Annotated in this window: 47 protein-coding genes and 1 pseudogene (1 of these 48 only partly in view); 43 read left to right on the forward strand and 5 right to left on the reverse strand. The window is 32.9% G+C overall.

The window, feature by feature from the left end; all coding sequences use genetic code 11:
- The 8 genes from J2W48_RS18100 to J2W48_RS18135 form a co-directional block, all read left to right on the forward strand.
- A protein-coding gene (locus J2W48_RS18100; protein WP_310283107.1) for a thioredoxin domain-containing protein crosses the window boundary here: on the forward strand, nucleotides 1–1,382 show its 3' portion. The gene continues 778 nt to the left of window position 1, outside the view; the window shows 1,382 of its 2,160 coding nt (coding positions 779–2,160); the start codon falls outside the window, past its left edge; the stop codon is at nucleotides 1,380–1,382.
- 843 nt (nucleotides 1,383–2,225) lie between these two features.
- Nucleotides 2,226–4,154, forward strand: coding sequence for a glycoside hydrolase family 97 protein (locus J2W48_RS18105; protein WP_310283108.1), 1,929 nt, complete (start codon nucleotides 2,226–2,228; stop codon nucleotides 4,152–4,154).
- Nucleotides 4,155–4,176: 22 nt separating this feature from the next.
- Complete coding sequence (locus J2W48_RS18110) at nucleotides 4,177–6,777, forward strand: glycoside hydrolase family 31 protein (RefSeq protein ID WP_310283110.1); 2,601 nt, start codon at nucleotides 4,177–4,179, stop codon at nucleotides 6,775–6,777.
- A gap of 71 nt (nucleotides 6,778–6,848) precedes the next feature.
- The gene (locus J2W48_RS18115; RefSeq protein WP_310283112.1) at nucleotides 6,849–7,811 is read left to right on the forward strand and encodes a glycoside hydrolase family 43 protein; all 963 of its coding nucleotides are present in this window, start codon (nucleotides 6,849–6,851) and stop codon (nucleotides 7,809–7,811) included.
- Between the two features lie 30 nt (nucleotides 7,812–7,841).
- Complete coding sequence (locus tag J2W48_RS18120; protein ID WP_310283114.1) at nucleotides 7,842–9,392, forward strand: glycoside hydrolase family 43 protein; 1,551 nt, start codon at nucleotides 7,842–7,844, stop codon at nucleotides 9,390–9,392.
- Nucleotides 9,393–9,406: 14 nt separating this feature from the next.
- Nucleotides 9,407–10,705: a family 8 glycosyl hydrolase gene (locus J2W48_RS18125; protein WP_310283116.1), complete on the forward strand. Its 1,299-nt coding sequence runs from the start codon at nucleotides 9,407–9,409 to the stop codon at nucleotides 10,703–10,705.
- A 25-nt stretch (nucleotides 10,706–10,730) separates the two neighbouring features.
- Nucleotides 10,731–11,852 carry an alpha/beta hydrolase-fold protein gene (locus J2W48_RS18130; RefSeq protein ID WP_310283117.1) on the forward strand — a complete coding sequence of 374 codons (1,122 nt, stop codon included), beginning with the start codon at nucleotides 10,731–10,733 and terminating at the stop codon, nucleotides 11,850–11,852.
- Nucleotides 11,853–11,983: 131 nt separating this feature from the next.
- Nucleotides 11,984–14,536, forward strand: a complete 2,553-nt coding sequence (locus J2W48_RS18135; RefSeq protein ID WP_310283118.1) for a glycoside hydrolase family 9 protein — start codon at nucleotides 11,984–11,986, stop codon at nucleotides 14,534–14,536.
- A gap of 287 nt (nucleotides 14,537–14,823) precedes the next feature.
- Here J2W48_RS18135 and J2W48_RS18145 read toward each other — a convergent pair whose 3' ends face one another.
- The gene (locus J2W48_RS18145; protein ID WP_310283119.1) at nucleotides 14,824–15,171 is read right to left on the reverse strand and encodes a winged helix-turn-helix transcriptional regulator; all 348 of its coding nucleotides are present in this window, start codon (nucleotides 15,169–15,171) and stop codon (nucleotides 14,824–14,826) included.
- A gap of 96 nt (nucleotides 15,172–15,267) precedes the next feature.
- Here J2W48_RS18145 and J2W48_RS18150 point away from each other — a divergent pair, with 96 nt between their 5' ends.
- Complete coding sequence (locus tag J2W48_RS18150; RefSeq protein ID WP_310283120.1) at nucleotides 15,268–15,870, forward strand: NAD(P)H-dependent oxidoreductase; 603 nt, start codon at nucleotides 15,268–15,270, stop codon at nucleotides 15,868–15,870.
- Between the two features lie 129 nt (nucleotides 15,871–15,999).
- On the opposite strand, the gene J2W48_RS18155 is transcribed toward J2W48_RS18150, so the two are convergent.
- Nucleotides 16,000–16,545 (reverse strand): NAD(P)H-dependent oxidoreductase, encoded by a 546-nt coding sequence (locus J2W48_RS18155; RefSeq protein WP_310283121.1) that lies wholly within the window; start codon nucleotides 16,543–16,545, stop codon nucleotides 16,000–16,002.
- An 86-nt stretch (nucleotides 16,546–16,631) separates the two neighbouring features.
- Here J2W48_RS18155 and J2W48_RS18160 point away from each other — a divergent pair, with 86 nt between their 5' ends.
- The 5 genes from J2W48_RS18160 to J2W48_RS18185 all read left to right on the forward strand — a co-directional run bounded on the left by J2W48_RS18160 (nucleotide 16,632) and on the right by J2W48_RS18185 (nucleotide 23,602).
- Entirely contained in the window at nucleotides 16,632–17,006 is a 375-nt protein-coding gene (locus tag J2W48_RS18160; protein ID WP_310283123.1) for a winged helix-turn-helix transcriptional regulator, read from the forward strand.
- 455 nt (nucleotides 17,007–17,461) lie between these two features.
- Entirely contained in the window at nucleotides 17,462–19,165 is a 1,704-nt protein-coding gene (locus J2W48_RS18170) for a sensor histidine kinase (RefSeq protein ID WP_310283125.1), read from the forward strand.
- Nucleotides 19,158–19,808: a response regulator transcription factor gene (locus tag J2W48_RS18175; protein WP_310283127.1), complete on the forward strand. Its 651-nt coding sequence runs from the start codon at nucleotides 19,158–19,160 to the stop codon at nucleotides 19,806–19,808. Before J2W48_RS18170 ends, J2W48_RS18175 begins: the two co-directional genes overlap by 8 nt.
- A gap of 101 nt (nucleotides 19,809–19,909) precedes the next feature.
- Nucleotides 19,910–21,277 (forward strand): phosphatidylinositol-specific phospholipase C domain-containing protein, encoded by a 1,368-nt coding sequence (locus J2W48_RS18180; RefSeq protein WP_310283129.1) that lies wholly within the window; start codon nucleotides 19,910–19,912, stop codon nucleotides 21,275–21,277.
- A gap of 9 nt (nucleotides 21,278–21,286) precedes the next feature.
- Nucleotides 21,287–23,602 (forward strand): T9SS type A sorting domain-containing protein, encoded by a 2,316-nt coding sequence (locus J2W48_RS18185; RefSeq protein WP_310283131.1) that lies wholly within the window; start codon nucleotides 21,287–21,289, stop codon nucleotides 23,600–23,602.
- A gap of 161 nt (nucleotides 23,603–23,763) precedes the next feature.
- On the opposite strand, the pseudogene J2W48_RS18190 reads toward J2W48_RS18185, so the two are convergent.
- The 3 genes and pseudogenes from J2W48_RS18190 to J2W48_RS18200 form a co-directional block, all read right to left on the reverse strand.
- Nucleotides 23,764–23,945 (reverse strand): annotated as a pseudogene (locus J2W48_RS18190) (IS3 family transposase); the annotation flags it as partial.
- 207 nt (nucleotides 23,946–24,152) lie between these two features.
- Nucleotides 24,153–25,517, reverse strand: a complete 1,365-nt coding sequence (locus tag J2W48_RS18195) for a DUF5458 family protein (RefSeq protein ID WP_310283133.1) — start codon at nucleotides 25,515–25,517, stop codon at nucleotides 24,153–24,155.
- 2 nt (nucleotides 25,518–25,519) lie between these two features.
- The gene (locus tag J2W48_RS18200; protein WP_310283135.1) at nucleotides 25,520–25,975 is read right to left on the reverse strand and encodes a hypothetical protein; all 456 of its coding nucleotides are present in this window, start codon (nucleotides 25,973–25,975) and stop codon (nucleotides 25,520–25,522) included.
- Between the two features lie 157 nt (nucleotides 25,976–26,132).
- On the opposite strand from J2W48_RS18200, the gene J2W48_RS18205 reads away from it, so the two are divergent.
- From J2W48_RS18205 to J2W48_RS18345, 29 genes are all read left to right on the forward strand, one after another.
- A complete protein-coding gene (locus tag J2W48_RS18205) occupies nucleotides 26,133–26,552 on the forward strand; it encodes a GPW/gp25 family protein (protein ID WP_056250649.1) in 420 nt (139 codons plus the stop codon).
- Nucleotides 26,553–26,560: 8 nt separating this feature from the next.
- A complete protein-coding gene (locus tag J2W48_RS18210; protein WP_310283136.1) occupies nucleotides 26,561–28,318 on the forward strand; it encodes a hypothetical protein in 1,758 nt (585 codons plus the stop codon).
- 4 nt (nucleotides 28,319–28,322) lie between these two features.
- The gene (locus J2W48_RS18215; protein ID WP_310283139.1) at nucleotides 28,323–30,755 is read left to right on the forward strand and encodes an AAA family ATPase; all 2,433 of its coding nucleotides are present in this window, start codon (nucleotides 28,323–28,325) and stop codon (nucleotides 30,753–30,755) included.
- A 3-nt stretch (nucleotides 30,756–30,758) separates the two neighbouring features.
- Nucleotides 30,759–31,664, forward strand: coding sequence for a hypothetical protein (locus J2W48_RS18220; RefSeq protein WP_310283141.1), 906 nt, complete (start codon nucleotides 30,759–30,761; stop codon nucleotides 31,662–31,664).
- A 35-nt stretch (nucleotides 31,665–31,699) separates the two neighbouring features.
- A complete protein-coding gene (locus J2W48_RS18225; protein ID WP_310283142.1) occupies nucleotides 31,700–32,581 on the forward strand; it encodes a TssN family type VI secretion system protein in 882 nt (293 codons plus the stop codon).
- Nucleotides 32,582–32,654: 73 nt separating this feature from the next.
- A complete protein-coding gene (locus J2W48_RS18230) occupies nucleotides 32,655–33,791 on the forward strand; it encodes a hypothetical protein (RefSeq protein ID WP_310283144.1) in 1,137 nt (378 codons plus the stop codon).
- 10 nt (nucleotides 33,792–33,801) lie between these two features.
- Nucleotides 33,802–34,293 (forward strand): hypothetical protein, encoded by a 492-nt coding sequence (locus J2W48_RS18235; RefSeq protein WP_310283146.1) that lies wholly within the window; start codon nucleotides 33,802–33,804, stop codon nucleotides 34,291–34,293.
- Between the two features lie 9 nt (nucleotides 34,294–34,302).
- Nucleotides 34,303–34,773 carry a type VI secretion system TssO gene (gene tssO, locus J2W48_RS18240; protein ID WP_310283147.1) on the forward strand — a complete coding sequence of 157 codons (471 nt, stop codon included), beginning with the start codon at nucleotides 34,303–34,305 and terminating at the stop codon, nucleotides 34,771–34,773.
- Entirely contained in the window at nucleotides 34,763–35,701 is a 939-nt protein-coding gene (locus tag J2W48_RS18245; protein WP_310283149.1) for a PKD domain-containing protein, read from the forward strand. The genes tssO and J2W48_RS18245 overlap by 11 nt, the downstream gene beginning before the upstream one ends.
- Nucleotides 35,702–38,026 carry a type VI secretion system protein TssR domain-containing protein gene (gene tssR / locus J2W48_RS18250; RefSeq protein ID WP_310283150.1) on the forward strand — a complete coding sequence of 775 codons (2,325 nt, stop codon included), beginning with the start codon at nucleotides 35,702–35,704 and terminating at the stop codon, nucleotides 38,024–38,026.
- A gap of 10 nt (nucleotides 38,027–38,036) precedes the next feature.
- Nucleotides 38,037–38,813 (forward strand): DUF5457 domain-containing protein, encoded by a 777-nt coding sequence (locus J2W48_RS18255; protein ID WP_310283151.1) that lies wholly within the window; start codon nucleotides 38,037–38,039, stop codon nucleotides 38,811–38,813.
- A gap of 334 nt (nucleotides 38,814–39,147) precedes the next feature.
- Nucleotides 39,148–39,543, forward strand: coding sequence for a type VI secretion system tube protein TssD (gene tssD, locus J2W48_RS18260; protein ID WP_310283152.1), 396 nt, complete (start codon nucleotides 39,148–39,150; stop codon nucleotides 39,541–39,543).
- 361 nt (nucleotides 39,544–39,904) lie between these two features.
- Nucleotides 39,905–40,597: a hypothetical protein gene (locus J2W48_RS18265; RefSeq protein ID WP_310283153.1), complete on the forward strand. Its 693-nt coding sequence runs from the start codon at nucleotides 39,905–39,907 to the stop codon at nucleotides 40,595–40,597.
- Between the two features lie 130 nt (nucleotides 40,598–40,727).
- A complete protein-coding gene (locus J2W48_RS18270; RefSeq protein ID WP_310283154.1) occupies nucleotides 40,728–41,528 on the forward strand; it encodes a hypothetical protein in 801 nt (266 codons plus the stop codon).
- A 1,377-nt stretch (nucleotides 41,529–42,905) separates the two neighbouring features.
- Nucleotides 42,906–43,424 (forward strand): hypothetical protein, encoded by a 519-nt coding sequence (locus tag J2W48_RS18275; protein ID WP_310283155.1) that lies wholly within the window; start codon nucleotides 42,906–42,908, stop codon nucleotides 43,422–43,424.
- 223 nt (nucleotides 43,425–43,647) lie between these two features.
- Nucleotides 43,648–44,298, forward strand: a complete 651-nt coding sequence (locus tag J2W48_RS18280) for a hypothetical protein (protein ID WP_310283156.1) — start codon at nucleotides 43,648–43,650, stop codon at nucleotides 44,296–44,298.
- A 10-nt stretch (nucleotides 44,299–44,308) separates the two neighbouring features.
- Nucleotides 44,309–46,078 carry a type VI secretion system Vgr family protein gene (locus J2W48_RS18285; RefSeq protein ID WP_310283157.1) on the forward strand — a complete coding sequence of 590 codons (1,770 nt, stop codon included), beginning with the start codon at nucleotides 44,309–44,311 and terminating at the stop codon, nucleotides 46,076–46,078.
- A gap of 8 nt (nucleotides 46,079–46,086) precedes the next feature.
- Nucleotides 46,087–47,436 carry a hypothetical protein gene (locus J2W48_RS18290; RefSeq protein WP_310283158.1) on the forward strand — a complete coding sequence of 450 codons (1,350 nt, stop codon included), beginning with the start codon at nucleotides 46,087–46,089 and terminating at the stop codon, nucleotides 47,434–47,436.
- Nucleotides 47,437–47,438: 2 nt separating this feature from the next.
- Complete coding sequence (locus J2W48_RS18295; RefSeq protein WP_310283160.1) at nucleotides 47,439–51,611, forward strand: DUF6531 domain-containing protein; 4,173 nt, start codon at nucleotides 47,439–47,441, stop codon at nucleotides 51,609–51,611.
- 1 nt (nucleotide 51,612) lies between these two features.
- On the forward strand, nucleotides 51,613–52,230 hold the full coding sequence (locus J2W48_RS18300; RefSeq protein ID WP_310283161.1) for a hypothetical protein: 618 nt from the start codon (nucleotides 51,613–51,615) through the stop codon (nucleotides 52,228–52,230).
- Between the two features lie 48 nt (nucleotides 52,231–52,278).
- On the forward strand, nucleotides 52,279–52,629 hold the full coding sequence (locus J2W48_RS18305; protein WP_310283162.1) for an immunity 51 family protein: 351 nt from the start codon (nucleotides 52,279–52,281) through the stop codon (nucleotides 52,627–52,629).
- A gap of 72 nt (nucleotides 52,630–52,701) precedes the next feature.
- Complete coding sequence (locus tag J2W48_RS18310; RefSeq protein WP_310283200.1) at nucleotides 52,702–53,253, forward strand: RHS repeat-associated core domain-containing protein; 552 nt, start codon at nucleotides 52,702–52,704, stop codon at nucleotides 53,251–53,253.
- A gap of 6 nt (nucleotides 53,254–53,259) precedes the next feature.
- Nucleotides 53,260–53,784, forward strand: coding sequence for a hypothetical protein (locus J2W48_RS18315; protein ID WP_310283163.1), 525 nt, complete (start codon nucleotides 53,260–53,262; stop codon nucleotides 53,782–53,784).
- Between the two features lie 319 nt (nucleotides 53,785–54,103).
- Entirely contained in the window at nucleotides 54,104–54,589 is a 486-nt protein-coding gene (locus J2W48_RS18320) for an Imm26 family immunity protein (protein ID WP_310283165.1), read from the forward strand.
- Between the two features lie 200 nt (nucleotides 54,590–54,789).
- The gene (locus tag J2W48_RS18330) at nucleotides 54,790–55,845 is read left to right on the forward strand and encodes an RHS repeat-associated core domain-containing protein (protein WP_475690763.1); all 1,056 of its coding nucleotides are present in this window, start codon (nucleotides 54,790–54,792) and stop codon (nucleotides 55,843–55,845) included.
- 1 nt (nucleotide 55,846) lies between these two features.
- On the forward strand, nucleotides 55,847–56,281 hold the full coding sequence (locus tag J2W48_RS18335) for an SMI1/KNR4 family protein (protein WP_310283168.1): 435 nt from the start codon (nucleotides 55,847–55,849) through the stop codon (nucleotides 56,279–56,281).
- Nucleotides 56,282–56,520: 239 nt separating this feature from the next.
- The gene (locus tag J2W48_RS23150; protein ID WP_475690764.1) at nucleotides 56,521–56,676 is read left to right on the forward strand and encodes an SMI1/KNR4 family protein; all 156 of its coding nucleotides are present in this window, start codon (nucleotides 56,521–56,523) and stop codon (nucleotides 56,674–56,676) included.
- Between the two features lie 139 nt (nucleotides 56,677–56,815).
- On the forward strand, nucleotides 56,816–57,115 hold the full coding sequence (locus J2W48_RS18340) for an immunity 22 family protein (protein WP_310283170.1): 300 nt from the start codon (nucleotides 56,816–56,818) through the stop codon (nucleotides 57,113–57,115).
- Nucleotides 57,116–57,209: 94 nt separating this feature from the next.
- Entirely contained in the window at nucleotides 57,210–57,545 is a 336-nt protein-coding gene (locus J2W48_RS18345; RefSeq protein WP_310283172.1) for a hypothetical protein, read from the forward strand.
- Nucleotides 57,546–57,671: the final 126 nt, after the last annotated feature.

A 57,671-nucleotide genomic window follows, 5' to 3' on the forward strand; every position in this document is an offset into this window, starting at 1 on the left:
ATAAAGACAAAGCAATTCAAACGTATGTGGAGACCACACTTACAAAAATGGCTAATGGAGGAATTTACGATGCCATTGGCGGAGGTTTTGCGAGATATTCGACAGATGAAAAATGGCATGTGCCTCATTTTGAGAAAATGCTTTACGATAATGCGCAATTAGTGAGCTTGTATTCTGATGCTTATCTGGTTACCAAAAACGAATTGTATAAAAAAACGGTAGTGGAAACCCTGAATTTTGTTGAAAAAGAGTTGATGGCACCCAATGGTGCTTTTTATTCGTCTCTGGATGCGGACAGTAAAAACAAAGCAAATAAACTGGAAGAAGGGGCGTATTATATCTGGAAAAAAGAAGAATTACAAACGCTTTTAAAATCTGATTTTTCTCTTTTTCAAGAGTATTATAATAGTAATGAAAACGGTTTATGGGAAAATGGAAACTATATTTTATTTAAAGACCAATCGGATAAAGAGTTTGCCCTTAAAAATAGATTGACTTTGACTGAACTGGAGACCAAAGTAAAAAACTGGAAACAAGTACTCTTAAAGGAAAGGAATAAAAGGCCGCGACCTCATTTAGATAATAAAACCCTGACCTCCTGGAATGCCTTAATGATAAAAGGTTATGTGAGCGCTTATCGTGCATTCAAAAATCCGCATTACAAGGAAATCGCTATAAAAAATGCCAATTTTATTTTAAATAATCAGCTTAAAAAGGACGGAAGCTTAAATCACAGTTATAAAGATGGTAAAAGCACTATTACTGGTTTTTCAGAGGATTATGCTACTGTTATAGATGCATTTATTGCGGTGTATCAAATTACATTTGACGAAAAATGGCTAATCAAAGCCAAGCAGTTAACAGATTATACGATGACAAATTTTTGGGATAAAAAAACAGGTATGTTTTATTTTACATCGAAAACTTCAACAAATTTAATTGCCAGAAAAATGGAAATCGCAGACAATGTGATTCCGGGTTCCAATTCAATTCTCGCTCATAATTTATTTCTGTTAGGGCATTATTATTCTAATGAGACTTATTCTAAAACTGCTCAAAAAATGTTGAACAATGTAAAAGAAAAAGTATTACAATCACCAGCAGAATATTATAATTGGTTGGATTTAATGTTAAACTATACCCATAATTATTTTGAAGTTGCCATCTCTGGCAAAGTGGCGATTGATAAAACGATTCAGCTGCAAAGCTATTATTTGCCCAATATCCTTATTGCAGGAGCTACAAAAGACAGCAAGCTTCCTATTTTAGAAAATCGTTTTATAGACAATGAAACCTATATTTATGTTTGCGTTGATAAAGCTTGTAAAATGCCTGAAAAAGATGTTGTTATAGCGGTTAATAAGATAAAAAATAGTTTATAAGAATATAAAAAATTCGTCCCCAATGGCAATTTTCCATCAAAAAACCTTTTTTATTTAAACAAGCAACCTGTCTTTTTTAAATGATTTGGCTTATCACATAAACCCCTCTGTAAACAACCAGTTGTTTTTTTGCTGTTATTTTTTTATTTCCAAGAACTTTTGTTTTAAATATTCCTTGTTTACTGTATTTAAGAGCAATTTTAGCAATTCTTTTCTTTTTTAATAATTCTTCTAAAAATTTGAATCAACGGTTTTAAATTTGCAAACTCATGAGATGTAAAGAAGATGATTAATACATATAATCTATTTTTTATATTTAAAAATAAACAGAATGTTTTTAATTATAAATATTTATACATAATTAATAAAAAAAAATAATAAACAACCGATTGTGTATTAATTTAATTTTTTATATTTGTAATAAATACACTTATCTAATAAGTAAATTAAGATTTAGAATTGAAGTGTATAATTGTAATAAAAGGTAATAGCATAAGGGGTTGAATAATTTGCATATTTATTATTTTATAGCATCCAATCCAAGGGTATTTGTTTTTAGAAATGAAGTGCTATTAAAAGAGAACACTAAATAGAGGTTATGATTAAAATTAAGATATAATTGCTCTCAGGATTAAGATGATTTTGAGTGGAATATAAAAGTTAATAATTGGTTATATGTGTTATTTACATAATAGTTTATAGCTAATGTTAGTTAGTGTTAGTATTTTTAATTAAAGCCGGAAGTTTAAATCCCTTTCGGCTTTTTCATTACAGAATCATTTATTGGCTAAAGCTGCTTTTTTTGAGTCGGGAAGAATTAAATAAAATGAATTATTTAAAATTATGAAGTTAAAAATTATTTTAGCGTTTTTTGTTTTACTTAGCTTCTGCCATTCCTGGTCACAGCAAGTACAATTACAGTCACCTGATAAAAAAATTGAAACAACTTTACAATCTGATCATCAGGGCGAATGGTATTTGAAAATATACCATCAGGGAGATAAAAATAAATTGGAAATAATCCCGAAAGTAACTTTAGGCCTTTCCAGAAGTGATCAGGATTTTTCAAAAGAACTTCTTTTTAGAAAAATATCAAAACCGAAAATCATTAAGGAACACTATGAACTTCCTTTTGGCAAGAAATCTTTACGTGAAAATGTAGCCAATGAAATTATTGTTTCTTTTGAAAACCCAACTAAAGCGAAATTGAATTTTATTATAAGAGTTTATAATGATGGCGTTACATTTCGATATGAATTTCCGGAAAAGCAAGGCTCATATACTATTAATGATGAATTTACAGCTTATCAAATACCAAAAGAGAGTAAAAGATGGCTGGAGAAATGGAATGCTGCGAATGAAGGTTTGTATGATGTTTCGAGTAATGACAAGATAATTCAGCAGGAATGGTGTTATCCGGCACTATTTAATTCGCCTGATCAATCCTGCTGGTTTTTGCTGCACGAAGCTGATTTAGATCGTACTTACTGTGGTACAAAATTGAGTAATACAACTGATATCAATACCTATAAACTTACTTTTCCGGATCCTCAAGACGCCAGAGGAAAAGGGGAGTCAAAACCTCGTATTTCACTTCCATGGCAATCACCCTGGAGAGTAATTACTATTGGCAGTTTGTCTGATATTGTAGAAAGTACTTTAATTGAAGATGTAACAACACCAACTCGTTTTAAAACCACAGATTGGATAAAACCGGGAAAAGTATCGTGGAATTACTGGTCCAGCAATCATGGAACCAAAGACTATAAAACCGTATGTGAGTTTGCTGATTTAGCCGAAAAAATGAATTGGCCCTATACACTTCTGGACTGGGAATGGGATAGTATGGCGAATGGAGGCAATCGGGAAGATGCCTTAAAATACATCCATTCAAAAGGAATAAAACCATTGATGTGGTATAATTCAGGAGGAGACCATACGTGGGTGTCTTCAACACCAAAAGACAGAATGCTTACCCATAAAAACAGGGTTGAAGAATTTACAAAACTTAAAAAACTGGGCGTTGTGGGTGTTAAGGTTGATTTTTTCGAAAGTGAAAAACAAGATATGATCCAGTATTATCTGGATATTTTAGAAGATGCTGCCCAGTTTGAAATGATGGTTTATTTTCATGGCTGTATTGTACCACGGGGCTGGTCACGTACTTATCCCAATTTAATGACTTACGAAGCAGTTCGCGGAGCAGAGTGGTATAATAATGGGCCTGAATTTTCGACCACCGCACCAGAGCATAATACGATTTTACCTTTTACCAGAAACGTAGTCGGCGCAATGGATTATACACCTGTCACTTTTACGAATTCGCAATTTCCGCATCATACTTCTTACGGGCATGAGTTGGCGCTTTCAGTTCTTTTTGAATCTCCTTTGCAACATTTAGCCGACAGACCAGAAGGATATTATGAATTGCCTGAAGAAGCTAAAAACTTCCTGAAAGAAGTTCCCACAGCATGGGATGACACAAAATTAATTGACGGTTATCCGGGTCAGGAAGTTACGATGGCTCGCCGAAAAGGAAATGTCTGGTACGTAGGTGGAATTACTGCCTCTGAAAGCAAAGAAGCAATAAAAAAACTCAGCCTGTCATTTTTAAAAGAAGGAGTTAATTATCATGCCATTATAATTGCTGATGGGAAACACGATAAGGCTTTTGATTCAAAAGCAAAGGAGGTAAATAAAAATTCAATTATTGATATAAAATTACTTCGCAGAGGAGGTTTTGCGATTTCATTAACTCCAATGGATAAATAGCTGATAATTTAAATATATAAAAATGCAAAAGATTGTATACATTTTACTTTTAAGCTTTTTGTTTACTTCCATTAGTGCGCAAGAATATAAAAAGTATGCCTTAAGTAAAGATAAATTATCAATTGAATTATCTGAAGGCGTGCTAAATATCATTCCGCTTACCGAAAAATCGATCCGCATACAATATCAAATCGGAAATAAAAAAGAAGAACAAGAGTTTGTTTTCATAAATAAATTAGAAGTTCCAAATTTTAAATTAAAAGAATCTTTAGATAATTTAAAGCTTAGCACAAAAGGAATAACAGTTTCCTTTAATAAAAAAACAGGAGTTATTGAGTATAGCGATAAATCAGGAAAAGTATTTCTAACTGAAAAAGCAAATTCAAGAATATTAAAGCCTGCTACTATTATGGGAGAATCTTGTTTTATTGCTGAACAAGGATTTGAATCTCCTAATGATGAATATTTATTCGGATTAGGACAGTTTCAGGATGGTTTTTATAACCTAAAAAATACTACGCGAAAATTAATTCAGGTCAATACACAAATCGCCATTCCGTTTTTGGTGTCCAATAAAGGCTATGGTTTGTTATGGCATCAATACGGGCTGACCTATTTTAATCCAACAAATCAGGAGATTCCTTTAGCCAAGAATAATAAAAATGAAGGGGAAAAAAGGGAAGTTGAAGTGACAACAACTTCGGGTACCCAGAAAGTTTCACAACAACAATCCATTTACTCCGGAAATTTTTCGGTCGCCAAAGACGGAGAATATTCGATATTCCTGGATCTTGGAGAAATGGATAGCCGTCATTTAGTAGTGATTGATGGTAATGATGTAATCAATCAATCTAATTTATGGCTTCCGCCGGCAGTGGGTAAATTAATTCACTTAAAGGCAGGGGAGCATAGCGTAAAAGTAATTTGTAAATCAACTAATACACCTTCACTTAGCCTTAAACTTTCTGATAATGAAACTGTTTTTAAATCTCCAAATGCAAAATCATTGGATTATGTAGTTTTTGCAGGAGATACTACAGACGAAATTATAGCCAGTTACCGCAACCTTACCGGCAATGTACCGATGCTCCCAAAATGGGCATTTGGATTTTGGCAGTGTCGTGAGCGCTACACTTCCGGAGAGCATTTGGTTTCAACAGTAAAAGAATTTAGAAAACGTAATTTACCCGTGGATGTCATTGTACAGGACTGGCAGTATTGGGGGAAATATGGCTGGGGTGTGCCAAAGTTTGATGAAACGAATTATCCGGAACCAGAAAAATTTATAAAGGAAATTCACGATTTAAACGCTCATTTTTCTATTTCTGTCTGGGAAAATCTCAATAAGGAATCTGAAATCGGTAAGGAATATGTATCGAAAAACTTATTCATTCCTGATAGTCCCTGGATAGATATCTATAATCCCGAAACGCAGAAAACACACTGGAATGCGCTTGATAAAAATTTATTCACTCTTGGAGTAGATTCCTGGTGGATGGATGCGACTGAACCTGAAAATGATGCGTTAAGAGGCAAGCAGACTTATTTTGGATTAGGTGATTTTTACCGATTGACCTATCCATTATTTGTCAGCAAAGCTGTTTATGAAGGTCAAAGAAATACAAATCCCGAAAAGAGAGTCGCCATTCTTACCCGTTCTGCTTTTTTAGGACAGCAGCGTTATGGAACAATCAACTGGTCGGGAGATATAGGCTGGGATTGGGATGCCTATAAACGTCAAATAGTGGCGGGTTTAAATTATAATCTTACCGGAATGCCGTATTGGACAACTGATATAGGCGGTTTTTTTCGTCCCGGATCAGGACAATACAAAGACGAAAAGTACCATGAAATACTTACCCGTTGGTTTCAATGGGCTGTTTTTAATCCCATATTTCGTATGCATGGTTATCAAACAGAAACTGAGCCCTGGAAATATGGAGAAAAAGTGGAAAATAATATGCGATCCATGATGAATCTTAGATATCGACTGCTTCCTTATATCTATTCAGAAGCCTGGCAAATCACTAAGAATAATTCAACTTTAATGAGACCATTAATTATGGATTTCAATAATGACATAACTGCTGTAAGTAATGCTTACGAATATATGTTTGGCAAGGCATTATTAATAGCGCCTGTTACTGCTCCTGATGTTACTAATTGGGATGTTTACCTGCCAAAGCAAAATGCCTGGTTTGACTTCTGGACCGGCAAGCGATTTGAAGGAGGACAGACCATTTCAACTCCGTCACCATTAGATAAGATTCCGGTTTTTGTAAAAGAAGGTTCAATTGTACCGATAGGCAATGTAGTTCAGCATACAGATTCGAAACAGGACGAACTTGAACTTCGCATTTATACCGGTAAGGATGCAGTATTCACCCTTTATAACGACGAAGGTGATAATTACAATTATGAAAAAGGAAAACATACTGAGATTCGACTAGTCTGGAACGAGAAAAATCAAACCCTGACCTTCGAAAAACAAAAGGGAAGTTATAAGAATCAAACAGCGATATATACAATGAATATTGTGTGGATTTCCGGAAAACAAAACGATACCATTTCTCAAACAATAAAGTATGTAGGAAAGAAAGTGGTAGTAAAAAAGACAAATTAATGATATTGAATTTAAATGTAATATAATTAAAAAGAGCATTACCATATAACTATCAACCAAAAAAAAATACAATGAAAAACCACACCAAATTTTTATTTGCACTATTATGCTGTCTGTCCGTATTTAAAATTACAGCACAAAATCCTATTATAAAAAATATTTTCACTGCAGATCCGGCACCTATCGTACATAAAGGAACTTTGTATTTATACACAGGACATGATGTAGCCACCGAGCAGGATACCAACTATAAAATGGCCGATTGGCGTGTGTATTCGACCACAGATATGGCAACCTGGAAAGATCATGGATCGCCGCTTTCACCCAGTACTTTTTCCTGGGCCACCGGAGATGCTTATGCAGCGCAATGTATCGAGAGAGACGGAAAGTTTTACTGGTTTGTTTCTACGTTTCACAAAAAAGATGAAGTTAGCGGAGGCGGTGCCGCAATAGGCGTAGCAGTTTCTAACAGCCCGACTGGTCCTTTTAAAGATGCAATTGGTAAGGCCTTAATCATTAATGAAATGACTACCGACATGACCTATGCCTGGGATGATATTGACCCAACGGTTTTTGTAGATGATGATGGACAAGCCTATATGTTTTGGGGGAATGGAAGCTGTAAATGGGTAAAATTGAAAAAGAACATGATTGAGCTGGATAGCCCTATTACCACCTTTAAACCTAAAAATTTTATTGAAGGGCCGTGGGTATATAAACGAAAAGGAATTTATTATTTGGTATATGCCAGTGCAGGGACAAAACCCGAAATGATTGAATACTGTACCGCCAAAAATCCAACAGGACCATGGACGTATCAGGGTATTATTCAGGAAAATGTAGCTAACAGTTTTACGACACATCCCGGTATTATTGATTACAAAGGCAAATCATACTTTTTTTATCACAACGGAAGTCTGCCTACAGGCGGTAGTTACAGGCGTTCTGTTTGTGTAGACTATATGTATTATAATGAGGATGGAACCATTCAAAAAATAATACAAACTACTGAAGGTGTCAGCAAAATCAAGTAAGCGCTATTCTTTAATTTAATCTTTTATAACATGAAAAAAAGAATTAGGTTCATTTTCATCATCTTCTTTGTTTTGCTCATTCAGGCTGTTGCTTTGGCGCAAGCCCGAAATCCATTAATTTTTGCAGATGTGCCTGATATGGCAATCATCAGGGTTGGTGCAACTTATTACATGAGCAGTACTACTATGCACATGAGTCCTGGTCTGCCCATTATGAAATCCACAGATTTAGTCAACTGGAAGCTGATCAATTATGCCTATGATACTTTGGCTGATATGCCGGAACTAAATTTGACAGAAGGAAAAAGCACGTACGGAAGAGGTTCGTGGGCAAGTAGTTTACGGTTTCATAACGGAACGTATTATGTAACCACTTTTTCTGGAACAACCGGAGAAACTTATATTTTTAAAACTGCAGCTATAGAAAAAGGAAATTGGGAAAGAATCTCTTTTAAACCATCCTATCACGATCATTCGCTGTTTTTTGATGATGATGGCAAAGCGTATTTAATCTATGGAGCGGGTCAAATCAAATTGGTAGAACTAAAAGATGATTTAACAGGAATAAAACAAGATGTTCCGGAGAAAGTTATTATAGAAAACGCCAGCTTACCAGCCGGAAATAACATTATGTTAGGTTCAGAAGGTTCCCAGTTGTTTAAAATAAAAGGAAAATATTACCTCTTTAATATTTGCTGGCCTCAGGGCGGAATGCGAACTGTAATCATTCATAGAGCAGACAATATAAACGGTCCTTGGGAGGGAAAAGTAGCCTTGCAGGATTTAGGTGTTGCTCAGGGCGGACTTATCGATACGCCTGACGGACGCTGGTTCTCCTATCTTTTTCGCGATTTTGGAGCTGTTGGTCGTATTCCTTATCTCGTTCCTGTAAAATGGGAAGACGGCTGGCCCATATTGGGAGAAAAGGATAAGGTTCCGGAAACGTTAGACCTTCCAGCCAGTACAGGTTTGATTCCGAATTTGGTTGCTTCTGATGAATTCAATCGCAAAAAGGATCAGGAGGCATTGCCATTAGTTTGGCAATGGAACCATAATCCCGATAATACACTTTGGTCTTTAAAAAAAAGAAAAGGATTCCTGCGTCTTAAAACAGGAAGAGTTGATACCGATTTTCTTTCAGCAAGAAACACATTGACACAACGCACTATCGGTCCAACCAGCTCGGCTTCTGTTTCCTTGGATGTTTCTAAAATGAAAGAAGGTGATTTTGCCGGATTATCCGCTTTACAAAAAGAATACGGATTAGTAGGGGTGAAAGTGGAAGGCAATAAAAAGTCAATTGTAATGACGGCAACTGATAAAGATAAAGCAGTTGAATTACAGCAGGTTCCGTTAGATCAAAACCAGGTGTATTTCAAAATTGATTGTGATTTTACGAATAAAAAAGATGAAGCTACCTTCTTCTACAGCTTAGATGGAAAAGTGTGGAATCCGATAGGAGAAACTTTAAAAATGAAGTACACCCTTCCTCATTTTATGGGCTATCGTTTTGGTTTATTCAATTATGCTATAAAAAACACGGGTGGTTATGTCGATTTTGATTGGTTTAGAATTAAATAGTAAAAAGATAAATGATGATAAAAGATAAAAATATTACAAACGAATTTCTGATTAGAATTCGGATTTTGATATTGGCTTTCGGGTTGATATTACCCGTCTTAGCCATTAGTCAAAGCAAAAAGAAAACAGAAAAATCAGAATCGAAAAGGCCTCAATACCGCAATCTTTTTAAGGAAGCGGGTTACAGTCAGGCTGAAATAGACCAAAAATTAGCCAAAGCTTATTATGATGTTTTTGAAGGACCGAACAAAGTCTATTTTAAAGAGGGTGATTCTTTAGGATATGTTTCGGATGTCAAAAATAAAGATGCCCGTACCGAAGGAATGTCGTATGGCATGATGGTCGCGGTTCAGCTCAATAAAAAGGAAGTTTTTGACCGCATCTGGAGATGGTCTGTCAAATACATGCAACATCAGGACGGACCCAGAGAAGGTTATTTTGCATGGAGCGTTAATCCGGAAACCAAAAAACAAAATTCGGCTGGTTCTGCTTCAGACGGAGAATTATATTATATCACCAGTTTGCTTTTTGCTTCTAACAAATGGGGTAATGACACCGGAATACATTACTACAATGAAGCCAGAAGAATATTGGATGCGATGTGGAAAAAAGACGGTACGGGTAATATTCATAATATCATCAATACCGAACATAAACAAATATCCTTCGTGCCGGAAGGGGGCGGGTACAACTGGACAGACCCTTCTTATCATGTTCCGGCATTTTACGAAATATGGGCTTTATATGCCAAAGATGGCCACGAGGAGTTTTATAAAGAATGTGCCGAAGTTTCCCGTAATTTTCTGCACAAAGCCACTCATCCTGTAACAGGTTTAAATTCAGATTATACCGAATTTACCGGAGAACCCCATCCGACACCCTGGATGCCGGGCGGATTTCGTTACGATTCGTGGCGTGTGCCCATGAACATCGCAATGGATTATACCTGGTACGGAAAAGATAAAAAGTGGCAGGAAGAATATGCCCGTAAATTTCAAAATTTTCTGAGATCAAAAGGATTAGACACTTTTGACGATCAGTTTAATCTTGATGGTTCTAAACCGGACTTTATTCTGCAGGCCGGTCCGGTTAAAAAACTCAGACATTCCATTGGATTAGTAGGAACCTCGGCGACTGCCTCACTAGTCAATCCTGATAAAGAAAGTATGGACTTTGTTCACGCGCTGTGGAAGGCGAAGCTTGAACCGTATGAGGATGGTTATTTTGATCCGTATTACGATGGCTTAATGTATCTTTTTAGCTTAATGCATCTTAGCGGAAACTATCAAATTATAAATCCGGCAGTTAAATAAATTTTTGAACTTAAAAAATAAAAATATGAAACAATATATAGTTGTGCTCTTATGGGGCTTTATTTTATCAGGTTTTACCGGTTTTTCACAAACCAGTCAGGCTATTGCAGAAGATTTTAAACCTTCAACAGTCAACCAGCCGGGGCAGGAATACCCACAGGTGAATTCTCAGGGTTATGCCAGATTTCAAATTATGGCTCCAGAAGCAAAATCTGTTGTTGTAAGCCTTGGATTGGGTGGCGCAAAAGGAGGGACAACCCTTACAAAAGGGGATGATGGTTTATGGAGAGGTACTACCGCTGGTGTCATGGATGAAGGATTTCATTATTATCACGTAACAGTTGATGGAGGCGTTTTTAACGATCCGGGGGCACTTAATTTTTACGGCTCTACCCGTTGGGAAAGCGGAATAGAAATTCCGGCCCACGATCAGGATTTTTATGCCCTTAACAATGTTCCGCACGGAAATGTACAGCAGATTCTTTTTCCCTCAAAAAGTACCAACACTCCTCGAAGAGCTTATGTGTACACACCACCAGATTATGATAAAGAAAAAGCAAAGAAATATCCAGTTTTGTATTTACAGCATGGCTGGGGAGAAGACGAAACAGCCTGGAGCAATCAGGGACGTGTTAATTTAATCATGGATAATTTGATTGCAGAAGGTAAAATAAAACCATTCCTGATCGTAATGACATACGGAATGACCAATGAAATTAAATATGGCGGTCTGGCCAGTTTTAAAATAGAACCCTTTCAGACGGTTCTGACAGAAGAATTAATTCCGTATGTGGATTCAAATTTCCGTACGCTTGCCAATCAGTCTAATCGTGCGATGGCGGGTTTATCGATGGGAGGTATGGAAACAAAATCGATAACCCTTAACAAACCTGAAGTTTTCTCTCACTACGCACTTCTTAGTGGAGGAACTTATAAACCGGAAGACATAAAAGACAAATCAAAAGTCAAATTAATCTTTTTAAGCTGTGGAAGTAAAGAGCGTCCTGATGGTATTAAAGATGCTGTGTCAAATCTTACAACTGCCGGCTTTAACGCGGTTTCCTATATTTCAGAAAATACAGGACATGAGTTTCAAACCTGGCGTCGAAGTTTTAAAGAATTAGCACCGCTTTTATTTAAAAAATAGGTTTTTCAATATACTAATCCATTGATCTAAATAAGTAATAAAGAGTTGCTGATGAATTGAGCTGACCAGAAATAGCGAACAATTCATCAGCTTCAACCAGCTGTTTGGGTTGATAAATTAAAATCTAAATTATGTGTAAACTTAATAATATCTCCACTGTATGGAAACTGGTATTTCTATTTACTTGTTTTTTCAGCCTGTCAAATAATTCCTTTTCTCAGACTTTAGTTTTAAACGAAAAAGAATATTTCGAAACTCCGGGACTGAATGTCTGGGTTTTTAGCAATGAATACAACGGAATGTTTTTTGACGAAAAAACAGCCGGAATAGAATTTATTCATCATGGTGTGAGAACAGTAACTGGCGGTGCTGTCAGACTTCAGAATACACCGGAACAATGGGATTTAATTCCAAAAATGATTAATCGAAAAGTCAACAAAGCAAAGAATACAATCGAAGTTACACTGAGATATGAGGAATTTAATTTTGATTCTAAAATCATTGTGACACCAAAAGGAAAAGGTTTTGTTATCGATGTGGTTTTAGATAAACCGGTTCCGAAACAGTTGGAAGGAAGGGCCGGATTTAATATGGAGTTTATACCCACTTCTTATTTTGAAAGCAATTATTTAGTGGATGGAAAAGCGGGGACTTTCCCCAGATATCCTGCAAGCAACACTGAAATCAGACCTTCATCCGAGAAAATACCTCAGTTTGCCGGACATACTACATTCGACGATCGTGGAAGAAATGAATTTATAGCAACACTTCCTTTAGAATCGGGTAAGAGCTTAATCTTTGCGCCCGAAAATCCGGAGCGCACCGTAAAAATTCAGTCCGAAGATCAGGATGTAATGCTTTTTGATGGAAGAAACTTGGGTCAAAACGGCTGGTTTATAGCACGAAGTATGCTACCGATAAACAAAAAAGGCAAAGTAATGACCTGGTATGTAGAACCCAATGCAATACCAAATTGGAAAAGAGAACCTGTAATAGGATTTTCTCAGGTAGGTTACATGCCGGGCCAAAAGAAAGTAGCGGTAGTCGAACTTGACCAAAACGACAAAGCGTTAACTACGGCATCAATTTTCAAATATGAAGATGGAAAATTTACAGAGAAATTAAAAGCGAATGTGAAGGTTTGGGGAAATTATCTTAGATATAATTATGCTCAGATTGATTTTAGTGCTATTAAAGAAAAGGGGCTTTATTATATTCAATATGGCGACCAAAAAACAAATACGTTTCAGATAGAGGATGATATTTATTCGAAGATATGGCATCCTACTATGGACGTTTGGTTTCCGGTTCAGATGGATCATATGGAAGTAAATGAGGCCTATAGAGTCTGGCACGGAAGACCGTTTTTAGACGATTGCCTTCAGGCACCAATCAATCACGAACACTTTGATGGTTATAAACAAGGTCCCACGACAGACACCAAGTACAAGCCTTTAGAACGTATTCCGGGAATGTCAGTAGGAGGCTGGTTTGATGCCGGCGATTTTGACATACAGACTTTTTCACATGTTAGCGTTATCAATAGTTTTGTAGAATCGTGGGAAGCATTCAAAGTAAACAGGGATGAAACGTATATTGATCAAAAAACACAGTTTGTAGACATGCATCGTCCAGATGGTAAGCCCGACTTACTGCAGCAAATCGAGCACGGCGTATTGAACCTTGTGGCACAGGTCGAAAATATTGGTCATCCTGTCAGAGGAATAGTAGTTCCTAATCTGCACCAGTACCATCATTTGGGTGATGCTTCTACCGAAACAGATAATCTTCCTTATAATCCGTCTCTTAAACCTTTTGAGTCCAATGGAGTTTCCAGTGGTACGCGTGATGACAGATGGGCATTTACCAACCGAACTTCATTTCTTGATTTCAGAACAGCGGGAGCATTAGCATCTGCAAGTCGGGCTCTTAAAGGGTATAATGACGAGCTTGCTGCTAAATGTTTGTTTATTGCCATTAAGTTAACAAATGAAGCAACTGAAATAGAAAAAAAAGCAAAACCGGATAAAAGTCCAATGTCCAGATGGGGCAAAGGAAGCGATATGATTGCCATCCTGCAATTGTACTTAAGCACAAAAGACGAAAAATATAAAAAAGGTTTTGAAGATAAAATATGGAAGTTACTGGATGATAATTTAGATTTTAATATCAACTCAGCACTATTGGCCGTTTCTTCTATGGATGATAATTACAAACAAAAAGTACGTGGTTATGTCATTAAGTATAAAGAAAAAATGGAAAAAGAAAATGCCAAAAATCCATATGGTGTGCCGATTACACAAAGAGGCTGGGGAGGAAGTTCACAGGTTATTAATTGGGCAAGTACCAATTATTATATTCATAAAATTTATCCTGATATCATGGATAAAGAAAGTGTTTACCAGGGATTGAATTATATTTTAGGCTGCCATCCGTATTCTAATTTATCGTTTGTAAATGCGGTTGGAAACAGATCCAAAAAAGTCGCTTATGGAGGCAATCGCGCCGACTTTACCACAATTGCCGGCGGAGTAGTTCCAGGACTTATTTTTCTTAAACCGGATTATTTGGAGAATAAGGACGACTGGCCGTTTTTTTGGGGAGAAAACGAATGTATTATAGATGGTGGGGCATGGTATGTTTTTCTGGCGAATGCCGTGAATGATCTGGCTAAGGAAAAATAATAAAGAAAAAAAGCAAAATAGTTGAAGATCTTAATCCATCTGCAGTTAATCAGCCTGAACAGGAATATCCGCAAGTAAATTCTAAGGAGTAAGTGCGGGCAAGAATTTTGGGCGGTGAAGCATAAAAAACTTGCTGTTAAATGATAATATCACAATCCTTTGAGGTTTGGATTTCAGATAGCTTCGGGAACGAGAAACGCGTGAGCTTTCAGTTCAACAGTAGTGAGTAAGTGATTATTTCCATATACAAAGAAAACGGTTTATCTGTATGGTAAGCCGTTTTCGCATTATTCGACCACTTTTATGCGATTATTCTTTTTTGAGGTTTCCATTCCCCATTGGGCAATAGATTTGAGCAAAGGAATAAGCGTTGTGCCAAATTCTGTCAGCTCATATTCCACTTTTAACGGTGGTTTGCTTGTGTAAACGGTACGTGTAACCAAACCGTCTTCTTCCATTTCTTTTAACTGTAAGCTCAATGTTCGCTCTGTAATAACTTTACATTGTTTTCTTAATTCACTGTATCTTTTTTTTTCGATTAAATGAATAAGGATTACCGCTTTCCATTTACCACCTATGTACTTCATTGTGAGGCTTGTGCTGCAAGGATATTGCTTGTTGTCTATACTATACATCTGTTACTATCAATTTTGACCGTTATTGCAAAGATAAATCACTATACTTAGTTTTGCAACAGTAAAAAGTATAGTATAATTTTAAAAATAGAAAATATGAATTTTTTAGACCTTGCCAGACGCAGATACGCAACCAAGAAGTATGATCCAATTAAAAAGATTTCTGCAGAACAGATTGACGAACTGAAGGAAATAATCCGGTTAAGTCCGTCCTCTATCAACAGTCAGCCTTGGAAATTTACATTTGTTACGGACGAAGCTGTGAAAAGGGAATTAGCATCCCAATCCTATATCAACGAGAAGTCGATTAACGATGTTGGTCTTTTGGTTGTGTTCAGTGTAATGGAAGATATTGAACATTTTGAGAAACGCAATATTTCTATTCTTCCAGAGGAATGGAGAACAGCATTTTATGAACCAATGATAAAATCGAATGGCGATGCTGCGACAAAATCGTGGATGGAGCATCAGGTTTATCTTTCCTTGGGCTACTTTCTGAGTGCCTGCATTAGTATGGGGCTTGATGCTACGCCAATGGAGGGCATCAACCGTGAAGCTTATAAACAGATAATAGCACAAGATGGATATGCCCCGCTATTTGCAGTTACGGTAGGCTATGCCGATTTAAGTGATTGGATGCATCCAACTGTTTTTCCAAAATCCCGTTTCGAATTGGATGAGGTTGTGCAGTCCATTTAAAAAAATTATGAGGACGTTAAATTTTAGCTGTTAATTTTCTAATGACTAATTAGTATTCACTTTAAGAATAAGTGGCCAGCCGAATGACGGGCCACTTATTTTTTTGGACTGTTTTATACACATATTTGATTATCCCAATTCAGCCAACTTTTTTATCAGTTTTTTGGCGTGCTTTCGTGCATTGGCTTTAATTTCATCCTCATTATAACCTGCCGCTAATGAAGTCCCAAAAAAGTAAACCGGGTCAATGTAATTCATTTGGGTATGGTAAGCCGTCTGTTCCAGGTTCCTGCAAAATTCATACACACGAAAATGCTGAAAACCTAATGCCGTATAGCTGTTTTGTGATGAACCAACCGTAAAACTTGCTAAAAAATTCTTGCCTTTCAACTTGTCGCCTTTAGAACCATAGGCAAATTGGTATTCTAACACCACATCAAACCAATGCTTTAAAATGGCAGGCATACTGTACCAATAAAATGGATATTGGAAAACAATAGTCTTGTGCCGCAGCAGGGCTTCCTGTTCTGCTTTTACATCAATCTTGTAATCAGGATACAACTCGTGGATATTCCTTACCTCAATATCAGTAGTACTGTTCTTTAATTCTTCGATAATTGTCTTGTTCGCAAAAGATGTATCAAAGTTCGGGTGTGCTAATATTATCAATGACATACTATAATTATTTTAGTACCAAAACTATTTATAGTATATTGTATTTGCAATAACTATCAAAATAGATAGGTCTAAAAAAGTGTAAGATGAAAACAGAATGTATTGGCGACTCTGTAAAGCTGAAAGGGAAAATTTACCCTTGTACGGTAAGCCTTACGATGGATTTGGTGGGCGGAAAGTGGAAAGCAGTTATCCTTTACCATTTAAAGGACGGGCCAAAGAGATACAACGAGCTTCGCAAGGAAATGCCAGCCATTACAGAAATGACATTGAGCCTGCAATTAAAGCAACTGGAGAAAGACGGTCTGGTACTAAGAAAAGTATATGGTAAAAAACCGCCAGTTAAGGTTATTTATAGCTTAACCGATTTCGGAAAAACTCTTGCTCCTGTTTTAGAAGCTATTACTAAATGGGGTAATCAGGTTGTAGAGGAGAACGGCGAGTTTATAAAAGCTTTATAACAGCTATAAGCTGGGGCTTCGTACTGGATTAGCCGTAGAAAATTACAGGCGTAGTGCAATTGATGCAGAGAGGTTTTCGAGCTTTGAAGCATCTGTATTTATCTGTTTTATAGAACGTGTTGACAAATGGATTGCTTACGCTTTGATTGAGGTAAAAACTGTGTGGCTTTAATACTATTCGAGATACAACCTTCATAAATAATTGGCGGAATTTCGGATCAGCTTTATTGAAAATATTTTATTGCTTTTTCTTTATATTCTGGATTTTGTCTTACTGATATTGTTTTCATTAGTAGGCGTTGATTTTAGGTTGGAAACCTAAATTTAGAACAAAGAATTAATGATTAAGAACATTCTTGGTATAGGCATTCAACGAAACTCCTATATTTGAATTGTTAAAACAATAGGTAGTTAATAAATTAAATATAGATTTTTATCCAAATCTCTGTTAAACCATGAGAATTTATTTTAGCTTTTTCCTGATTTATATGCAGTTTTTTTGTTTTGGTCAGGATTCTTTTCAATCGTTGAAGAAGGATCTTGAGCAGAAAATAATATATTCTGATTTCAAAAAAGCCTTGGCCATCATAAATAAAAACAGAGAATTTTATGGTGACGCGGAAAAAAATGATTTGGATGTCATGAAAATTAAAATTCTAACTGAATTTGGTCTTTATGATGAAGCTTTTAAACTTTCACAAAATCTTATATCCAATTCTGAAATTACAGAGGAGCAAAAACTGAAAATTCATGTAGAAAGGGCACTTATTTATGAAATTAATAATGATAATAAAGCCTGTCTTCCTGAATTAGAAAAAGCCGAATCAATACTTTTTAAGCACCCTGAATTTAAATTTAAAAATTACACTAATTTTCTTATCCGAAAATCTTCCTATTACAGAGTGAATGGCTTTTCAAAAAAAGCATATTTCCTTGCAATTCAGGCAAAAAATTATGCTGATTCTGTAAATGATAAAGTTAATATGCCTGTTGTAGAACTTATCTTAGGACTTGGAAACAGAAAAATAAACTCAAAGACAGAATTACTGCATTACCATCGTGCGCTTTACCTATACAAGAAACTAAATCATTATGAAGCGGTTATTTCGATGTATTGCAATTTGAGCTATTTTTATTTATCCAGAAATGAATATAAAATGGCTAATGTTTATATAGATTCTGCTATTGCTATTTCCTCGAGATCAAATGTTTTGAACTATAAAGCTGATGTTTTTCAGACGAAAAGTGATATTTTGGAAAAACAAAACAAAGCAGATTCTGCATTGTATTATTATAAAATTGCTTCAGAATTATTCAAAAAATACAATGGAGAACAGCGTGATCTTAAAGTTAAGGAGCTTGAAACAGAATATAATTTTGAAAAAGAAAAATCTGAAAAACAATTGCTTAAAAAAGACATGAGAACGACAAGAATGCTGAATACAACTCTTTTTGTTTCGATTCTTATTCTATCTTTTTTCACATGGCAGATTAAGAAAAACAAGAGAAAAATTGAGATTCAAAAGCAAAAAATTTCTGAAAATAATAGTAGCCTAAAAGCCAATGTGGAAGAGAAACAATTTCTAGTCCAGGAGCTAAATCACCGTGTTAAAAATAATTTAGCAGTGATTTTAAGTTTGATTGATTTCCAAAAAGATCAGGCAAAAAATGAAAATTACAAAAACAGATTTGATGATCTCTACCAGCGCATTAAAACAATAGTAATCGCACATGAGTTTTATTCGTATAGTGTGAATTATAATGATAATGCCTTGATAGAAGCTCCGAATTATATAAATAAAATCATTGAATCGCATCAAAATAGTTCCATAAGAACATTCAAATATAGAAATGATATCGAATCCATTTATTTTAATGTTGATAAAGTGCTATCACTTGGATTACTTGTAAATGAATTGGTTACAAATTCTATAAAGCATGCCACATCAGAGAACGGGAAGCTTGTTTTGCATCTCGAACTTAGGAAAACGAATAAAGATGAAGTTGAATTAAATTATTCTGATAACGGAACGGTTTTTAATTTTGAAAAGAATAATGACTCTCTGGGTCTTTTGATTATTGAGGGAATGATTAAGCAATTAAAAGGAAACTGTAAAAGAGAAGATGCAAATTACAAAATAATATTTCCAAATGACTGAACATAAAACCAGAATATTAATTGTAGAAGACGAGGTTTTAATTGCACTCTCATTAAAAAAAATGTTGGATACAATTTTCGTTTCCGAAATTACTCATGACTATGAAGAAGCCAAAATTCTCCTTTCTCACAAATTGTTTGATCTTGTTCTGGTCGATATTTCCCTTTCCGGAAATAAAACGGGTCTTGATTTGGCAAACTTTATCAATACAAATATTTCTATCCCTTTTATTTTTACCACTGCTTTGACAGATCCGGGTACTCTGGAAAAAATAACGAATCTGAGGCCGTCTGCCTATCTCTCTAAGCCTGTTGAAAGTGTTAATCTGATTACTGCAATTAAGCTCGCTTTAGCTAATGACGACACGATTTTTAAAATTGAATTGGGAAAACAAATCTATTATTTTCAGTCGAAAGATTTTCTCTTTGCAGAGGCTGATCATGTTTATGTTGAAATACATTTGAAATCCGGTAAAAATCAGATTCTGAGAACGACGATGACCAATCTGGAAGAAGTTTTTCCTTTAAAACATTTCAAAAGAATTAACAGAAGTGTTGCTGTAAATCCTTATCATATTTCAAAAATTGTAAACGATAAATTATTTATTGAAGATCGGATTTTTAAAATCTCTAAAAAATTTTAATGGTGCTTTAGAACAAGAAAATAGTGTTTCAGAACATTTTTTGAAAGATTAGATTAGAAGTTATTAGTTTTAAACCTACAAATAAAACTAAAAATAAAGCTATGAATGATTTTACAAAAAAATGGATGAGTTACCTGGATGACAGCAAAAAACTTACAGAACTTACCATTCCGGGAACGCATGACAGTGGGACTTATCTTTCCGACTTTACTGGTCTTGCCAAATGTCAGGAAAAAAGTATTGAAGATCAACTTAATCAAGGTATTCGATTTTTGGACATTAGACTAAAACCAGGAATAGATGATGATAATGCTCTTTACATCGCACATGGATTGGCAGAATCAAGGTTTAGTTTTGCGGGTGACCTAATGCCAATTATTCAAAAATTTTTAAAAGAAAATCCTTCTGAAACGATTATCATGTCCATAAAAGATGATTCTACAATATATACAGATAAGGATCATAAAGAATATTTTTATAATGCTGTTTGGTCTACTATACAAGAGTATCATTTTCACACAAGTAATCAAATTCCTTCTTTAGATCAGGTAAGAGGAAAAGTAGTACTATTTAGACGTTTTTGGGCTCCTAAAAATTTAGGTTTTCCAGTTGGATTTAATTTATATGGCGGCGACGAGGACGACATATGGCCAAAAGATGAAATGAATGGTTTTGAAATTGATGGTGTAAATTTTTATGTTCAGGATAAATTTGATAATTGGAAAGGAAGAGAAAATATAGAAAATAAATTTAAAGAAGCCGTAAAGCCAACATTGGAAAAGGCATCTTCATCTTTACCTAATACTCTTTTTATAAATTTCACAAGTGGAACAAGCGGTAACTTATTCTATGAGGATCCAAAAGATATTGCAGAAATTGTAAATCCATTGTTTTTTGAATATTTGTTCTGCAAACAAAAAACACGTTATGGCATCATCCCAATGGATTTTCCTGAAACTCCATTAATCAATCGTCTTTTTTCTTGCAATCCTTTCCATTTTACTTCCATGGAGTCCATAAAATCAGGTAATGTTTATGAAATTAGATCAAGATTAGATTTTAACAAATGTCTGGATGTGAAAGGAAGTGTTCAAACAGATGGAACACAGGTTATTATTTATACATCAAATAATCAATTAAATCAACGTTGGAAATTAGCAGATGCAGGTGATGGATATTTCTACATCCATACCCTAATACAAGATGCAACTAACTCCGTTCTGGATGTAAAAGGAAATATACAGGCTAACGGAACAGATATTATCATACAAAAACAAAACAATGGAAATAATCAAAAATGGAAAATAACTAAACTGGAAAATGGCTATTTCATTTTAGAACCTAAAAATGCACCTAATTCTTTGCTTGACTTATTTGAAGCAAAAACAGAAGACGGTTCCTCGGTAAAAATTTTTGCAAAATCTAATGATGATTGGGCAGAACAATGGGCTTTAATACCAATTAAATAAATGAATATCATGAAAAAAAATACTTATTTACTAGTCGTATTTTTCATTTTTTATTTTATGAAAACACATGCCCAGCCTTACTATGACCTTCCTCATGCCTCTTCGCCTGTAACTTATTCAGTTGGTGGTGTAAATGTTGGATTTAATTACAATCCTAATGGTGGTCAAGTCTATATTGATAATAGCTGTTCGAGTGTTTTGGGTTACAATTGTACTAATGGTGGTTTTTTTGCTTTTGGCTTTAATGTTCCTATTGCGGGAGTAAGAATAAGAGGAATACGCCAGACATTTAATAATAATACCAATATATCCATAAAAATAAATGGAACATTACATACTTTGAATTCGTCAAATATTTCATCCTTTAGTGCTTGTGGTTATAACACACAAGGTTCGTTATCAAACGGGGCTTTAGTTGGTGGCAATGGCATGATTACGATTACACAACCGGGAATTACATCTCTTGAGGTACAAAATAATGGTGGTGATTATTGGATATTTGTCGTAGAAATTCTACCTCTCCTTACAACAGCTAATAATCCATGTACAGGAAATACTCTAAACCTGACCTCAGATTTTGCAGGATTAACCAGCGGTGTTACCTATAACTGGACAGGTCCTAATGGTTTTACTTCATCACTTAAAAATCCCATTGTAAGTAATGCCTCAGCAGATAATTCAGGTATTTACACCGTAACAGCAAGTAATGGAACTGTAACAGCTTCACAAACTCAAAATGCTTATGTAAATCCAATACCTACAGTTAATGATGTAAATAACCATACGCTTTGTAATGGCTCTTCAGTAAATGCAATTAATTTTAGCAGTTCAGTTACTACAGGAACAATATGCGGAGATGTTAACGAAGGAGACACCTTAAACCTTATTGCTCCTCCAGGTTCTGTGTTCACTAGTGTACCGTTTGCCAGTTATGGAAATGCAATGGGTAGTTGTGGCAATTTTGTTTTAGGCTCTTGCAATTCATCTAATAGTGTTAGCGTAGTATCTGCTGTTGCTTTGGGACAAAATTCTTTTAATATTCAGGCTTCTAATGACAATTTTGGAGACCCTTGTAATGGCACTTCAAAAAAATTAAAAGTACAGCTAAATTACAACACTCCGGTTACTTACTCCTGGACTAATAACAATACAACAATTGGGCTTGCTGCTTCTGGTACTGGTAATATACCATCTTTTGTGGCCACTAATTCCACCAATTTACCTGTTACGGCTACTATAACGGTTACGCCTAAATATACAAATGGAGGCAGTTCTTGTTCAGGAACACCAAAAATATTTACCATTACTGTAAATCCTTCACCAAAAATTACGGTTCAACCAATATCAAAAATAATTTGTAATGGAGACAATACCATTTTCAGTGCCATTGCAAGCAATGCATCAGGTTATCAATGGCAGGTAAACTCAGGCTCAGGTTTTATCAATGTACCAGATGTTGCACCGTACTCAGGTGCAACGACAGCAAGCCTGAATATTAACGGAGCCACAACATTAATAAACAATTATAAATATCGGTTAGTAGCCTCAGGGTCCTGTGGTCCTACAGCGATTTCGAATATTGCAACATTAACAGTTCCAACAATTAGCGGTACTTCGATTGTGAATGATGTTAGTTGTAATGGGGATTCTAACGGAAGCATAAATTTTATACCATCCGGAGGAACTCCTCCATATACATTTAACTGGGATGGAGGCATTAACACAGAGGACAGGACAGGACTTGCTCCGGGAACTTATAATGTAACCATAACTGATTCTAATGGTTGTACCGGAACAGTTTCCGCAATTATTACACAGCCAAGTGTAGTTGATTCTCCAACAGGAGATCCCATTCAGAGTTTTAATGCTGGAGATGATTTAAGCGTACTAGCTGTTACAGGTCAAAATATCAAATGGTATGCTACGGCAGAAAATGCTGTCAATCATATTGATGAGTTGCCACTAAATACTTTAATTATAAATGATACAACATATTATGTTACCCAAACCCTTGGCAGTTGTGAGTCTCCAATTCCATTGGGTATTAAGGCTTATAATCCTATGTTGTCTCTTAATGATCCTATAAAACCGGATGTAATATTGACATTATATCCAAATCCGGTGAAAGATTTTCTGCATTTAAAATGTGAAACTGAACTTGATAAAATTATTGTTTTTGATTTGAACGGAAGAAAATTGCTGGAAAAAAAATTGAATGGTGATGATAAAATCAATGTTCAATCTTTGGTGAAAGGATTATATTTAATTCAAATTTTTACACAAAATGAAATAAAAACAAAAAAACATAAGTTTATTAAAGATTAGATAAGTAAATGCTAATTTGATTCTCCAAAAGTTTCAATGATAGGTTCAGGTCTAAGTACTAACACATGCAACAGAGTTTATAAAGTACACGATGATAAAAAGAGCCATGTAAATAATTATATTCAAAGGTGGCTTTTTAATATAATTATTATTAACACTTTAAATAGTTTGTTGGCATACTGTACCCCTCTGTCCGAGTGAAATATTAATCCATCCCTTACTTTACGGTTATTTGCAGCCATTTTCCATGCCGGCAGAGTAGTCGTCTTTGTAGAAAGCCCTGAACTCAAATTATTTTACGGTCATATAGGTCCATAATAACAGTGAGATATAAAAAACTTTTTTATACTGGAATTCATTTTCTTTGGTGAGGCAATTACGGGCACTTTCGTATCGTATTCTCTCTTGTGCCTGAGTTGTTCATAGCAAAAAAAGAATTAAAATTCATACTATATTAAATCTACTTTTACCAGTTTTTTTAGATTTAAAAAAATACCCCAAAAAGTTTGAAAGACTTTTTGGGGTAAAAATAAGCATGATAAATTATATATTAAAGCTGTTTATAATCACTATGCCAAACAGCCTCTTCGGGACCATCTCCTTTGTGTCCATCTAATTGAATTACAAAACTTTTAGCTGGAAAATACGGCGTGATATGGATATCTAATAAGATTCTGTCCTTTTGGGTTTTATCCTGTTCAATTTTCATCACTGTAAATTTTTCAATAAGATTAGTTGGTCCTTTAATTCCATCTAAAAACTTAATGATTTGGCTTCTTAAATCTGCTTCTGTTCTTGTTGTCCAGTTTTCAAAGGCTCTTCTGTTTAAAAAGTCGAAAAGTACTTTTGTAATGTGATCAAATACTCTTACTACAGAATAAGTTTGTAAACCTAAGTTGTCTCCGTTAAATAACGTTTTAGCAGAGAAAGCCATGATTTTACTATATTCATTTACCATTGGTACAAGACCCATTTTTTCAAGTTCTGAAATTTCGCTCTTTTTCAAATCAAAACGAACGCTTTCAACTTCGTTCAGGCCTCCAAATTTTTTACCCGCAACAACTTGAGACATTAATGTTTTGTAAATTTTACCAGCTAAAGAAGTTGATGGTGGTACGTATAAATTGTCTTCTTCACCAACTTCATCATATTTACTTCTTCCCAGTAAATAGTTACAAGTCATGATTGTATTAGATTTAAATACATCACCACCTGTATGATTTGCATTAAAGAAAATATCTATAACATCATCTGGTGTTTCAAGATCTTGAAAATCAGTCAGTAATACAGTTTTGTTTTCGTGTGCTATTTTAGACCATTTGTCTAAAACAGCATTAGATCCTAAATAACCGGGAACTGAAAGTATAGAGTAGTTTTTTCTCAAATCTAATCTGTCAAAATTTTGTTTTAGTTCATTTGAAACATAATCAATAAACAAAGTATTATCTAAATCTTTTAATTGAGATATGTCAGCATTTACTATAGTTACATTTTTAATTTTGTCACTCTCAGCATTTTTATAAAATAAAGCAACACTTCTATATGATGTTTCTAACTCTCTTGAAATATTCAAGGCATATTTCAAGTTTCTGTTTAAAGTTGAATCTGCAGATGTAGCTTTTGTATTTGCTACTTCAATCATTGATTCTACAGAATCATTGCCTTTAAGTAAATCCAACCACAACTCAAGTCTATTGGTAAGAGTTGTTCTTTCATTTTCCCATTGCGCATCATTAAGAAAAATATTTTTTCTGGCTTTTCTGGTAGGGTTTAGGTTTGACAATCCGTCAATTACATTTTCTAAAAAGGCAAAACCGCCATATTCATTTAATAAATTTATTTTGCTACCTTGTTCTTGTAGCAATTGTTCGGTTGAAGAACCAGGACTTTTTTGTTCTTTAGTTTGAGTTGCCATATTTATAGTTTATTGTTGTTAATTTCATTCTTAGCGTTTTCAAGTAATTCAATTATAGCCTCTTTAACAGCAGGGTCCTGAATGGCTTTAATCAATCCTCTATTACTGGAAAGTTGGCGTACAATTTTATAAGCCTGTTCTTTTTCGGTGTTTAATTTATTCAAAAAAGGGCTATTTTCTTTAATTGATTTTGCTCCAAAATCTCCTAAGTTTTGAAATACCATAGATTCATTCAAATCTGAACCTTCTTCAGTAGTAAACTCAAAATCTACACTTGGTTTGTACTTTTCAAACACTGCTTCTACTGTCTGCAAATCATACACAGCTTCGGGTCCTACCGGTTGCTCATTTGTAAGTTTTTGAATTAGTAATGTTCTGTTTGAAGGAATTTCTAAAATTGACTCACTGGCATCAACCTTCACTTCATTGCCACCAATACCATAATTGAACATGCTCATAATTTTATAAGATTTTTAGTTAATTTTGTAAAACTAGTAAAAAAAAAGTTATAAATAATATTGATTTGTAAGTATTTTATTTGGATTTTTGTCGTACTATGTTAAAAAACTTTAATGGACGTAATTTTTGTTTAAAAACAATGCATTATTTTTTATGATGAAATATCTGAAATACCCCGTAAATTTTAAATCTTTGCTAAGAGGTTCGCAGGAGAATTTTTGTAAGATTGACGAGTCGATTGCATATAATATTATGATGATAATTACAACTTCTTTTGGGGAGATTCCAGAGACACCAAGCTATGGGACGATTATTTGGGATTTAGAATTTAATCAACATATTAAAAAAAGAGATTGGGAAGACTTGGTCAGAAAATCATTATATGATTCAATTAGTGCTTTCGAAAAAAGATTAATTCTAAGCGAAGTTTCTATTTCTTTAGATGAGATTAATGATAAAGAATTAGGTTCAAGTATTAGAAGAAAAGCCAATATAGTCGTAAAAGGTTCTATCATAGAAAGTTTAATCCCATTTAATTTTCACACAAAGTTGAATATAAGCCCAATTTCGCAATAAAATAAAATATGAAGGACGTTAAGTTTATCGAAATAAAGAACAGGATACAAAAAAAATGCTTGGAAATTTGGGGAATTGAAGATATCGATATGGCAGACCCTCTCGTGATGATGTTATTAGATGTTTTTGTTCATGAACTTTATTATTTGTATCAGGAAGGAGTAGAATCTGATAATAAAATTATTGAGCGTATTACTCAGGAGATTGTACCAAGTCAATGGAATTTGCCAATGCCAGCTCATACTTTGGCAAGTACAACTGCTATTAAAGGTATTGTTATGTTGAATAATGATACTGAATTTGTGGTAAAATCAGGAATGGCCACTAATGTTGATTATGATATTTATTTTACGCCTTTTACCAATGAAAGTATTGTAGAAGGAGAGATTAGTTTTCAAATGTATGACTCATTTTTGATAGATTCTTCAAAAAATGTGAGGCTTTTACCTGCGCAGCATAAGGTTTCAGATCATCGTATTTGGGTTGGATTAGATGTTTCGAAAGAAAATCTGGAAAAACTTAATGCATTGAAATTTACTTTTATAACCGAAAATTCATCATTAGATACTTTTTTGCAATTTATAACAGTAAAGGATTCTTTAGGAAATAATATCGAAATAGAAAATGAAACTTTTGATGAAGTTCAGGATAATAAGCATTATTCCGAAAATATAAAATCATTCTATAAAAATTCTATTTACAAATTAAAGCTGGACTTAGAAAATTTGGTATACGAATCGATATTAGACAGATTTGAAATAGAGAAAGAAGAGTTAAAATCCAGTAAAAAAGACACTGGATTGATTTGGTTAGAATTTGTATTTCCTGAAATTTTTACTAAAGCCGAGTTCGATAAAATTCAAATAAAAATAAACACATTTCCAATTGTAAATAGAAAGTTAAACAACAGAGTGCATAATGCTCAGATTGAAGGTCGTCTTTTCCCGATGAAAGCAGAGAGAAATACTTATTTTCTCGATGTGATGAAAATTTTTAATGAAAAAAATATTGAATTTACAAATGGTATTAAGCGAGCCAACTCTCTTACCTCGAATACATTTACTGTTTTTTATGGCGGTTTAGAAAATTATGATTCACGAAGCGCTAAATTTTTTCTTAAAAAATTAGCTAGGGTATTAAGAGAGGATATTAGTTCTTTTTCGAATATAAATGCCGATTATATAGATGCTACAATGACGAGAATCAATGAAGAAATTAATTCGATTGAAAGCAAAATTAATAGCAGTTATAGCCAGGTTAATGAAGAGGAAGTATATGCTTTAATTCATGAAACTGAGAAATCTAAAATTCTTTATTACTCGTATTGGACCTCGAATGGGCAGGTGGCTAATAATTTGAAAAAAGGGACTGTTTTAAAGCAAACTTCTCTATCCGAATTGGCCCAGGATTCTACCGTTTTTGAGACAAGCTCAGTTGGAGGAATTTACAGGAATAATAAAGTCGAAAAACTAATCAATCTACGCTACGGTTTTTTATCAAAAGAGCGCTTAGTTACAAAACAAGATATAAAATCAGCGGTACATTATCATTTAAGAAGCATTACCAAAGAGGTTTTAATTACAGATGGAGTAGGGATAAGCAGTAACAGAAAACAAGGAGTATTCAGAACCATTGATGTAGAAGTCGTTTTACAGGAAAATTATGCTTTGCAGATAGAAAATAAGAAAAAAATAGAGATGTTTTTAAAAGAAACCTTAGAAAAACAATCGGTTATGAACATTCCATTTCAAATTACAATTAACTAAACTTATGAACGAATTAGATTATAGCCCAAGCTTATTATCTGCAATTAAATCTGCTAAATCATTAGCTATTCATGATGGTCACAGTACATATGGAGTGGCTCATTTAGCATATGCATTATTATTTGAACCAACAGGACTGGTAGAAGTATTAAGATCACTATCTAAAGATATAGAGTATATAAAAGAATGGTTTGATGTGAGAAAAGAAGTGTATACTTCTTCTCAAACCAATGACAATAGCGTGACAAGTGATACAGAAGTTGAGAATGTTTTTACAGAATCAAATTTCAATAAAATTAGATTAGGAGCTGATTCTATCGATGCCTTTTGTGTTTTTATAGCGATTATTAAACCGGGGTTGATTTATAGTGATAAACAAATTGATGGCTTAAACTTAAGCGATAAGGAACTTTTGAAACACTTTGGACTTAGAAATAATCAAAAGAGTTTTAGTCTGGCGGACAATGCTGACGAGCAGGAAACGATTGATATCAGCTATTGTGATACTTTATATAAAAAAAATATTATTGAAGAGGGAAGTAGTATCATCGGCAGAAATAGAGAAGTTCGATTGATACTTGAAAATATCGAACGATATGAAAACCATGGTATTTTATTAATTGGAGAATCTGGTATTGGAAAAACAAGTATTATCAAGAACCTTATTCATAATTTACACGAAACAGATCCTAATTTCTTTGAAGAAACACTTGTTTTATCTTTAAATGTTTCTAAACTCGTTGCAAATTGCAGTAATGAAAATGAGATTTCGAAAAAGCTTATTGAAATTTTTGAAAAATTATCCAAAAACGGAAAAAGTATACTTTTTATTGATGATATACAGGTGTTGTTAAACTCATCAAACTCTAAATCAAATGCTGTAATCAATATCATTAATACGCAATTAACCCAGGGCAATATTAATATTATTGCCTCAATTGATGCTGATTCTTATAGAAAATCAATTGAAGGAACTACTATAAACGGAAAATTCGAGAACATTTTTATCGAAGAGCTGGATTATTCTTTATTGATTGAATGTTTGAATATTTATAAAAATAAATTAGAAAAACATTATAAAATAGCCATTAACGAAGAGGTGATACAGGAAGCAATTCATTTGTCTAAACGATTTTATAAAGAAAAAAAACTGCCTTACGGAGCAATTGATTTATTAGACAGAACGGCCTCATCAGTAATTGTTTCTAACGCAAATTCATTAGTGGAAATTGTAAAAATAAAAGAACAGATAAGAGAATCTGATCCGGCTGATGAATCAAAAATGAGTTTGCTTGAAAAAGAAATATACAATCGAATAAGTTGTGTTGTAACCAGTAAAATTGATGTTACGGAAAATTCGAAAAGACAAAAAAATGAATCGGTTACTTTTGAAGATATCGAGAAATTAGCATCGAACATTGAAACTATTGCAAAAGAAAAAATTACAGTTGTAACAAAATCTGAGATTCTGGCAGTTGTTTCTAATGCGACCGGGATACCGTTGGGAAAAATAAGCGCGGGAGAAAAAGAGAAGCTTTTAACAATCGAAGACAAACTGCAGGAAAGGGTAAAAGGACAAGCACATGCTATAAAAACGCTATCCGAAGCTATTATCGAATCCCGAAGTGGTTTGAGCAATCCTAAACAACCTATTGGATCATTCTTTTTTTTAGGACCAACAGGAACTGGAAAGACAGAATTAACAAAAACGCTGGCTGAATTGTTGTTTGATGATGAAAATGCGATGATTCGGTTTGACATGTCAGAATTTAAAGAAGAACATTCAGCAGCTTTATTATATGGTGCTCCTCCGGGATACGTAGGGTATGAAGAAGGAGGGATGCTAGTTAATAAAATTAGGCAAAAACCGTATTCAGTTGTGCTTTTTGACGAAATCGAAAAGGCACACAGCTCTGTTTATGATGTGTTTCTGCAAATTATGGATGAAGGAAAAATTCATGATAAATTAGGACGTGAAGGTGATTTCTCTAATGCGATTATCATTTTTACTTCAAATATAGGAAGTCAATGGATTCAGGAGCAAATAGAAAGCGGTCATTTACCTACTTCTAATCAATTAATTGAGATTATGAGCCAGCATTTCAGGCCTGAATTTTTAGGTCGTTTGACTGAGGTTGTTCCGTTTGCACCTATAAACATAGAAATTGCCAAAGCTATTTTTAAATTACATTTAAATCGATTACAAGAGCAATTAATAAGCATCAAAAATATTTCATTTGATATATCAGATGGTGCTTTAGAATATCTGACAAATAAAGGATTTTCTAAAAAATATGGGGCCAGACCTATTGCAGGAATCGTAAGAACATATCTAAAGAAAACAATTTCAAAATTAATTATATCAGAAGCCATTCTTGAGAACGAAGCTATTGTTTTAGATATAAAAGAAGACGAGTTTATTTGGGAAAAAAGGTAAGTTATGGAGCAAGATATTTCAGTTTTAAAGCAACAGCTTAATTTTAATTTAAGGGGTGAAATTCTTTTTTATGAATTGCAGAATATTCTAAAAGATGATACCGAAGTCTTTGTCAGGCACAAAGGTCTTTCAAAAAGAAACAATTCCAGAGATGCAATTGATATCTCGTCGATGTTGTATCAGGAAGATTCGAGATTTACTAAGGAAGCACTTGTTTTGCATTTAGCGAAAAACAGTATTTATCATAATTTACCTGAATTACTTTTTCATCCCCTGTCCGTAAGTAATTCTACAATGTCTAACAAAGAGATTGTAGAAGCTGTAAAAGAAAATAAAGAAACAGAGAATAATGCTTTGGATTTCTTTATGCCTTTTGACAATGAGATTTTTTTGGCAAATGCTAATTATGCCATCAGAAGCCTTCACTTGTTTCAGGATAAAATTGATTTGTTTCTCAATGTAGTAGATGAATTAGTGGGTATTGAATTTGATTTATCCAAAACGCAAAAAAAAAATCTCTTCATTTATTTATGTGAGGCCGAAAAGCTAAAAGAAAATCTTCCGGAACTGGAAAAAGGTTTAGAAATGTTACTGGGCAATGAAGTAAAACTAAAATATAAAAAACATGTATTTACAACATCTCCTTTTTTAAAATTAAGCCAGGGCATTTTAGGGTTTGATTTAGGACTTAGCGGAGCTGTAGAAAGTGAGATAGATGATGTAGAGGTAACCTTATATTTTGAAGGAAATATCGATTATCCCATTTTAGAACACAAGATGGAGCTTACGAGAAAAGTATTAGAGTATTTTCTAATTAGTAATCGAAAAGTTGATATCGTGTTTTTTAACAACTATCAATTAGGGATAAAACTAAACGAAAACTATTTAGGCATAAATACCATTTTATAATTTTTTAACCATAATAAAAGAGATAACATTCAGCTATGAATACAATACTACCCTTTTTTTTAAAATACCTGTTAGCACCGTTTTTGATACTTATTATTACACTTGTCATGAGTCAGTTATCGAGTATAAAAATCAAAACAAAAGCGGCCATAATATTTATTTTATGTTTTTCGCTAATAGCAGCTTTGCCTTGTTTATTTGCTTTTTTTAACAATGAGTTTATTTGGTTTGGTTTATTGTTTTCAATCTTATACTACTTAGTGCTCGGAGTTATGTTGTTATTTTTTATGGATGCTGCTTTATTTCAAAAGATAGAAATACAAAATAGTGCTCCTGCAAAAATATTTCTTTTTTTAATTGTGGCAATTCTCTCTTCCTGGATTTACTATCTGTCGTTTAATTATATCGCTATATCCAGTTATGCACATATCAGTATGCTTAATATCCTATGGTTATTTGCACCAATCTTTTTCCAGGAATCAAAGAAAAAATATTTACAGATTCCTGAGTCATTTTATGAATATTGGAGGGTTGGAAAAGAACGTAAGGACATTGAGTATTGGGACAATATTGATAAATTTCGTTTAATGCAGGTATCTATACATATAAAGAAAAAAAATAATTCTGAATTCTTTTCAAAATTTGATGTAAAAATTGCCCAAGATGTCAATTTGGGTAATTGGTTTGATAAGTTTATTGAAGATCAAAACTATAGATTTCCAAATGATGCCATTGAATCCAGTGCTGAGCAAGAAGATAAGGGTTGGACTTTTTATACTGCAAAATATTTTAGTTTTCCCTTATTTATAAGAAACTTGAGTCCTCATCAGACCATCTCTGAGAGTAAACTGAAAAACAAACAAACCATTTTTGCTAAAAGAGTTACTTTGAAACAGCAAAATGAAATAGAGGAATAATTAAGATTAGTCTTTTTCTATAAATCCTTATTAACTAAAAAAAATAATACTAGAATATAACAACTTAGCAATTATGAAATCAAACATACATTTACCAATCAACTGGACAGATGGTGTAAAACTGACCAAAGACCATTTTATCAATAATTATTTCAACTTTATAACAATTGTCAGTGAGTATAATAAAGTTCAGTTAAACAATTTTAATTATGGATCTATTGAGCCCGCAGGTAATAAATCTATAGACATTGAAATAAAAATTGAAGGGGGACAATTAGTTGCCTATTTAAAAAAATGTGAGGTAATTGCTAAAAATGGATATATAATTTCCTATAGTCAGGATATTTATGGTACAAAACTCCCTGAAGCAAGTATCAATGCAAATGATTTAGACCGAAATTCTGCGGAGTATTATTATGTTATTGTTTCTATAAATCCTTACGATCTAATTCCTGTAGGTATTCCAGACCCGGAAATAATTCCGTTACATCATCCTCATGCTCTTCCGGAGATAAAGTTACATATTGTCAAAAAAAATGAGGTGAACGATAATTTTTTATCTGGTTACTTTTTAATCGTAAAAAAATTAGCATTCCAAAACGGTACATTCATTGACGACGGAAAATACATAGCTCCGGTTGTAAAAACAAAAAACAATGAAACTTTAAATCAATTCATTACAAAAGTTAATACCGAATTATATCAGTTAAACGATTTTTCAATAAAAATTCATAAAAAAAATACGCACAGCTCCAGTAATAACAAGTTAGTATCTAACACGTTTAGTTTGTGTACTAAAATAATTGATTACTACGCAGAACATTGCTTTTATCTTAAAAACATAGCTTCTGAAGAATCTCCGGTGTATATGTTTGACAAAATAATTGTGTTGGCCAATCATCTTATCTCAACATTAACGCTAATGGACGACAAAGAGAAAGAAATGCTTTTACAATATTATTACGAATGGATTGATGTAAAACCGTCAGAATTACTTAGTGTATTGTTTGAAGCAAAAAGCGCTGTTTACGACCATAATGACATTGCACAAACACTAGAAAAATTAAATCAGTTTCTAGGGATTTTAAAACGCTTATGGCATAAATTAAGCGAATTAGAATACATTGGGCTTAGAAAAGAAAATATTGTTATTAGTGAAGAAACCAAAGTGTCAGCGCCAAAAAGTAATACGTGGTCAATACTAGATTAAACATAAAACTATGAAACCACTTAATCACGTTAAAATATCGGCTAAAAAGCGCAAGTTTTTTATTATGTTTTTTATAACATTCGCTTTTGTTTTTGGTTGTCTCTATATCACGCTGGTAACAGCAAACAAAGGAGTTGCCGAGTTGGAGCAAAAACACAAATACTACAATGATATTGCTGTAAAACAAGGTGAAATGAACCTTCTCTTAGATGAAATCTTAATAGAAATCAACGATTTAAGATTTAAAGACAGAACCTTAAACGAGCGCAAAAACCTTCAGTCTCTGATCAATGAGAAAAGATTTGCCATCAATAATGAGATCCAAAAGTCAAAAACGAATATGACAAATTTTTTTGGTTTATATGAAGAGTTTTTAGTTGAACTGCAACGTATACAGACTAAAATTGATGTTTTAAAAGAAGCCGAGACAAGTTACGACATCAATAAAACGCAGCTTAAAAAATGTATTGACAAACACAATCAGGAAAATAAAAAAAAATAATCCCATTTTATGAAGAAGGCAATAGAATTTGATGAAACATATTGGAAAAAAGTAAAATTCAACTTATTATTTATCATCAGTGCTTGTATTATATTTATTGTTGTTACCAAGTTTTTATTAAAAACGCCCAATTTTAATAATACAGATATGCTCAACAGAATCAATGATTATGAAAAAATGCAAAAGATTAAAGTAGATTATGCTAATAAATCCAGGCAAATTTTTCAGATAATTGATACAATAAAGTATGACATCAATCAGGTGCAGCGTATAGATGAAGTAAAAAGAAGGATATCCGAGTATAAACAATTGTATAAGAATAACGAATTTCATTCGTCATATAACTTTTGCTTAATTGGCGGGAACTTATTAAATGTTTTTTTAGAGATAAACCTTGAAGAAAGTACCGTCAAAAAAAACGATACTCTTGTACAAACAAGTCTTAACGAATGTAAAGCAAATTTTAAAAATGAACATTAAAAATAAAACAGTAGTTATCCTTTTGTTCTGCCTTGCGGTAATTTTAGTGATAGTGGCATTATTATTTCCTTATAATAAAAGATTGAGCAGTCTTGATTTTTCAATATTAGATGAAAATGATAATCATCAATACGAATTAAATGAGAAATTATCTTTTAAAATAAATGATAGTACCTTAATATCAGATAAAAAAGCTGTTTGGTATTTTGGTAACGGTGATTCAATTGTTAGTAAAGGAAGCGTAGACTATACTTACGACAGAGCGGGTAAATATTTAGTAACGCTAAAAATTGATAATAAATTTGATTTTTCAAAACAAATCAATATCGTCAATGGCAGAATATTGACAGCAAAAGATTCAATTCCAAAAATATTTTGTTCAGAGTTTGGGTATGTAGGCGAAGAAATTGTCTTTACAGCATATTCACCAAGTTCTAACAATTGGTATTGGGAATTTGGAGAAACCGGAACGATCGATTCTTATGAGAAACAGGCTATTTATATTTTCACTCAGCCCGGTGTCTATACCGTAAAACTGGAAACAGATAAAACCAGATATCCAATAACAAAAGAGATTGAAATTCTGCAATTGTATGAACCGTTCAAAGAGCCGGAAGTTATAGATTCTGCAGGTATTGTACTGACTGATATCAAAAAAAGATTGCAAATTATTGCCAATCTGGGTGCAAAAGATACCAGAATGTATAAAGAACAGGTTAATTACTTAAAAAATAAATACATCTGTAATGATTTATCTGATGTAGTAGTGGTGGTAAACGAAGAAAAATACAATGATTTTTTAAGTTATTGTCAGGGACTTCATTATTTAGATGGAAATTCTACTGTAATTCAAGAGGTAAAATTAGATACTATTAAATGCTTTAAGCAAATGAATATTACTCAAAAAACTAAAAAACAAAGTAAATAGATGAAAATTAGTATTTTACTTCGTTATACCTCTTTGATGTGCTTATTGATTACAAGTACTGTTTTTTCGCAGGTTAAAAATAGGACCAGTGTTATCAAAAAAACAGAGAAAACAGTCAATACTTATGATAACGAAGAGCAAAAAGAAAATGAAAAATCAGAGCTTAAAATGGTTTTTTCCGACAGAAACGATAATAATATTTATGAAGAACCTTATGGCGCCAGAGTAAAAAATAAAGTAAATATTTTATCTCCAATGTATGTAATCAATGAAGATAAAAATTATTATGAAGTTGTGGTTGCTGATAAAAAACTGGTCGGTAAACCTAAGGGGACATTTGCTGTTTTGCGCAGTAAAAAAAATCACTTTTCTAATGCAAAAGAAGTACAATATCTGGGTTGGATTAAAAAAGATAATGTCATTGAATACAGCCGGGCAATGCAAAACCAAGTCAATTTAAAGTATGTAAAATATTTTGTGGCTTCAAATACGTTAGACAACTTATTTACCAGTAGTAAAAATGTCAAAAAAAGTGCGCTTTTATTAAAAAACGATCCCAACTTAGAATCAGTATCTAAAAAACATATTAAGCTTAACGATTTTGTTTATGTATATAAAATAAACAAAACAAACAATTCAGCCTTTGTATCAAATTTTGATGACGTTATGCCAAAAGACACAACCAATCTTAAATACGGCTGGGTTCCTTTGCAATATTTGAATCCTATAGAAGATAATATGGTTGTCAGGCTGAACCCTACAGATACCTTACAGTTTTCTTCAGGAAAAATTAATTTTCCGGCTAATGAATTGTACAAGAATACTTTTTTTGTAAATGAAAATCAGTCAAGTGAGCCAATCAAGTTCGAAAACACAAGTAAAATATCGCTGCCCATAAATGTTTGGAACCACGACAAAAACAAAATTACAAATTTAAAAGGCGATGACATTTCGATTAAAACCATCGAACAAATCGCTTTGGAGAGTAAAAATATTAACTTTTATTACGTTTTTGAGAATAACAACTCAACAAAGCAATATTTAAAAAAAACACTTTCGGCATTACAGAATCTTAAACTAACGACCAGTAGTGAGTTATATGCGAATTATAATTTTACATATTCGTTTATAGCAAAAGGGAAATCTAAAAGTTATTATTTGATAAAATCTCAATCTTTTTCAAAATGGTTTGATTTAATAGAGAAGAGTATCAAGACACCTGATGAAATTTTGAAAGAAAATATTTTACCGAACAACAATACAAACATTAGTCAATTTCTGAATTCAGAAACAAATTTCGAAAATAACTTTTTTATCCTGACAGGTTTAGAAGGATCTATCAATAATGTGCTGCCGGATAGTTTTAATATTTTGGCAAAAAATAATGCTAAATTATTATACATAATTTTCAGAAATGAAAATAACTCCGATAACCAGAATTTTATTCTGCAGAGTAAAATGTATTTAAGCGAGGCTAGTAATGCAAATAAAAGAAATATCCAGAACTATTATGTTGATCCAAAACTGGTTGCAAAAAACGATGAGTTTATATACAATGGCGATGTAGATAATGATTATATCTACGATGCACCATTAAAAAGTAATTTTAACGGAGGTATCATTTTTCCTAAATTAAATGGAGAGCTTACACCGGAAACTATCAATAAAGCCATTGACAGCGTTATTAGCAAAACTATTAAAACAAATAATACATTATTAAAATCGCTGACACAATACAAAAATGAATTTAGCTTTTTAAGAAGTCAGCCAAGCGGAACGATCAATAATCTTATTCAAAATTATCCTCGAACAGATAGCACGAGCACCGACATACCTAAAAACTATAAAAGCGAAACATTTGTAATAAATGCAAAAGATACGCTTAACAGTAGTTTAGAAAACAAAGTCCATATTTTACTGACTGAGAGTGAAATTAAGCAGCTTATAGAAAACTACAGAGAATTAATTAGCAAAGAATATACAAACGCAAATATTGATAAAGTCGAGATTTTAAGCTTTAGGGACAGATGTAAAATGTTTGCGAGTAAGATTAGACAAACAGAGGCAATAAAAAACAGAAGTTCTTTGGCTGATTTACTTTATTACAAGACAAGAGTATTTGTAAATAGTCCTGATTTGCATGAAATAAGGATTAAAGATATTCGAAAGTTTAAGAAAAAGCCTGACCAATTCAGAACAATTTTTACAACTTTAAACAGTAAGGTTGAGGTTTTAGAAAAAATGCAGCGCAATAATACTTTTGAGGTTTTTGACGATGAATCCCAGACTAAATATTATTATATATCAAAAAAACTTCTATTATAAAATAAGGATTATGGAGATTATGAATACAATAGAAATGACAAAACCTTTGCATGAAATAATTTTAGAGTTATTTTATTTTGAAAGCAAAGGAAAACCGTGTGAACTCACAAAAAATGAAATTTTATGGAGGCTTAAAGATCCGGGCATTACTGAATACCAAATGGAAGAAGTGCTCAATTGGATGGTACATCATAAAAAACTAAACGAAAGTCTGGGGGTTTATTCCCTGGATCGCTTTGAACTAATAGATTTAGAAGAAAAATTTAAAAACGAAAGATTGAATAAAGAGAAAAAACAAGAACCTATTTTTTTTACTAATTACAGTACCATAAACAATATTCATAGTGCGGTGAGACCAAAACCCATAGAGATAATTGTTCAGTACATTTTACCAACGTTTTTACTTTCCTATATTGTTTTTATCTTTTTTTTGGTAAACAAGCTAAATAAAAGTTTCGAAGTCAATAACAGTAAAATTGAAGATGTAAGTGAGTTAACACTTAAAGAGCCTAAAACTGGAGTTATTAGGAAAAAAGCAGCTTTATCAGATAAGGAAGTCAAGCGCTTGTTTTCTAATCAGCATCAAAACATTTTATATTTAAACAAAACGATTGATTCTTTACAAAAACAAGTAAACAAAATAAATGAAATCCATACAATTGCGACTTCTGATATAAAAACCCAGATAAATTCATTGCAGCCTCAGGTAAATGCTATCATCTTGCATATTACGGTCGTGCTTCTGGGATTCATTTTATTATTTTTTATGAAAAATATTATTAATTAATATTTCACATTTAAAAATTCATATAAATTCTCTGCAACCCCAGCAAATACTGTATTCTTACATATTTTAATTTTCGTTAAAAAAATATTTTACGATTTTTGATGAAAAAGATTACGAATAAGCTTGTTTGTTTCATTTATATTTGTATATTCGTACAACAAATTGATTGCGAATCACCCTCATCTTCCTACAAGAAGCAATTTAAAAAAGTACGTTAGTACAAAAAAGAGGTATTCTAAAATCATGTAGAATACCTCTTTTTTTGTTAATACTAGTCATACAAAATAAGGAGGATTCTAAAAAAACAATTTTTAACAACTTAATTATTTTTATTATGGCATTTAAAGCAATTTTAGAATTCGAAGGAAACGAGTACCAAGTATTATTCTCAAAAGTCGATATGATAAGACATACTGATGGTAAAGGAGCAGTTTCATCTGAAATTAAAGGAGGTAGATTAAACCTAAAATTAAAATCTACAGACAATACTACTGTAATTGAGCAGGCAGTAAACAGTCAGCACAAACCTGTAAGCGGGAAAGTAAAATTTTTCAAAGCTGATTCTGAGCAAGTAATGAAAGAACTTTCTTTTGAAAATGCATTTATTGTATTCTTCAGCGAGCAACTTGATGCTATGGCAGAAACTCCAATGACTACTGAGATCACTTTCTCAGCAGAAAAAATTACATTAGGTAATGCAACATTAGATAACAATTGGGCTAAAATTTAATTTATCTCAATTATCAGGAAGCGGTCAAGCACCGCTTCTTGTTTTTTATAAAGTCTTAATGCTTTAAGGGAGTGATTTTAGGAAAATAACAAACTTGTATTTGTTTATTTCTCTAAAATTCACAGGATCTTCTCTAAAGACAAAGGAAATTGTTGGAAAATATTTTCGTAATTAATTCTAGCCATTCTATTTGCTTTAATTATATAAGATTCTTTTTATTTGATTAATTTTTGAAAGCTATTACTGTGTTTAAGGAATAAGAAATTTATATTGTAGTTTATGCTTTCTGTGCTTAAAATTAAAATTGGTTATGAAATGTTTTAGAAATATTTTTAGGAGAGATAACTATAAAAAGAATGTAGTGAAAAACTATTTTAATATTTGTTTTTTTTTATTGCTTTTAGGTTGTAGTGAAAAAGGAGATAAAACTAAATTTTCATCTTCAACAATAAAAAATAATAATGAAATAGTTAACACTATTGATGTTTCAAAAAAAACAAGTGAAAAAAAATCCTTTCATAAACTGGAAAAATTATTTTGTATTGGTGATTTTGATGGTGATGGAAAAAGAGACACCATTTTTGAACATAACTTTTCAAAACTAAAAAAAGAAGAAATTGAATATGCTTTGGATCCAGCAAAAAATGAATGGGAAGACATTATAAAATGGTTCTCTAAACAAGATTCAGATGTATATCTTGCTTTCAGTAAAATCAACCAAGACAGCCTACACTTAGGCACTGCACAAGGACTTTATTGTTTATTAAATATTGGAGATACTAATTTTGATGGAAAAGATGAAATTGCGTTTGTAGTTGACAATTTAGATTTCAGCAATTTGAATAGTTGCAAAATTTATTCTTTGTGCAAAGGAAAATGGATTGGATTGAAGCAATTTAATATTGATGAAAGTGCTTTTGATTTTGCATCAACCAAGGCTACACCATTTGGGATTAAAAATTATTTAGAAAAAAAAGGGGCTAAGTGGTTTTATAGAGATAAGGCACAAAATAAGTCTAAAATGCAATTATTAAAGCTTAACAAATGTCAATAATTTTGATATAAATAAAGTATAGTTAGTATAAATTATTCAATTAACAAATTGAAAACATAAAAAATAATTTTCAAGATATATGCAAGACATATTTTGATTTTGTAGAATATATAATTATAACCCTTTTATTATGTTTAGAAGTTTTGAATCAGGAAAAGAAAAAACAAGAAATCCTTTTGATAAAAGCGAATTTCTTAAAGATGATATCTGGGAAAGAAAAGATGTATTAGGAGAAAGTTTAAAAAGTCGTAAAACTAAAGATTCTCATAATAATTTTTTTCCTGGTGGTCCAAATCGGATAGCCTTAGAAGGAGAAGTTTATTACAGCCCTATTGATAAAAAAATCTATCTAGGTCATAAAAATGGGAGGTGGAGTATCGTTAATGGATTAAAAGAAGTAAAAACAAGTTTTGCAGGATCTGCTTTTGTATTAAATTCTGCATTTACAGGGGTTGGAACTGCTTTAGGCAATATTAAAGATAGTGGATTTGATTTAGCAGAATTTAAAAATTTTGAAGCAACCCGTTTTCACCCGAAAGGAACCTATGAGTTTAATAAAATTGCCTCTGGCATTACTGATGGTAAAATTTATGTACAAGGAACTGCAGAAAGTGTAAGCGCATTAAAAACCATTGCTAATGTAGCAGAAGGGCTTGGGTATATTGCTGGATTTGTAGGCATTGTATTGTCTTATCAAGAATGGAGGAATAAGAAAATTTCAGGAGAAATACTCGCTTTAGATATTGCTATGACTGCACTTTCCTTTAGTGGTCCTGGCGCCCTGATAGCGGGTGTTTATTTTATATTAATTAGATCGGATACAAAAGACAAATATTTTAATCATCAACCAGAAAATATTTATGAATCTGCAAAAGTAAAATTAGATAATACCAGAATAGATAGACCAGATTTTAAATTTAAAATAAAATGATTATTAGAAAATTAACAGACCCAATATTTATTCATTTTTCTAAAATGTATATCCATTTTTATCAAGATAGAAAAAGATATTGGCGTATATTTCCATCATTGATTTTAGCTACTATTTTTACTTTGAACTTAGAAACACTATCTTTTTTTATAATGCCTGTTTCAAGTTTTTACTATGTCTGTATGGCTCTTTTCTTTGCTGTTATGTTTCTGCTTTTATATAATAATATAAAATACGAATATATAAAAGATTACAAGATGTCAAGTAAAATTAGAGTAATAATTACTTTACTAATAATAGTTGATTTAGTAATTAATTTCATACTTACATCTATGCTAAGAGACGAAAAATTACAGAGAATGATTTTCTTGTAAAAGGAGTTTAAAAAGTGAAATATTTATGAATCAGCAAAAACAAAAATAGATAATACTAGAATAGATTCGAAACATTATAAATAATAACCAAATGATTATCAGGAAATTGACAGATCCAATATTTATTCATTTATCTAAGATTTACATACATTTTTATCAAGATCAAAAAGAATATTGGCGTATGTTCCCATCGTTGATTTTATCTTTTCTTTTTACCACTAATGTTGAGATATTTTCTTTTTATTTTGTTGATATTAATAAATATTACTATGTAGGCTTAGGGGTGTTTTTTATTTTATTCTTTTTTCTTATATATAAAAATATAAAATATGAATATGTAAAAGAATATAAGATGTCAAATAAAACAAGGATAATAATTACTGTTCTGATAGTCGTTGATTTAGCTATCAATTTTATTTGTCTCAATATCATGAGAAATGGAAAGTTTATGTGGTAATCAGATTAGTATTATTTAATAAAAAAGAAATTATAAGTTCATAGAAATAATGATTATTAGAAAATTAACCGACCCTATATTTATCCATTTTTCTAAAATGTATATTCATTTTATCAAGAAAAGAGAGATTATTGGATTATTTTTCCATCGGTAATTTTAGCTACTCTTTGTACTATTAATTTAGAAACTATATCTTTTTATGTAATGCCTTTTCCGGGGTATTATTATGCTTGCTTAGGGATATTCTTCGTTTTTTTATTTGTTCAATTATACAAGAATATAAAATATGAATATGTAAAGAATTATAAGATGTCAATCAAAATATTAATTTCAAGTTTGATAGTTGTGGATTTGGCTATTAATTTTATTCTAACAAATATTTTAAGAAATGGAAAATTTATGTGCTAATCATTTTAGTGTGAAGTAAATTTAAAGAAGAATAAGCGTATTAATCGCTAATGGAGTAGAAAATATTTATAATTCAGCCAAAATACAAATATAAAAAGTAGATAAATCAGGAATTGTTCCATTTTAAAATTAAGTGATATGAAATATATTTTATTTTTTTACTTCATAGTATTGTCTGCCAATTCGCAAACTCCTTTTCATACTTTATTAAAATCATTAAATGGATATTCAGAGATTAATATTTCAAAATCGAATAGAACCAAATTTTATTTAGGCAAAGATGAGTTAAGCAAATTCAACTCAACCAAGGTTATTGAACTCTATAAAGATTCAAATATAAAACCACTAATTTATATAGTACCTATAAGTATATCTGCCGAGTTTAATGTATTTGTCGAGATTCCTGTTTCTGTTTTTACCGAAAAAAAAAATATGGTCACCACTAATACATATGGCTCCTACTTAATATTTGATAAAAAAGTAAATGTATTATATCGTATAGAGTCGGATATGGCTTGCGGTTCAGTATATAAAAAAAACAAAAAAATTTTAGTTACCAATAGTTATTTTGGGACATTAATGGATAATGTTTTTATAGTTGATAAAAATTTCAATAATCTAAAAAATGTAGAATTTGAAAGTGAACAAGAATTATAGTACCTATGCAAACACTTTAGTGTTTGATAAACGTTGTTGATATTGATAGTAAAGAAAATATATTAGCTCAAATACGATTATATAAAAAATATAAATACCAATCAAACCAAAATAGCAATAAGCATACTGATAGTACATGATTTGACTATCATCCATTTTGTCAGTCTTAATATTTTAAGAAATGGAAAATTTATGTGGTAAGGATTTTAATAAACAATAAGTTATGCAAAATAAAAAATCTTTTAATATTAATTATGACAATAATTTTTTCATGAAGAAATTATTGTCTGTAATTTTATTATTACTCTTATTTTCAATTTTTTATATGTATTCTTTTTTTATATTAATGAGTATTGAATCTATAAATGATGATTTTTTAGCTAAATACTTTTATTTTCTAAGAATAGGAATAGCAACAGGACTTACCTGTGTATTCTTATTTTTATTTTATGATAAAAAAAAGATTATTTTATCTATTTCTAAACTTTTGTTAATCATTTTTATTTCGAGTCTTGTTTCGGGATTATTAGCATATTTTTTTAAAAATAGTCCTTGTTGGCCTTTAAAGTATTTGATAGGTATAATCACAGGTCTATTATTTTATTTATTATATAAAAAAGAAAATAGTAAAAAATTAAATTTCTTATCGGGAATAGTTTCACTATTTGCCCTTTTACTATGTGAAAATTTAGAACGTTTTTTATTAATGGATCGCCCAGACTATCCGTCTATTTTATATACCAAATCTTTTCCAAACATGATATTTTGGCTTGGAATAATTCTATTTATTTTTTTCTCATCGTACTTTTTTTCTAAAGGATTCTGGATAAAAATAAAACTATTAAAGATTCTAAAAACAACTACAATCAAATAAAAATAAACGTATGAAACCACCTGCAATAATTTTTGGAATAGATAGTAAAAAGATATCTCATTTTACTGACATCAGACTAAAACAAGTAATTAACTCACATCATCAATTTGAAATTCGAGTTCCACATGCTGCTGTAGAAAGCCCGTTGGCCTATACGCTCGAAAATGCACAGGCATGGTTGGGTAAAGTAGTACACATTGTGCTGGAAGAAAATAATAATTTTCTGGGAGTGGTTACCAATATAGATTTCGATCAGGAAGACGGACATTCGGGAAATCATATTGTAGTTTCAGGCTATTCTAAAACCATATTATTAGAGTCTGGTGAAAAGTTACATTCCTGGGAAGGACTGCCTTTGAAAGATATTATAAAAGAGGTAATAAAAAATGGTGCCGGAGAACAGTTGCAAAATGATATCAATCCTGAATATACCAGTAAGATGGATTATCAGAATCAATATCTCGAAACAGATTTTCAGTTCATCCAGAGATTAGCAAAACAATACAATGAATGGTTGTATTATGATGGTGAAAAGTTAATATTTGGTAAACCTAAAAGCTTTGATAGTCCTATATCGTTAACTTACAATAGTGAGATTTCTAAACTAAAAATATCTGTGCAGGCAGTGCCTAATAAATTTAGTGCTTTTACATACAATGAAAGTGCTGATAAACGCTACACTGCAAAATCAAAAGACACAGTAGGAGGGTTGCCAAAACTAGGTAATGAAGCATTTGCAAGCTCAAAGGAAGTTTTTGCAACGCCTGCGTTTACGCATGGTATAGTGAGTACCGGTGATGATTTGGTTTTAGAATCCTTCTTAAAAAAGAAACAGGAAAGTGCAGCAGCCAATACTAATTATGTTTCAGCAACTACAAAAAACTCAAAACTAAAAGTAGGAAGCATTGTTAACATACAATCAAGTGTTTTAGAAAACTCAAGTATGATGACACAAGAAGTAGGTTCTTTTATAATTACCGAAATTAGCCATTATGCTACACATTTGGGAGAGTATGAAAATAACTTCAGAGCAATACCTTCAAAAGTATTGAGCTTGCCGGAACCGGATGTTGCATATCCAATTGCTCAAACACAGCAGGCTATAGTAGAAAGTAATACAGATCCTCAAAATAAAGGGAGAGTCAGAGTTCAGATGCTTTGGCAGCAAGGTACTCAAATGAAAACCGCCTGGCTGCGTGTCATGACGCCTGATGCAGGTAGTAGTGATAAAGTAGGAACCAATCGGGGAATGGTATTTATTCCGGATGTAGGCGATCACGTAATGGTACATTTTCGTTATGGCGATCCTAACCGACCTTTTATTTTAGGAAGTGTTTTTCACGGAAAAAGTGGCGGTGGCGGTGGAAAAGACAATAACAAAAGAAGCTTTGCCACAAGAGGCGGAACCTCGCTTATTCTTGATGAAGAAAAAAACACCTTTACAGCGACAGATCCAAGTGGTAATATGATAATGCTTAACGGAGACGGAACAATGACTATTTATGCACCAAATAAGGTCGATATACAATCAAAAGAAATAAACCTTATTGCTGATGAAAAAGTAAGCATTAGCGGAACTAATGAAATAAGTGTTGACAGTAAAAAAGTACTCGTTTCCGGGACAGATGAAGTGACCGTTAAAAGTGATACCCAAATTACTGATGAAGCACCAAGTATTAATATTAAAGGGAAAAATACAATTCTGGCAGAAGGAATGGTCGTTGATATAGATGGTAAAACCATGACCAACGTTAAAGGTGGAATCGTAAATTTAAATTAAAATTAGAAATGAATAACGCTCACAATCCTATTGCTGTAAGGGTCGAAAACATTCAAAAAATATGGAATAAGACCAGAGCAGCCAAACCAAAAGCACAAGTGTTTAGTATGGTTTGTTATACCGAAGATTATCCACTGGTAGATAGTTTCATTCGGTTAGAATCTTCCGCTTACGGCAGATCAGAGGATTCGTTTGTAGCTTTTTCAATTGATTTTTATGATAAAAAAGACTTTTACACGACTATTATAGAGCAATGGATCCTGGCTTTTGATGAAGACCTGAAAAAACACACCGGATGGAATTGGGAAGATTTCGCTTCTTTTAAAGCTGTTCTTCAGGAGATTAATAAATTAAGCGTTGATAACTTAAAAGATTTTTACATCAACATGCTTATAAGTTTCAAAAAGTTTGAAGCGAGAACAGGCAATCTTTTAATTGTTAGTTTTTTAATAAAAAAAGTAAGCAGCCTTGATTTGCTAAATGAAAGCATAAAAGAATTGATAGTTTTATTGCCTGAAAATATAGGATTCCTGTTTCTTGATTATAAGGAAAGGCAGCAATATAAGGAAGTGATCGCCTCAGTAAAAGAAAAAGGTATCATGATCGAAATTCCCAATCAGGATATTAATAAAGCCTACAAGGAAATTGCTACACAAGGAAACCCAAATGATCCGCAGGTGCGCTATAGAAAATGTTTATTTGAAATTGGTGAAGCGGCAAAAGATAAAAAGCAGGAAAAAGTAAAAAAACTGGGCAATGAGCTTATAGACATTAGTAAGAGTACAGGAGAAACCAGTTTTTGGGCTTCCTCTTATCTTGTTTACGCCAGTTTTTTATTTCAGTTTAAAGATGAGCAGGAACTCATTCATCAATTATTGGATAAAGGGATAAAAATAACAACACCTTTTTATAAGGAAAAACAAGATATTGCAGGTATTTTGATGCAGCTGCTCATGTACAAAGGCTCACATTACAGCATCATGGGAAAACGCGATACTGCTATAGATTATTTTTTAAAGCAAACAGTTATAGCCAAAGAAGTCCATCAGGAAATGCAGGTAATAAATGGCTATAATTATGCACTGTTATTGGCAGCAAAAAAAAGGGATCAACAATATAGTGAAATTTTAAACGATGCTTTCGAATACGGATATGCTTTGACAGATGAAGTACTCAAAATCATCAATTTTACCTTTATAGCCAACAGTTATTTAGAAAATGACCCAAAAATTGATTATTCAGAAAAAGAAGCTATTTCGGACAGAATGAAATTAATTTTTGGAAAAAACTGGAAAGACAATCCAAAACAAATTGCGAAACAAATACAAGAGGAATATCAATTAAGCAATACCTATTAATTATGTTATTAACCGATAATCATTTGACTATGGTCGTAGGGATAGATATCCATTTTACCACCCTGCCGCCTTTTAATCCGTTTCATCCTTACATAGGTATTGTTATTGATCCAGCCGATTATATTCCTTTTTTAGGCACCAGCGTACATGTAAACGGTTTTAAGAGAGGGAACTCAGATACCAGCGGTATCATAATTCCGCTGGTGCACATTCCGCTTTTTACCCCGCCATGGCTTATGACGCCTATTATCGGTCATGAAAGCATGAACTTTTTTGCTTCTCAAACCGTTTTCTCAGACAGTACCAGAATGAGTCCCAAAGGACATATGCTGATGACCTGTAATGATATCGGGATTCCGTTATCGCTGTCGTTAGGGAAAGCCAAAATAGGCAAAAAAATGCTTCCTTTTGCGCCAACGCTTTTTGCGCCAACTTCCTTTTCGCTTCCTATCCCAACAGGAAAACCGGTAATGGTAGGAGGTCCATATCCGCCGGACTGGGGAGGTATGCTAACGGGATTACTGGCCAGCATAGGATTTAGCACCCTGATGAAATATGGAAAAAAAGCATTCAATAAACTTCTAAAAGGGTCCGTTGGTCCCAACTGGCTCAGTAAGCTTTTGTGTAAGGCAGGTTTTGAGCCCGTAAACCTTATTAACGGAGCAGTGATTTACGAAGGCAGCGATTTTGATATCACCGGCCCGATAGTCCTTAATTGGGAACGTCGCTGGTACTCAGATTCAGAGTATACTGGATGGCTTGGCCACGGTGTACATTGTGTATATGACAGGGCTGTGGAGTTATATCCGGAAGATGATGCCCTGGGGCTTCGCATGGATGATGGAAGAATAGTGGCATTCCCGTCACTGCTACCCGATGAAGAGTTTTACCTGCGTCAGGAAAAAACAACCCTTAAAAGAACCGCAGACGGATATCAGGCATACGACCATAAAAGCAGGCTTTTTTATGATTTTACCCTTTTTGACGGTAAAAAATACCAGCTTACGCAAATTACCAATCACGACGGACTGTGCATTATTTTTGAATTTTCGGCATACCGTTTAAATAAAATTATCGATACCACAGGAAGGGAAATAAAAGTAAGCACCATAAACGGACTTATCCAGAAATTAGAACTGCAGGGCCCCGAAGGAGACGAACTTTTGATCGCGTATGATTACGATGAGCACCAAAACATGTCTGCCATTATAGATGCCTTGGGTAAACCGACCGTTATTAAATTCCAAAACCATCTTATGGTGGAAAAAACAGATCGCAACGGACAAACTTTTTATTGGGAATACGATACTAAAAAGCGCTGTGTACACACTTGGGGCGACGGCGGATGGCAGGAAGGCTGGCTCGAATACCATCCCGAAGAAGGCTATAACCTTGTAACGGATGCCAACGGAGCGGTAACTACCTATTATTATGAGCCAAGCCAGCTGGTAACCCAGATAAAAGACCCTATGGGAAACAGCATTTTTTATGACTATACAGAGTTTATGGAACCCTACCGCGAGATCGATCAGGAAGGCCGAATCACAGGGTTCGTTTACGATGAAAAAGGCAATAAAACAGGTACAGTTTACCCCGATGGCACAGAGGAAATGATGATTTATGATGACCAGAACCGTCCATCGATTGCCATTGACCCCGAGGGGCAGAAGACCATTTATTTGTACCATGCCCAAAACCCGAACCAGCTAAAAACCATTATAGCGCCGGACAAAACCAGCACCCATTTTACCTATAATACCGACGGACTGCTGGCGAGCGTTGCCAAAAACGGCAACAAACTCGAACTAATTTACGACGAGCAGTACAATCTTATTGAATGGCGAGAAAACGAGAAGAAACTAAAATCCTGGGAGTATGATTATCGTGGCCGTGTGCGTGCCATTTATACCCCAATGCAAATGGCAGACTATTTTAGCTATGATGCGCTTGACAGGGTAAGGCAAATCGTAGAGAAAGACAGCAACGTAATACAGTTTAGTTACGATAGTTATGATGATGTGGTAGCCTTAAAAGACAATAAAAACAGCATTAAGTTTACCTACACACCATTAGGAAGCCTTTCTACAAGAGAGCAAAACGGCGTAAAAGTACGTTTTGACTACGATAAGATGGAACAGCTTGTAGGGATTAAAAACGAAGACCATGAAGCTTATTATTTTACAAGAAACAAAGCCGGACATATTGTAAAAGAAACCGCTTTTGACGGTATCGAAAAAAAATACAGCCGCAATCTTGCCGGAGAAGTAACCCGAATAGATCACGGAGACGGAAAATTTACAGAATACGAGCAGGATGCCTTAGGACGTATTACCAGGGCCGATTATCATGACGGTACCTGGGAAACTTATACCTACAATAAAAACGGACTGCTGATAGAAGCCGTTAACCAAAACGTAAGCATATACTTTGAGCGTGATGCTGTTGGGCGCATCATAAAAGAAACCCAAAAACAACAGCTCGATGCCAACGAAAACGGCATAACACTGATATCAACATACAATGCTTTAGGACAGCGTACCAATTTAAGCACCAGTCTTGGCGCAGATATAAACACGCATTACAACCAAAAAGGGGAACTCGAGCGTATAGAAGCGCAAAGTAACGAACTTAAGGAACAGCACAAGACTTGGGAAACTACCCTGAAAAGAGACGATCTGGGCAGGGAAATAGAGCGTTTTGCCACGGGCGGACTGCACATAAAAACGAGTTACAACAATAGCGGCAAGCAAAAAGAACAGGAAGTATTTGCCAATGGAAGACGCACCGGAGCGCGTTTTTATAACTGGGACACCAACCAGCAATTAAGAAGCGCGGTAAACCAAATGACCCAAAGTTTGACCTATTTTGATTATGACGATTTTGGAAACCTTGCTAAAGCCAGTTATGATGGAAAAGAAGAGTTGTACAAAACCCCTGATGCGGTGGGTAATTTATACAAAACGATAGACCGCAGTGACCGTAAATATGGCAAAGGCGGAAAACTGCTGAAAGATGAAAAATATTATTACAAATACGATAAGCTGGGGAATTTAATACATAAAAGTCCTAGAAACATTATTGAACCTTTAAAATTTGAAAAACCAACAAACTTCTTTGATAAACTTATAGGTAATAAAGCCGAAGAAGCAAGTTTACAAGAAGAGCACGAACAGTGGCAGGACGGAGATACCCTTTATAAATGGCTGGCAAACGGAATGCTCGAAAGCGTAACCAACCCAGATGGAAAAGTAGTAAGTTTTGAATATGATGCACTTGGAAGACGTACGGCAAAAATTGCAAACAAGGAAATAAATCGTTATGTTTGGGATGGAAATGTTCTTATTCATGAATGGAAATATGATCTAAAAGATCGACCTAAACTTGTTGTGAATGGCGATGATTTGGTTTACGATAAACCAGAACCAATTGAAAATTTGGTTACCTGGGTTTATCAGGAAGGTTCTTTTGTACCGAGTGCAAAACTTATTGGAGAGGAAAAGTTTTCTATTATAAACGATTATATTGGTCGCCCTGTACAAGTTTACAACGAGCAAGGCGATGTAGTGTGGGAAACTGATTATGATATTTATGGTGGTTTAAGAGAATTTAAAGGAGATAGGAATTTTATTCCATTTAGACAACTTGGGCAATATGAGGATGTAGAGACAGGTTTGTACTATAATCGTTTCAGATATTATAATCCTGATAATGGAATGTATTTGAGTAAAGATAGAAAAGACTTAAAAGGTAATAATCCAAATCCCTACGCTTATGTCTTTGATTCGAACTCCCAATTTGATCTTTTCGGGTTAGATATTTTCTATCAATTATTTAATAATGGTAAGATGGTCTATGAAGGGATTACAGAAAGAGATGTACAAGAAAGATTAACAGAACATGCCCGAGATGGTAAAAATTTCAATGAAGTTAAATATCTTGATGATTTAGATGGAAGGGTAGGTTCTAGAGATGTAGAAGGGTCTTCTTTATATCATAATAAAAATAATGCAGGTCAACTTAATAAAAGACGACTAGATGGAGGATTTTATCATTCGTATGATCCTGACAACCTGAAAACAGGTAGGAAATTTTTTAGTAAAGAAGAAATAGATGCAAAAATGAAGAATGCAAAAGTTGTTGATGTAGATGCAAAAGGTAAAATAAAATGTCATTAATATGGAGAAAATAATAAGCACAAAAATAAAAAAACAATTAGATATTATTTTAGAGTTAAAAGCTCAAATAGAGAATTGGAAATCCTATAATGAAGATGAACTTTTTCAAATAGTGAAGGAATTTGAGAAAAAACCAAGAGATGAAGGATCATTTTGGTATGAAGAAGTTTTATCTGATAAAACACTAGCTTCTAACTTACTTGAAATTGCAAATAAATATCCAGAAAATACAAAAATGAATATTTATATTGTGTCTGCATTAGGAAATATGATTAAAAGATACAAATTAGAGTCTTCTGAAGAAATTTTTAATTATTTTTTAAAAAAGACTCAAAAAAAAGGAGTTGCATTATATGTCTCATTTTTTTTACCATATCTACCTCAATTTGACAAATATGATAAAAAATGGGAATATATTATGTCTATTAAAAAAATCACACCATTAAAAGATGCAGAAATATCCTTTAGAGAAAGAATTGAATTCTTTTTAGATCAACTACCTATTACGTATGTACAAGAAACCATTACTTTTTTTGAACAATGCATTATTGTTGCCAAAAGTGATTATTCAAAAAAAAAGTATAAGGAATTAATTGAGAAATTAGAACAATTGAGCTGAAAATAAGCAATAGTAAAAAATGACGAACTTTTAAAGAATTAAAACAATATGAATATCAATAATCTTGAAAAAGTAATTTACCCTTTTTTTTGGGTAGAACATGATAAAAGTGTTTCGGTATGCCTAAACGTAGGAGAGTATAAAACAGAAATTTTTGAAACAAGAGAAGAGGAAGGGTTTGAAGGAAATGGATATGACTGGGCGTCATTGGCACAAGTTTTTTTGGAGGAGAAAAAACCTGAGTTTATCAATATAGTTAAGTTTGATCCAGAAGGGAGTATGTTTTGTGCTTACTCTTCTGATACAGACGCGTTGAAAGCATTTGTTATATCATTTAAAGAGGCTTGTGAGGATAAAACATTGATACTTGATTTGTTTTCAAGGGCAGAGTTAGATTGATATATCTAGATAAATGGATTATTAAAAGGCTGCCTGAAAAATTACTTTTAGGCAGTCTTTTTTGTTTATGATATTTATGGTGGTTTAAGAGAATTTAAAAGAGATAGGAATTTTATTCCATTTAGACAACTTGGGCAATATGAAGATGTAGAGACAGGTTTGTACTATAACAGGTTTAGGTACTATAATCCTGAAACTGGAATTTATTTGAGTCAGGATCCAATTGGAATACTGGGAAATAATCCTAACTTTTATGCGTACGTATTTGATTCAAATTCTCAATTTGATTTTTTTGGATTAGTAGTTTCTCAAACATTAGCAGAATGGCTCAAAGACTACCCAGACCTATTACAAGAAGCTCGAGATTTGTATAAAACATCTCCTGAATGGCAAGGAATTGACCCCGATAAATCTCAAGTTTTTTACAGAACCAAGGAAGAAGTAGATGTCATAAGAGCAAAAGCTGGAGAAAGTGGAGGACATCATCCGCATGGTTTAGCATTAGGAGGTCCAGAGGGGCAAAAACTTACAATCACAAATGAGACTAGGAAAATAAAAAACCCTGATCATTCTAAAGCTACAGGGTTTCAAAAAAGAGTAATAAACAAAATTAAGTGTCAATAAATAATTATGAAATACAATAATTTTATACAAGAGCTATTAAAATTTGATTGGCAATATGATCCAATTGATAATAATATTGAAATTAACCTAGAAACTATTGCTAATGGTAAGCTATTAAAAACTAATGAAAATTTACTTGAATTTGTAAAATCATTTAAAACTTTAGCAAATGAAGAAGACAATGTATGGTTTCTTTCTATTGAAGATTATGCTAAAAAAATTAACGAGGACGGTTTTGCTTGGAATGAATTTGAATTGGATAGCATGGAATATGCTGAAGATGATGAACAAAAAGCATCTGTAACTGATTTTTGGAACAATCATTTACCATTTATGATGAGTGTTAAAAATGGGTATGCTTACGTTGCAATTGTACTTAATGGGGAGACCAAAGGATCAATTGTATCTGGTAGTGAACCTGAATATGAGGAGCCTGTTACAATTTCATCTTCTTTAGAAGAGTTCTTTGATAAGTATATCTTAGTACTTAAAAATGAACTTGATTTATCGTCATTAAAAATATTATCTTAAAGTTTAATATCTGTAGTTTGATATAAATTAAAACCCTGCAAATGCGGGGTTTTGTTGTTGTTAGGAAGGTTTTAATACAAACAATATTGAAGAATACATAAACTGTAAAAACCCAATTGGAAGCAATAAATATGCAAAAGCTAGAGGTTTAGAGCAACGGCATATAGAAACATCTGGATCTAGAACAGGAGTTAGAGGAGAGGCGATTTCTAAGACTAATAGAGGGAATAAAAATTTCTCTCTTGATAAAAATAGGACTGATAAAAAGAGGATTGGCCTTTTTAGCTGAGTATAATAAAATTAAATGTAATTAAACAACATGAAAAAGATTGCTGTTACGCCCGGAGAAATATTTTGTATTCCTTTGTTTATGCCAAAAGATGATTGGAAATTAAAATCAAAATTGTCTGACGCAGATTTAGATAAGGATTTTGCATTTGGAAGAGTTATAGATACGAGTTCTTCTGTATTAATTGAAGTATTCAATAAAATAAGTTCTGCCAAAACAGATATAAATGAAATTATAAATTCAGGCATTATGTTTTCTCCAGTACAAATATTTTGGGATGCCATCATAAAAAAAAGATGGAGAATAATTGCCCAAACAGAAAATTATGATAAATATAAAGATTCAAATTTTAATACTCTTAAAATGGCATTTGGATTAGATGGCGATTTTAGATTAAGAGATTTAGATTCAGCTACAGAAACTTCAATTTCGAGAGATGAGCTTAGTAAATACGAATACGCAACGGTATGGTTTCCGATTGATTTTGAAAATAGAATATTAAAATCTATTACATAATTTTTTTATAATTGTAAAAAAAAATTAAGAGAGGATATTAATTGAAAATTATCGAATAAACACTAAAACCGAGCAGATCTGCTCGGTTTTAGTGTTTAAATAAAAACCAATAGGGGAGCAATAAAAAACAAACCGCTTCTTTTGAAAAAGCAAAAAACTTCTTTGATAAACTGCTGGGCAACAAAGCCGAAGAAACAAGGCTGCAGCAGGAGCATGAACAGTGGCAGGACGGAAATACCGTTTATAACTGGCTTGCCAACGGAAGGCTTGAAAGCGTAACCAACCCAGACGGAAAAGTTGTAAGTTTTGAATACGATGCACTTGGAAGACGTACGGCAAAAATTGCAAACAAAGAAATAAATCGCTATGTTTGGGATGGAAATGTTCTTTTACATGAGTGGAAATACAATCTAAAAGAGAGACCACAACTTATCGTCAGTGGTGATGATTTGGTTTACGACAAACCGGAACCAATTGAAAATCTCATTACCTGGATATATGAAGGAGGAAGATTTGTGCCAAGCGCTAAGATTGTTGGAGGTAACAAATTTTCAATCATCAATGATTATATTGGTCGTCCTGTCCAAGCCTATGATGAATTAGGAAATCTTGTTTGGGAAACTGATTATGATATTTATGGAGATTTAAGAACCCTAAAAGGAGATAGAAGCTTTATACCTTTTAGGCAATTAGGGCAGTACGAGGATGTAGAGACGGGTTTGTACTACAATAGGTTTAGATATTACTCTCCTGAGACTGGGGTTTATTTATCGCAGGATCCGATTGGGCTAAATGGAGATAATCCAAATATGTATGCTTACGTATTCAATTCGAATTACGAAATGGATTTGTTTGGATTAAGTTCTAGTGCTGCAAGCGTTATTGATTTTACAGATAGTGCAGGAACATCATTAAAAGTAAATGGATATACCGATTTAGGTCATTTATCTGATAAAGAATTAACGTCTTTATATCACGCAAATAAAGGAAGTGGTTGGGGACTTTCTCCTAAAGATAAGCAAGGAAATACTATAGTTTTACACCATTATAAACAAAATCCAAACGGCCCTATAGTTGCTATGCCTGCTAAACACCATGATAAACCACATACAAACCCTGGACAACACCCATTTGGAAAGAAAAAAGGAGGAGGATTAACAAAGGCAGAAAGAGATGCATTTGATAATTGGAGAAAAGAATATCACGCTCATTTAGCAGAAACAGAACTTAATAAGAGAGGAATAAAATGTAAATAAAATGAAACAAGAATTAATAGATAAAATTAAATTAATACTTTCTGATAACGATTTGTTTGCAGGTAAATCTGTTAATGAAGAAACAATTAAAAATGCTGAAAAAGAGCTTAATGTAAATTTTGACAAAGACTATGTGCAATTTTTAAGTCTTTTTGGAGGTAGTTATACTGGTTTTCCTGTTTATGGTTTTAATAATTGTGAGATGCTGTCACAAGAAACAGTAATAGATTTAACAAAGGATTTTAGAAATAATTATTCGGTTGATAACAGGTGTGAATTAATACAATCAAGTTATGTTATTTCCATAAGTGGAAATGGAGACCCAGTATTTATTTCTCCTGATAATAACGTTTGGATATATTATCATGATGATGATGAAACGGAAGTATTAAATAAATCTTTCGAAGAACTAATAGAACAAAATTTGATGAATTAATTTGTGTCAATGCACTGAGAATTAAAACGACAAAACCCGCTAATTTAGCGGGTTTTGTGTTTTTATAAAAGAGTTTCAATATAGAGTAGAGGAAATAAAAAGCCAATAGGAGGCAATAAAGCGGTCTCCCTCCGGTCGTTCGTTTTGTTCCGTTCGGCTGTTCCAGTCGGCTGAAAAAAGCCTCCGTTCCACAGTCCACTCGTCAGCATAGCGCCTGCCAGCCCTGAAAAAGTGAATTAATACAATCAAGCTATGTTATTTCTATAAGTGGAAATGGAGATCCTGTGTTTATTTCTCCAGATAATAAAGTTTGGATATATTATCACGATGATGATGAAACGGAAGAATTAAATAAGTCTTTTGAAGAACTTATAGAAGAAAACTTAATGAATTAAATTTCCCGCAAAGCGAATCAGCAAAGAATAAAAATAGACAACCTTGCAGTAATGTAAGGTTTTCTCGTTCTTTTGCATGAATTCATATAACATTAAAAGACGTCAAAATGCACATATGAAAATAAAATGTAATTAAAATATGGGTTATTTAGATAAAGTTTTTTTATGGCTTGGAAAAACAAGTAAAAGTCAAACGCAGTTTGATGAATATTTTGAATTAGATTATTCAGAAGATATTGATAATAGGAAAATATGTGGTTTCTGTAAGGATATTGGTAAAAAATGGTACGATGAAGATTTCATTGGCTATTTAAGATTTAAGGAAGAAATGACAGTTCAGGAAATTTTAAAAGAGGTGCCAATTAGTGCAGATGATACAAACAAAATACTAGATAAATGTAAAGAATTAAATCTTGAATTCGTTAATTCGGTATATTGATATTCTGGCGAGATAGAGACCCCATCATTTGATAAAAAATATAATGACTTATTTTATATTGGGAGTTTAATCTTGATTAAGAAAAAAATAAATAATGATAAAACAGGAGATAATAGAATTGCAAAAAATGGGCAGAATGCCTAATGAAACTTTAAATGACGACCCATCTGTAGATAATATAATAGAACAATATGATGAATTATTAGAATCTATAGAAAAGCCTATATCATTGGATGAAGGAGAAATATTGATTAAATTATTTCCGGAAAATGCATTTTATGATTTGCAATGGACATTACTACAATTGATTGAGTCATTATTTAAAGTAATTGAAATTGAAAAATATGAAAATCTTATTGAAAAATGCCCAAGTACCGAATGGAAAGAAACTCTGAAAGTACGATTAGAAAACGGGAAAAAAAAAATTTAGGATGATGTTTGTATTTCCCCGTTCAAGCTTGTGCACGTAAGGACAAGAATAAAAACAAAAAACCTCACAATCTGCGAGGTTTTTTATGTCCTATTTAGCATATACAGATCATTAACAGCTAGTTTT

Source organism: Flavobacterium piscis, assembly GCF_031457575.1.
Lineage (GTDB): Bacteria > Bacteroidota > Bacteroidia > Flavobacteriales > Flavobacteriaceae > Flavobacterium > Flavobacterium piscis_A.

Excerpts from the sequence above, each read along its gene's own strand:
- J2W48_RS18230 (WP_310283144.1), top strand. The coding sequence starts at position 32,655 with ATGAAATCAAACATACATTTACCAATCAACTGGACAGATGGTGTAAAA.
- J2W48_RS18215 (WP_310283139.1), top strand. The coding sequence starts at position 28,323 with ATGAACGAATTAGATTATAGCCCAAGCTTATTATCTGCAATTAAATCT.
- J2W48_RS18195 (WP_310283133.1), bottom strand. The coding sequence starts at position 25,517 with ATGGCAACTCAAACTAAAGAACAAAAAAGTCCTGGTTCTTCAACCGAA.
- J2W48_RS18205 (WP_056250649.1), top strand. The coding sequence starts at position 26,133 with ATGAAATATCTGAAATACCCCGTAAATTTTAAATCTTTGCTAAGAGGT.
- J2W48_RS18155 (WP_310283121.1), bottom strand. The coding sequence starts at position 16,545 with ATGTCATTGATAATATTAGCACACCCGAACTTTGATACATCTTTTGCG.
- J2W48_RS18315 (WP_310283163.1), top strand. The coding sequence starts at position 53,260 with ATGAAATACAATAATTTTATACAAGAGCTATTAAAATTTGATTGGCAA.
- J2W48_RS18115 (WP_310283112.1), top strand. The coding sequence starts at position 6,849 with ATGAAAAACCACACCAAATTTTTATTTGCACTATTATGCTGTCTGTCC.
- J2W48_RS18175 (WP_310283127.1), top strand. The coding sequence starts at position 19,158 with ATGACTGAACATAAAACCAGAATATTAATTGTAGAAGACGAGGTTTTA.
- tssO (WP_310283147.1), top strand. The coding sequence starts at position 34,303 with ATGAAGAAGGCAATAGAATTTGATGAAACATATTGGAAAAAAGTAAAA.
- J2W48_RS18160 (WP_310283123.1), top strand. The coding sequence starts at position 16,632 with ATGAAAACAGAATGTATTGGCGACTCTGTAAAGCTGAAAGGGAAAATT.
- J2W48_RS18275 (WP_310283155.1), top strand. The coding sequence starts at position 42,906 with ATGAAATATATTTTATTTTTTTACTTCATAGTATTGTCTGCCAATTCG.
- J2W48_RS18180 (WP_310283129.1), top strand. The coding sequence starts at position 19,910 with ATGAATGATTTTACAAAAAAATGGATGAGTTACCTGGATGACAGCAAA.
- J2W48_RS18135 (WP_310283118.1), top strand. The coding sequence starts at position 11,984 with ATGTGTAAACTTAATAATATCTCCACTGTATGGAAACTGGTATTTCTA.
- J2W48_RS18300 (WP_310283161.1), top strand. The coding sequence starts at position 51,613 with ATGGAGAAAATAATAAGCACAAAAATAAAAAAACAATTAGATATTATT.
- J2W48_RS18130 (WP_310283117.1), top strand. The coding sequence starts at position 10,731 with ATGAAACAATATATAGTTGTGCTCTTATGGGGCTTTATTTTATCAGGT.
- J2W48_RS18225 (WP_310283142.1), top strand. The coding sequence starts at position 31,700 with ATGAATACAATACTACCCTTTTTTTTAAAATACCTGTTAGCACCGTTT.
- J2W48_RS18280 (WP_310283156.1), top strand. The coding sequence starts at position 43,648 with ATGCAAAATAAAAAATCTTTTAATATTAATTATGACAATAATTTTTTC.
- J2W48_RS18320 (WP_310283165.1), top strand. The coding sequence starts at position 54,104 with ATGAAAAAGATTGCTGTTACGCCCGGAGAAATATTTTGTATTCCTTTG.
- J2W48_RS18305 (WP_310283162.1), top strand. The coding sequence starts at position 52,279 with ATGAATATCAATAATCTTGAAAAAGTAATTTACCCTTTTTTTTGGGTA.
- J2W48_RS18210 (WP_310283136.1), top strand. The coding sequence starts at position 26,561 with ATGAAGGACGTTAAGTTTATCGAAATAAAGAACAGGATACAAAAAAAA.
- J2W48_RS18145 (WP_310283119.1), bottom strand. The coding sequence starts at position 15,171 with ATGTATAGTATAGACAACAAGCAATATCCTTGCAGCACAAGCCTCACA.
- J2W48_RS18290 (WP_310283158.1), top strand. The coding sequence starts at position 46,087 with ATGAATAACGCTCACAATCCTATTGCTGTAAGGGTCGAAAACATTCAA.
- J2W48_RS18125 (WP_310283116.1), top strand. The coding sequence starts at position 9,407 with ATGATAAAAGATAAAAATATTACAAACGAATTTCTGATTAGAATTCGG.
- J2W48_RS18120 (WP_310283114.1), top strand. The coding sequence starts at position 7,842 with ATGAAAAAAAGAATTAGGTTCATTTTCATCATCTTCTTTGTTTTGCTC.
- J2W48_RS18235 (WP_310283146.1), top strand. The coding sequence starts at position 33,802 with ATGAAACCACTTAATCACGTTAAAATATCGGCTAAAAAGCGCAAGTTT.
- J2W48_RS18270 (WP_310283154.1), top strand. The coding sequence starts at position 40,728 with ATGTTTAGAAGTTTTGAATCAGGAAAAGAAAAAACAAGAAATCCTTTT.
- J2W48_RS18110 (WP_310283110.1), top strand. The coding sequence starts at position 4,177 with ATGCAAAAGATTGTATACATTTTACTTTTAAGCTTTTTGTTTACTTCC.
- J2W48_RS18285 (WP_310283157.1), top strand. The coding sequence starts at position 44,309 with ATGAAACCACCTGCAATAATTTTTGGAATAGATAGTAAAAAGATATCT.
- tssD (WP_310283152.1), top strand. The coding sequence starts at position 39,148 with ATGGCATTTAAAGCAATTTTAGAATTCGAAGGAAACGAGTACCAAGTA.
- J2W48_RS18150 (WP_310283120.1), top strand. The coding sequence starts at position 15,268 with ATGAATTTTTTAGACCTTGCCAGACGCAGATACGCAACCAAGAAGTAT.
- tssR (WP_310283150.1), top strand. The coding sequence starts at position 35,702 with ATGAAAATTAGTATTTTACTTCGTTATACCTCTTTGATGTGCTTATTG.
- J2W48_RS18340 (WP_310283170.1), top strand. The coding sequence starts at position 56,816 with ATGGGTTATTTAGATAAAGTTTTTTTATGGCTTGGAAAAACAAGTAAA.
- J2W48_RS18220 (WP_310283141.1), top strand. The coding sequence starts at position 30,759 with ATGGAGCAAGATATTTCAGTTTTAAAGCAACAGCTTAATTTTAATTTA.
- J2W48_RS18345 (WP_310283172.1), top strand. The coding sequence starts at position 57,210 with ATGATAAAACAGGAGATAATAGAATTGCAAAAAATGGGCAGAATGCCT.
- J2W48_RS18295 (WP_310283160.1), top strand. The coding sequence starts at position 47,439 with ATGTTATTAACCGATAATCATTTGACTATGGTCGTAGGGATAGATATC.
- J2W48_RS18245 (WP_310283149.1), top strand. The coding sequence starts at position 34,763 with ATGAACATTAAAAATAAAACAGTAGTTATCCTTTTGTTCTGCCTTGCG.
- J2W48_RS18255 (WP_310283151.1), top strand. The coding sequence starts at position 38,037 with ATGGAGATTATGAATACAATAGAAATGACAAAACCTTTGCATGAAATA.
- J2W48_RS18335 (WP_310283168.1), top strand. The coding sequence starts at position 55,847 with ATGAAACAAGAATTAATAGATAAAATTAAATTAATACTTTCTGATAAC.
- J2W48_RS18185 (WP_310283131.1), top strand. The coding sequence starts at position 21,287 with ATGAAAAAAAATACTTATTTACTAGTCGTATTTTTCATTTTTTATTTT.
- J2W48_RS18170 (WP_310283125.1), top strand. The coding sequence starts at position 17,462 with ATGAGAATTTATTTTAGCTTTTTCCTGATTTATATGCAGTTTTTTTGT.
- J2W48_RS18105 (WP_310283108.1), top strand. The coding sequence starts at position 2,226 with ATGAAGTTAAAAATTATTTTAGCGTTTTTTGTTTTACTTAGCTTCTGC.
- J2W48_RS18200 (WP_310283135.1), bottom strand. The coding sequence starts at position 25,975 with ATGAGCATGTTCAATTATGGTATTGGTGGCAATGAAGTGAAGGTTGAT.